This is a genomic window from Pedobacter jamesrossensis (genome assembly GCF_042650905.1).
Taxonomy (GTDB): domain Bacteria; phylum Bacteroidota; class Bacteroidia; order Sphingobacteriales; family Sphingobacteriaceae; genus Pedobacter; species Pedobacter jamesrossensis.
This window is the reverse complement of the sequence record NZ_JBHSBY010000034.1, coordinates 1-57671: the sequence shown is the minus strand read 5'-3', so window position 1 is coordinate 57671 and position 57671 is coordinate 1. Positions and strand designations below refer to the sequence as shown.

47 protein-coding genes (1 of these 47 running past the window's edge) are annotated in these 57671 nt (G+C 35.4%); 15 read left to right on the top strand and 32 right to left on the bottom strand.

Annotated features, from left to right (window positions below):
* Nucleotides 1-289, top strand: partial view of a cupin domain-containing protein gene (locus ACFOUY_RS06995; RefSeq protein WP_378959771.1) — the 3' portion only. 62 nt of this gene lie to the left of the window's left edge; the window shows 289 of its 351 coding nt (coding positions 63-351); its start codon lies beyond the left edge, outside the window; the stop codon is at nucleotides 287-289.
* Between the two features lie 83 nt (nucleotides 290-372).
* On the opposite strand, the gene ACFOUY_RS06990 is transcribed toward ACFOUY_RS06995, so the two are convergent.
* Nucleotides 373-933 carry a DUF4230 domain-containing protein gene (locus tag ACFOUY_RS06990; RefSeq protein WP_378959770.1) on the bottom strand — a complete coding sequence of 187 codons (561 nt, stop codon included), beginning with the start codon at nucleotides 931-933 and terminating at the stop codon, nucleotides 373-375.
* A gap of 139 nt (nucleotides 934-1072) precedes the next feature.
* Here ACFOUY_RS06990 and ACFOUY_RS06985 point away from each other — a divergent pair, with 139 nt between their 5' ends.
* Nucleotides 1073-1483, top strand: coding sequence for a hypothetical protein (locus tag ACFOUY_RS06985; protein ID WP_378959769.1), 411 nt, complete (start codon nucleotides 1073-1075; stop codon nucleotides 1481-1483).
* 9 nt (nucleotides 1484-1492) lie between these two features.
* Here the strand turns inward: ACFOUY_RS06985 and ACFOUY_RS06980 are convergent, their stop codons facing one another.
* The 16 genes from ACFOUY_RS06980 to hemA form a co-directional block, all read right to left on the bottom strand.
* Entirely contained in the window at nucleotides 1493-2485 is a 993-nt protein-coding gene (locus tag ACFOUY_RS06980) for an ABC transporter ATP-binding protein (protein WP_378959768.1), read from the bottom strand.
* A gap of 119 nt (nucleotides 2486-2604) precedes the next feature.
* The gene (locus ACFOUY_RS06975; RefSeq protein WP_378959767.1) at nucleotides 2605-3417 is read right to left on the bottom strand and encodes an outer membrane beta-barrel protein; all 813 of its coding nucleotides are present in this window, start codon (nucleotides 3415-3417) and stop codon (nucleotides 2605-2607) included.
* A gap of 75 nt (nucleotides 3418-3492) precedes the next feature.
* Nucleotides 3493-4239 (bottom strand): hypothetical protein, encoded by a 747-nt coding sequence (locus ACFOUY_RS06970; protein WP_378959766.1) that lies wholly within the window; start codon nucleotides 4237-4239, stop codon nucleotides 3493-3495.
* A complete protein-coding gene (locus tag ACFOUY_RS06965) occupies nucleotides 4220-4789 on the bottom strand; it encodes an RNA polymerase sigma factor (protein WP_378959765.1) in 570 nt (189 codons plus the stop codon). The genes ACFOUY_RS06970 and ACFOUY_RS06965 overlap by 20 nt, the downstream gene beginning before the upstream one ends.
* A 438-nt stretch (nucleotides 4790-5227) precedes the next feature.
* Entirely contained in the window at nucleotides 5228-6382 is a 1155-nt protein-coding gene (locus tag ACFOUY_RS06960; protein ID WP_378959764.1) for a hypothetical protein, read from the bottom strand.
* A 178-nt stretch (nucleotides 6383-6560) separates the two neighbouring features.
* Nucleotides 6561-7115 (bottom strand): CopD family protein, encoded by a 555-nt coding sequence (locus ACFOUY_RS06955; protein ID WP_378959763.1) that lies wholly within the window; start codon nucleotides 7113-7115, stop codon nucleotides 6561-6563.
* A gap of 89 nt (nucleotides 7116-7204) precedes the next feature.
* Entirely contained in the window at nucleotides 7205-7858 is a 654-nt protein-coding gene (locus ACFOUY_RS06950) for a hypothetical protein (RefSeq protein ID WP_378959762.1), read from the bottom strand.
* The gene (locus ACFOUY_RS06945; protein WP_378959761.1) at nucleotides 7858-8091 is read right to left on the bottom strand and encodes a hypothetical protein; all 234 of its coding nucleotides are present in this window, start codon (nucleotides 8089-8091) and stop codon (nucleotides 7858-7860) included. The genes ACFOUY_RS06950 and ACFOUY_RS06945 overlap by 1 nt, the downstream gene beginning before the upstream one ends.
* Nucleotides 8092-8138: 47 nt before the next feature.
* Nucleotides 8139-9164, bottom strand: coding sequence for a uroporphyrinogen decarboxylase (gene hemE / locus ACFOUY_RS06940; protein ID WP_378959760.1), 1026 nt, complete (start codon nucleotides 9162-9164; stop codon nucleotides 8139-8141).
* Between the two features lie 189 nt (nucleotides 9165-9353).
* Nucleotides 9354-9869 carry a hypothetical protein gene (locus ACFOUY_RS06935; RefSeq protein ID WP_378959759.1) on the bottom strand — a complete coding sequence of 172 codons (516 nt, stop codon included), beginning with the start codon at nucleotides 9867-9869 and terminating at the stop codon, nucleotides 9354-9356.
* Nucleotides 9869-10573, bottom strand: coding sequence for a response regulator transcription factor (locus tag ACFOUY_RS06930; protein ID WP_109926856.1), 705 nt, complete (start codon nucleotides 10571-10573; stop codon nucleotides 9869-9871). Before ACFOUY_RS06930 ends, ACFOUY_RS06935 begins: the two co-directional genes overlap by 1 nt.
* An 8-nt stretch (nucleotides 10574-10581) precedes the next feature.
* Nucleotides 10582-11448, bottom strand: coding sequence for a sensor histidine kinase (locus tag ACFOUY_RS06925; protein WP_378959758.1), 867 nt, complete (start codon nucleotides 11446-11448; stop codon nucleotides 10582-10584).
* A 347-nt stretch (nucleotides 11449-11795) separates the two neighbouring features.
* On the bottom strand, nucleotides 11796-13166 hold the full coding sequence (hemL, locus tag ACFOUY_RS06920; RefSeq protein ID WP_378959757.1) for a glutamate-1-semialdehyde 2,1-aminomutase: 1371 nt from the start codon (nucleotides 13164-13166) through the stop codon (nucleotides 11796-11798).
* A 98-nt stretch (nucleotides 13167-13264) separates the two neighbouring features.
* On the bottom strand, nucleotides 13265-14233 hold the full coding sequence (hemB, locus tag ACFOUY_RS06915) for a porphobilinogen synthase (protein WP_378959755.1): 969 nt from the start codon (nucleotides 14231-14233) through the stop codon (nucleotides 13265-13267).
* 373 nt (nucleotides 14234-14606) lie between these two features.
* Nucleotides 14607-16187, bottom strand: a complete 1581-nt coding sequence (gene hemC / locus ACFOUY_RS06910) for a hydroxymethylbilane synthase (protein ID WP_378959754.1) — start codon at nucleotides 16185-16187, stop codon at nucleotides 14607-14609.
* A 471-nt stretch (nucleotides 16188-16658) separates the two neighbouring features.
* Nucleotides 16659-17885, bottom strand: a complete 1227-nt coding sequence (hemA, locus tag ACFOUY_RS06905; protein WP_378959753.1) for a glutamyl-tRNA reductase — start codon at nucleotides 17883-17885, stop codon at nucleotides 16659-16661.
* A gap of 103 nt (nucleotides 17886-17988) precedes the next feature.
* On the opposite strand from hemA, the gene ACFOUY_RS06900 reads away from it, so the two are divergent.
* Entirely contained in the window at nucleotides 17989-18381 is a 393-nt protein-coding gene (locus ACFOUY_RS06900; RefSeq protein WP_378959752.1) for a DoxX family protein, read from the top strand.
* Nucleotides 18382-18855: 474 nt separating this feature from the next.
* Here ACFOUY_RS06900 and ACFOUY_RS06895 read toward each other — a convergent pair whose 3' ends face one another.
* On the bottom strand, nucleotides 18856-19014 hold the full coding sequence (locus tag ACFOUY_RS06895; protein WP_378959751.1) for a YtxH domain-containing protein: 159 nt from the start codon (nucleotides 19012-19014) through the stop codon (nucleotides 18856-18858).
* A 58-nt stretch (nucleotides 19015-19072) separates the two neighbouring features.
* Here ACFOUY_RS06895 and ACFOUY_RS06890 point away from each other — a divergent pair, with 58 nt between their 5' ends.
* On the top strand, nucleotides 19073-19897 hold the full coding sequence (locus ACFOUY_RS06890; RefSeq protein WP_378959750.1) for an alpha/beta hydrolase family protein: 825 nt from the start codon (nucleotides 19073-19075) through the stop codon (nucleotides 19895-19897).
* Nucleotides 19898-20031: 134 nt separating this feature from the next.
* On the opposite strand, the gene ACFOUY_RS06885 is transcribed toward ACFOUY_RS06890, so the two are convergent.
* The 6 genes from ACFOUY_RS06885 to ACFOUY_RS06860 all read right to left on the bottom strand — a co-directional run bounded on the left by ACFOUY_RS06885 (nucleotide 20032) and on the right by ACFOUY_RS06860 (nucleotide 26629).
* Nucleotides 20032-21306 (bottom strand): mechanosensitive ion channel family protein, encoded by a 1275-nt coding sequence (locus tag ACFOUY_RS06885; RefSeq protein ID WP_378959749.1) that lies wholly within the window; start codon nucleotides 21304-21306, stop codon nucleotides 20032-20034.
* A 142-nt stretch (nucleotides 21307-21448) separates the two neighbouring features.
* On the bottom strand, nucleotides 21449-23440 hold the full coding sequence (gene ispG, locus ACFOUY_RS06880; protein WP_378959748.1) for a (E)-4-hydroxy-3-methylbut-2-enyl-diphosphate synthase: 1992 nt from the start codon (nucleotides 23438-23440) through the stop codon (nucleotides 21449-21451).
* Between the two features lie 129 nt (nucleotides 23441-23569).
* Nucleotides 23570-24181, bottom strand: coding sequence for an RDD family protein (locus tag ACFOUY_RS06875; protein ID WP_378959746.1), 612 nt, complete (start codon nucleotides 24179-24181; stop codon nucleotides 23570-23572).
* A gap of 81 nt (nucleotides 24182-24262) precedes the next feature.
* Nucleotides 24263-25234: a LiaF transmembrane domain-containing protein gene (locus ACFOUY_RS06870; protein WP_378959745.1), complete on the bottom strand. Its 972-nt coding sequence runs from the start codon at nucleotides 25232-25234 to the stop codon at nucleotides 24263-24265.
* 5 nt (nucleotides 25235-25239) lie between these two features.
* Nucleotides 25240-25920: a PspC domain-containing protein gene (locus ACFOUY_RS06865; protein ID WP_378959744.1), complete on the bottom strand. Its 681-nt coding sequence runs from the start codon at nucleotides 25918-25920 to the stop codon at nucleotides 25240-25242.
* Between the two features lie 19 nt (nucleotides 25921-25939).
* Nucleotides 25940-26629 carry an SDR family oxidoreductase gene (locus ACFOUY_RS06860; RefSeq protein WP_378959743.1) on the bottom strand — a complete coding sequence of 230 codons (690 nt, stop codon included), beginning with the start codon at nucleotides 26627-26629 and terminating at the stop codon, nucleotides 25940-25942.
* A gap of 147 nt (nucleotides 26630-26776) precedes the next feature.
* Here ACFOUY_RS06860 and ACFOUY_RS06855 point away from each other — a divergent pair, with 147 nt between their 5' ends.
* From ACFOUY_RS06855 to ACFOUY_RS06840, 4 genes are all read left to right on the top strand, one after another.
* Nucleotides 26777-27511, top strand: a complete 735-nt coding sequence (locus ACFOUY_RS06855; RefSeq protein WP_378959742.1) for an MlaE family ABC transporter permease — start codon at nucleotides 26777-26779, stop codon at nucleotides 27509-27511.
* A complete protein-coding gene (locus tag ACFOUY_RS06850; protein ID WP_378959741.1) occupies nucleotides 27511-28263 on the top strand; it encodes an ABC transporter ATP-binding protein in 753 nt (250 codons plus the stop codon). The genes ACFOUY_RS06855 and ACFOUY_RS06850 overlap by 1 nt, the downstream gene beginning before the upstream one ends.
* A 109-nt stretch (nucleotides 28264-28372) precedes the next feature.
* Nucleotides 28373-29254 (top strand): class I SAM-dependent methyltransferase, encoded by an 882-nt coding sequence (locus ACFOUY_RS06845; RefSeq protein ID WP_378959740.1) that lies wholly within the window; start codon nucleotides 28373-28375, stop codon nucleotides 29252-29254.
* Between the two features lie 102 nt (nucleotides 29255-29356).
* Entirely contained in the window at nucleotides 29357-30403 is a 1047-nt protein-coding gene (locus ACFOUY_RS06840; RefSeq protein WP_378959739.1) for a hypothetical protein, read from the top strand.
* Nucleotides 30404-30514: 111 nt separating this feature from the next.
* Here the strand turns inward: ACFOUY_RS06840 and ACFOUY_RS06835 are convergent, their stop codons facing one another.
* The gene (locus ACFOUY_RS06835) at nucleotides 30515-31165 is read right to left on the bottom strand and encodes a DUF1349 domain-containing protein (RefSeq protein ID WP_378959738.1); all 651 of its coding nucleotides are present in this window, start codon (nucleotides 31163-31165) and stop codon (nucleotides 30515-30517) included.
* A gap of 94 nt (nucleotides 31166-31259) precedes the next feature.
* Between ACFOUY_RS06835 and ACFOUY_RS06830 the strand changes: the two genes are divergently transcribed.
* Nucleotides 31260-32024 carry a response regulator transcription factor gene (locus ACFOUY_RS06830; RefSeq protein WP_378959737.1) on the top strand — a complete coding sequence of 255 codons (765 nt, stop codon included), beginning with the start codon at nucleotides 31260-31262 and terminating at the stop codon, nucleotides 32022-32024.
* A 7-nt stretch (nucleotides 32025-32031) separates the two neighbouring features.
* Here the strand turns inward: ACFOUY_RS06830 and ACFOUY_RS06825 are convergent, their stop codons facing one another.
* The 4 genes from ACFOUY_RS06825 to ACFOUY_RS06810 form a co-directional block, all read right to left on the bottom strand.
* The gene (locus ACFOUY_RS06825; protein ID WP_378959736.1) at nucleotides 32032-33120 is read right to left on the bottom strand and encodes an acyl-CoA dehydrogenase family protein; all 1089 of its coding nucleotides are present in this window, start codon (nucleotides 33118-33120) and stop codon (nucleotides 32032-32034) included.
* A 12-nt stretch (nucleotides 33121-33132) separates the two neighbouring features.
* Nucleotides 33133-33753: a nicotinamide riboside transporter PnuC gene (pnuC, locus tag ACFOUY_RS06820; protein WP_378959735.1), complete on the bottom strand. Its 621-nt coding sequence runs from the start codon at nucleotides 33751-33753 to the stop codon at nucleotides 33133-33135.
* A 388-nt stretch (nucleotides 33754-34141) separates the two neighbouring features.
* The gene (locus ACFOUY_RS06815) at nucleotides 34142-37036 is read right to left on the bottom strand and encodes a DNA gyrase/topoisomerase IV subunit A (RefSeq protein ID WP_378959734.1); all 2895 of its coding nucleotides are present in this window, start codon (nucleotides 37034-37036) and stop codon (nucleotides 34142-34144) included.
* Nucleotides 37037-37149: 113 nt separating this feature from the next.
* On the bottom strand, nucleotides 37150-37644 hold the full coding sequence (locus tag ACFOUY_RS06810; RefSeq protein WP_378959733.1) for a cytidine deaminase: 495 nt from the start codon (nucleotides 37642-37644) through the stop codon (nucleotides 37150-37152).
* 148 nt (nucleotides 37645-37792) lie between these two features.
* Here ACFOUY_RS06810 and ACFOUY_RS06805 point away from each other — a divergent pair, with 148 nt between their 5' ends.
* From ACFOUY_RS06805 to ACFOUY_RS06795, 3 genes are read left to right on the top strand one after another with little or no spacing between them, the layout of a single operon-like run.
* A complete protein-coding gene (locus tag ACFOUY_RS06805) occupies nucleotides 37793-42787 on the top strand; it encodes a translocation/assembly module TamB domain-containing protein (protein ID WP_378959732.1) in 4995 nt (1664 codons plus the stop codon).
* Nucleotides 42771-45104, top strand: a complete 2334-nt coding sequence (gene tamL / locus ACFOUY_RS06800; protein ID WP_378959731.1) for a translocation and assembly module lipoprotein TamL — start codon at nucleotides 42771-42773, stop codon at nucleotides 45102-45104. Before ACFOUY_RS06805 ends, tamL begins: the two co-directional genes overlap by 17 nt.
* Nucleotides 45105-45112: 8 nt before the next feature.
* The gene (locus ACFOUY_RS06795) at nucleotides 45113-46129 is read left to right on the top strand and encodes a YihY/virulence factor BrkB family protein (protein ID WP_378959730.1); all 1017 of its coding nucleotides are present in this window, start codon (nucleotides 45113-45115) and stop codon (nucleotides 46127-46129) included.
* A gap of 770 nt (nucleotides 46130-46899) precedes the next feature.
* On the opposite strand, the gene ACFOUY_RS06790 is transcribed toward ACFOUY_RS06795, so the two are convergent.
* The gene (locus ACFOUY_RS06790; RefSeq protein ID WP_378959729.1) at nucleotides 46900-48768 is read right to left on the bottom strand and encodes a DNA topoisomerase IV subunit B; all 1869 of its coding nucleotides are present in this window, start codon (nucleotides 48766-48768) and stop codon (nucleotides 46900-46902) included.
* 394 nt (nucleotides 48769-49162) lie between these two features.
* On the opposite strand from ACFOUY_RS06790, the gene ACFOUY_RS06785 reads away from it, so the two are divergent.
* From ACFOUY_RS06785 to ACFOUY_RS06775, 3 genes are all read left to right on the top strand, one after another.
* A complete protein-coding gene (locus ACFOUY_RS06785; RefSeq protein WP_378959728.1) occupies nucleotides 49163-50500 on the top strand; it encodes an APC family permease in 1338 nt (445 codons plus the stop codon).
* A gap of 305 nt (nucleotides 50501-50805) precedes the next feature.
* Nucleotides 50806-52140, top strand: coding sequence for an MFS transporter (locus ACFOUY_RS06780; protein ID WP_378959727.1), 1335 nt, complete (start codon nucleotides 50806-50808; stop codon nucleotides 52138-52140).
* Nucleotides 52141-52337: 197 nt separating this feature from the next.
* Nucleotides 52338-53654: a DEAD/DEAH box helicase gene (locus ACFOUY_RS06775; RefSeq protein WP_378959726.1), complete on the top strand. Its 1317-nt coding sequence runs from the start codon at nucleotides 52338-52340 to the stop codon at nucleotides 53652-53654.
* A 374-nt stretch (nucleotides 53655-54028) separates the two neighbouring features.
* Here ACFOUY_RS06775 and leuS read toward each other — a convergent pair whose 3' ends face one another.
* Complete coding sequence (leuS, locus tag ACFOUY_RS06770; RefSeq protein WP_378959725.1) at nucleotides 54029-56845, bottom strand: leucine--tRNA ligase; 2817 nt, start codon at nucleotides 56843-56845, stop codon at nucleotides 54029-54031.
* A 177-nt stretch (nucleotides 56846-57022) separates the two neighbouring features.
* Nucleotides 57023-57427 (bottom strand): lipocalin family protein, encoded by a 405-nt coding sequence (locus ACFOUY_RS06765; protein ID WP_378959724.1) that lies wholly within the window; start codon nucleotides 57425-57427, stop codon nucleotides 57023-57025.
* Nucleotides 57428-57671 lie beyond the last annotated feature (244 nt).

Below are 57671 nucleotides of genomic sequence, written 5' to 3'. Positions count from 1 at the left end.
TTTAGGTGCTGGTGTTAAACGCAAAATTATGGCGTATGATGATAACCTGATGTTGGTTAAAGTCGATTTTGAAAAGGATGCTATCGGAACAGTTCACAACCATCCGCATTTACAACTGAGTTACGTTGCCCGTGGCAGTTTTGAAGTTATGATGGGCGATGACAAAAAAATATTAAACGAAGGTGATGTTTTCTTTGCACCAACCATGGTATTCCATGGAGTAGTTTGCTTAGAAGCCGGACTTTTAATTGATGTTTTTAATCCACATCGTGAAGATTTTCTGAAATAGAAAATTTCACCATCATAGAAACATTAGAGCATCTAAGCAAATTCCCTTAAAATGTTCGTTATTTTTCATAAATGGTGAAAAATTTATTCAAAAGTCAACCTTACATTTTTATAGCCTAACCCCTCAATCAGAGGTCTTAGCACAATCAGAGCATTGTTTTTTGTCTGTGCTAAAATATCCGATTTCTTAACTTCGGCAGCAACATGTTTTTCGGCGGCTTTGTAAGCTTCATCTACCAATCCAGCCTCGCGGAAGAAAGCCATTTTAGTGTCGTAAACTTTAGAGTTTTTGTGGTCAATTTTTACGTAACAAATCTCTGGCTGTGGTAAATTTACTACAGCTGTATCGGCATCAATATCAATATCGTTAATTGTAATTTTTGTAAGATCGATACAACCCACTGCTTCTGCTTTTACAATAAGCAACACGCTGGCCTCAGGTAAAAAATCTGTTTTATTCTTATGTTCCAAAACGTCACTAATTTGGTAGCGAACCAGCTCCAGTTTGCCAATAGACTCAATTTTCTCTACTAAAAGCTGATGTTTGCTTTCAACGGATGTATTAATGCTGAACTTTTTTGAGATAAAAAAATAACCCGCTACTAATAAAATTAACCATGGTAAAACTCTAAAAACGATTCTCATAATGGAGGAAATTAATTCAAATTTCAATATTGTGTGTTTAAAGAATAAACAAATATTAATCCATATTGTGTTCATCAGAATTTTTGGCAGTGGTTTTGTATTACGCATAGCACACACACACAAATTAAGCAAAATCAACATGAAAAAACTTACTATCCTAATGCTTTGCATTGTCACACTAGGTCTGGCATCTTGCAAGAAAGACACAATTGTTCAAAACACTCCAAACATTACTTTATACAAAACCATCCAGCCTAATCAGTGGATTTCGGGAAGTGATGCAAATGGACTTTATTATTACGTTGACATTACCGATAATAGAATAGAACAATATGAAGATGATGGTATCATCTTATCCTTTGCCCGTTTCAATGATGATGGATATGATGCATTGCCTTTTACCTATGGAACTGATTCATACAGCTATAGCTCATTCCCTGGAAGAATCAGAGTATATTTACAATACAACAATAACAGAGGAACACTACCAGTAAGACCAACTGCAAGTATAGGTGCCAGAATTGTTTTAGTAGCATCTACTGCTGATTAAAAAAACTATTTAAAACTCTAAAAAACGACTAATGTTCAACTGAACGTAGTCGTTTTTTTTATGCTCGCCCCTATTTAGCTGCAGGGCTCGAACCGTAACTCCGTTTCTTTCCAGTAATAATTCATCGTAGAAACCTTTATAATATACATCCCTTACTTCAAATCTTCTACTACTCCAGTTACTATTTATTTCTGCCCATTCTGGGTAAAAAACTATATTTCCAGCAAAAGTTTTCAAACCTAATTTTTCAGCATCGCCACGAGATAAGACTACTGCATTACCTAATATCTGTGCAGTATAAATGTGTTTAGGCTGTTGATAAATTTCTGACGGTTTACCTGTTTGTAAAAGTTCCCCATTTCGTAAAATCAACAGCTGGTCGGCTAAAAATAAGCCATCTGCCGGATCGTGAGAAACTAAAATAACCGTAACGCCAGTTTCAGCAGCCACACGTTTTATATCAGCTCTCAGCTGGTTTTTAAGCAATGCATCTACCTGACTAAACGGTTCATCTAACAGCAAAACTTTGGTATCTGCAACCATTGCTTTGGCAATTGCCACACGTTGTTGCTCGCCACCGCTCAGCTCAATAATTTTTTTGTTCTGTAAGGGAAGAATCCTAAGATGCTCCATGATGGCCAAAGTTTTCTCCGATTTGGTTTTGAGATCAGTATTGGAGAGTTGTAAAGCAATATTATCGTAAACCTTAGCATAAATATTCAATGAAAAATCTTGGGTAACCATCTTCATTTGCTTATGACCAGGAATTAACTGTTCATCAGGGCCTTTAACTGGTTGGTCTTCAAAAAAGATTTCTCCATCATCTTTTTTTAATAATCCATAGATAGATTTTAGCAAAGTCGATTTACCACTGCCACTTTCTCCGATAATAGCAACTACATCACCTCTTTTAATATCGAAAGTAATATCTTTAATTCCGGCAGCTTGCTCGGCTTGGTATTGTTTCGTTAAATTTTTTACACTGATTATGGTATCGCTCACACGGTAAATATAAAGCTAAAAGCAGAAAGACTAAAGCTTAAAGCGAAATGTTTTTATGCAAAAAATCCTGTTTCGCCTAACCGAAACAGGATTTTATCATAATTGTGTGTTATTATATTTTAGTTTAAGCCAAAGGTTACACCGAAACTCATGTTCTTTAAGCCTGCTTGCTGAGTTGTCGCAAACATATCGTTGAAGTAATATTTAGTAAATAAGCCTAAACCGCCGTAACCAAATCTAATTGTACCTCCATAACGTACCGATTGAAAATGGTAGCTATCATATTGTTTTTCTTTACCACGCTCTTCACTAACTTGTTTTATTTTTCCATTTAACAAGAAACTAACCTCTGGACCTAACACAAAATAGAATCTTTTACCTTTGCTGCTTTCGTTTGTACGGAATTCAAAGTTTAAAGGAATGTGGACATAACTGCTCGAGAAACGATTTTTAGAAAAGTGTACAGGTTGCTCGATATAAACAAATTCACTAGAGTTTTTAGCGATGGTAATATCTTTTCTAAGGCGAATTAACGTCCAATCGAAACCTCCTGCTACATAAACTTTAAAGTTTGAGTTAAAACGATATCCAAACTGTAAAACATCGAAAGAGAATGTGCTTGTTTTACCTCCTTTATAATCTAAAAAATCGTTGTTTGGCGAAAGGTTAAAGCTTCCATTATCAATTAATCTTGAAAAACCTAAATCAACTCTGGTAAAGGTAACGCCACCTACAAAGCGACCTTTCTTGGCATTATCTGTTGAATCAGAGATTTTAGTTATGAGATTTCCGCCACCAATAGTTAAATTATATTTAGCTTTCTTTTGTACTATAGTATCCTTAACCACTGTATCTTGCTGTGCAAAAGCATTTGGAGCGATAGCACCGACAAGTCCGCTTGCCAAAAGTGCTGTAAAAATTAGACGTTTCATATATTGTGTGTTTATGTTTCTCTTTTTTGAATAATTAATTTTTGTGGGATTGATGATTTCTTGAATAATCTTGTTCTATTTTTTCTTTTTGCCAAACTTAAATGGCCCGATGTTTATTGATGAAAGTGAAGAATCGTCATCATCAGTTCTAAACTGAATAAACTTATCTTTTCTCTTATCCACTGTATTTACAATTAAGTTAACTACATCGCCAACATTGCGGATGCCTTTGTTTTCTACCTGATTATTTTCACCAATCACTTCATCAGTTTTAATGGCGCCAATGTTTGATGCTAAAACAGTTTCATCCTTAGTTTGCAGAATGGCCTCATCAATTTTAGTTTTAATATCTTTCTTAGGCTCTTCAACTTTAGCAATCATAGTTTCTTGTTTTTGCAGTTCAGGTGCAGTAACTACCTTTTGCCTTTCTACTGGTTTAACATCATCTCTTAACTTAGTTTTAACTAAATTTGTACTTGGTTTACTCGTAACAGGTAAAGTTTGTTCAACTTTTTCAGTAGGCTTAACAACCGAAGAATCATTAACAGCTTGCTCCAAAATAACTGCTTGTTTAACTTTAGGTTGAATATTATTGGCATATTGTCTTGGTTTTACATCTTGTTGTTGATAAACCAAAAATCCAACCATTGCAATTATTAAAACTGCCGCCGCCGATAGCCAATAAATTGGGATTACCCTTTTTTTCTTAGGTTCAATTTCACTTTCAATGCTGCTCCACAAATCTCTCGATGGTGTAATTTCTGCATCTTCGAAAGTAGTTGCAAATAACTTATCAAAATCCTTATCCTGTATAGGTTGCATAACCAAATCCCTCCATTTTTATAATTTCTTCTTTTAATATTGCTCTGGCTCTCGATAGCTGCGATTTACTGGCACCCTCAGAAATACCTAACCTTTCTCCAATTTCTTTATGAGAATAACCTTCAATTACATACATATTGAAAACCATTCTATAGCCGTCTGCTAATTTCTGTATCACTTTCATTAAATCCTGCATCCCTAGAGTACCAAAATCAAATCCTGTTGATGGTTGTTCGTAAGCCTCATCTATCTCTACAACATTTAAGCTGCGTAAATTTTTACGGTAACTTTCAATAGCCGTGTTTACCATTACTCTTCTAATCCAACCCTCAAAAGAGCCATCGCCTCTGTACTCTTTTATCTTCTGAAAAATTTTAATGTATCCCATTTGCAATACATCTTCGGCCTCCATTCTATCTTTCGCATAGCGCATACAAACGGCTAACATTTTCGATGCAGTTTGCTTGTAAAGCAGCTCTTGCATCTTCCGGTCGCCAGCTTTGCAGCCCTCCATCAAATCGTTTATCGTATAGCTTCGCGTCAATTTCATTGTGTGTTTGTATATAGAAGATGGCAGATTACAAACATTGGTTGCATGAGGTGTTAAAAAAAGTTAAAACTATTTTTTATCGACTGATAATCAACGGAATAAATTCAAACTAATACCCAAGAAAGATATAATTTTTTTATTTGAAAATGAATGTTAATTGCTTTTTTGAAGTTTCAGTACCGTTATTCGTTGCAATCTTTTTTAAATCTATAAAATTTTAAAAACCTTATAGATTAAATCAAAAGTATTTGCACTCCTATCGGGTTTAGAAACTTAGAACAGTATTACAAACTTCAGGTTTGCATAGCGCATAATTTGGCTAAAGCCGAAATGCAATTTACTTATAATCCGTTGGCTGAAGCCAACGGCAAAGAATAGATATATTTTAACCAGCTTGTAATTCATTGCCCTCTGCTTAAGCTGACGGCAATCGAATTTTTAGTCTTTCTTCTTAACTTTAAACAATCTGAAATCCTGTTTGTAAGTCAAGAAAAACGAATGATTAAATTGCAGTTGCTTATCTGTATTATCCAAATCAATATGCGGTTCAAAACGAACATCCAGGTACAAATGTGGAATCAATTCCTTTTGGTAAGCATAACGCAACGAAACAATATTTCTACCACTTTGCTTTAAGCCATTTGTGTATAAATTACTCGAAACCGATTCATAAAGAGGCATTCCTTTAATCGAAATAAAATTATTTCCTTTCCAGTAAGAGGCAACCAAGCTTCCCCACTTACTTTCAACACCTGCATTTAACCACATACCAAAACCACCTTGGTAGGCACGACGTTTATCTGGCGATAAATCTTTATAAACTGCGATGTAGTTATCGGTATAAACTTGCTTAATGTTGGTGTTAATTGCTTTATGCAACTTTAACCCAGCAGCGCCGTTAAAAACAGTACTAATCGGAATTTCCTTTAACACATCAATTTGTCCACCTTGGTGAAAAGCTAAAAACTGGGCAGGAAAACTAAACTTCCAGCCATTGTTTTCTGCAATTGTACTTTCAGTAGATAAACCACCAATAATTTCTTCTTTTGCGGCCTCGCCAGCGTAAATCATTTTCTGCCAGGCAATCCAGGCATCCAAATTAAATTTCTTGCGTTCAACTAATAACTGCGTTCCATATTCAATTGGATTGGTAATCGTTCTTTCAAAATCATAAAGTGGCTCAATATATTTATGCTGAATGCCACCTTCCAAACTTCCAAAAATTAAAGTCAGATTTCTTTTATGGTATTTCAGGCTGAATAGAGGCTTGGCGTCCGTTATTCCATTCCTTCCAAAATCTTTACGAATGAAAGCACCGGCAGTTATAGCCAGATTTGGGTGCGCATAATATACAATTTGGGGCTGCAACTGTGTTCCATACAAGGTATAACCATCATGAAAATCGTTGGTGTACTCGTAATTACGAACGTAATTAAAATTGTAAAAATTAAAATGAACCTCGTTGGTTAGGCTACTATCTGGGCGAATTCTATTTTCAAGCGCCGATTGATTAAACTGCGCTGAAGCAAAATAAGAGGTAAAAATAAAAGTTATAAAGAGTAAGGTTTTTTTCAAACCTGTAGTTGTAAACATGAGTTTGGATTTTATCGCCCAAATTTAAAATAGTTTTTTGGTAAAGTACAAAGTAGCGAGCATCAAGTATCAAGAAGTTGAAACAAGTTTACGCAAAGGAAACAAAGGCTTCATATTTAAAAGTTAATTTATTTTTGCTTTGAATGTCGCTTTTACCTTTCTTCTTTAAGGTTTCACCTTACTTTTTCAATCTATAATTTTTATAAAGCTTCACGGCAATCATAATAGCCATAGCCACGCCCATAATGCCAATTAAACCATAAATCCAGTTTAGTGCATTTTTCAAAATCACAATAAAAACAATCGCAATCATAAAAATAGTAGCGAGTTCACGCCATAAACGGAGTTGAAAACTCGTCATCTTGAATTGATTATTTTTAAGCTGATTAACGATATTTTGACAGATGAAATGATAGATAAGTAGACCAATAACAAAGCCAAGCTTAACCCACATCCAATCCATTTGTAATAAACCTGGGTGCAAAGTAAGCATACTTGCACCTGCCAAAACAGAAATTACCATTGCCGGGGTAGCAATAATCCTCCACAAAGTTGCCTCCATTTTGATAAACTGCTTTATGAGGATACTTTTTTCTGGCTCAGGCTTTTCATTGGCCTCCCTATGGTAAATGAAAAGACTTAAAATATAAAACAAACCCGCCATCCAGCTAATCACGAATACAATGTGTACCGCAAGAAAGTAGTAGTAATATGGCTCTAAGATTTCTATCATTGTTTAAATTTATTCAAGATATAGCTTTCTATCCAATCAGGAATATTTAAAAATTCTAAATTTAATATTCCATTTTTAATATTGCCCACCTAATTATGCTTACTACTAGAATTATCCCAAAGATAAGTTACATCAGCCTTTTTAATCATATCGATTAATAAACCCATTGTCAAAAAGTAGCGTTTCTCAATCTTTTCTGTTTCAACCAAATGCCCACCCTTTAAAACCCGATCTTTAACCCTTTCTAGGTTTATCTTTGGTGTTTCTGTTCCGACAAAGTACAGGTACACTTTATAGTTATTTTGATGGGCAAAATCAATAAGATTTAATTTTGAAGGGTGTGAAAATACGGTTTCGAAAGCAAAAGATTTTTTATTTCTTAATAGCGCATACCGGATAAAATCAGCTATAATAGCAAAGTGATAAGAATTGTATATCGTTGTTTCTTCTGTATTTTTAACAATAACATTTTCTCGTAAAACTAAGTTCCAACTTTGGGTAGTGAAACCAGCTTTTATGAATAGACCGTTTTGAAAGCAAAATGACTCAAAATCCGTATTAGTAGCATCGATTTCAAACTCAGATAGGTTTAAAAAATTTTCCCGCTGAAACTTATCTTCTAATAAGTCTGCATTAACAAAAATTCTGGTAGAGAAATAGCTTGATTTTATCGAATCGAATAAAGTAGTTTTACCAGAGCCATTTGGTCCGGCAAAAATTCTCAATTTTGGCTGTTGAGGCATTAAAAAAGTTTAATTCTTTTTGAAGAAACCCTTCTTTGCTTAAAAACACCTTCTGCCACTTTAATCGTATCCCCGTTATTAAATGTTCTATAAACGCCATCTGCTTTAACCTCGGTTCTACCCAAGTTTAAAGCATCAACCACTCTTAAAACATCATCCATCTTTCTATTAACTGCCTTTATTAATTGCTTAATTGGCAGCTTATCCTCATCATTCAACGATTTTACAGTCATATACTCTTTAAGTTATATAGCTAATATACAAAAATCAATTGGTACGTTTAATACCTAAACTCCTTTACCACATCAATTGCGTACTTTACATTATCAAAAGGAATATCTGGCATAATACCATGACCTAAATTAAAGATAAAACCTTCTGTACCACGCATACGTTCAAATAATCTGTGTATTTGGGCTTTGATAACAGCTTTATCAGCATATAAAATATGTGGGTCTAAATTTCCTTGAACCGCAATACCTTGAGGTAAAGCATTTTTAATGTTCAATAAATCTGCGTTCCAATCTACCGAAATTACATCAGGCTTAGCCTCGGCCATAATTGGTGCAAAAACCGAACTTCCTTTACAGAAAGAAATTACCGGAATATCTTTTCTATTTAAATTAGAGATGATTTCCTGAATGTAACGGTGAGAAAATTCCTGATAATCATTCCATGATAAAGCAAGCGCCCAACTATCAAAAATCTGAACCGCGTTAACACCAGCAGCAATCTGAAGGTTCAAGTAATCAGCAGTTACTTTGGCAATTTTAGCCAAAAGTTTATGTGCCAATTCTGGTTGGTTGTGTATAAAAAGCTTGGTTAATTTAAAATCCTTTGAAGAACCACCCTCAATTAAATAGCTCATAACTGTAAAAGGTGCACCAGCGAAACCTATTAAAGGAATACGTCCATTTAAACGTTGCTGAATAACTTTAATCGCATCAGCAACATATTGCAACTCATCTAAACAATCAACATTTAAGTTATCGATATCTTGTGCGTTACGCACAGGATTTGCAAACTTAGGACCAACGCCTTGAGTAAAACTTAAATCGCCACCCATGGCCTCGCCAGTTACTAAAATATCACAGAATAAAATCGCTGCATCAATATCCAATAAATCAACAGGTAGCATAGTAACATCTGCCGCAATTTCAGGGGTTTTACACATCTCTAAAAAAGAGTATTTGTTTTTAATCTCCCAATATTGTGGCATAAAACGGCCAGCCTGACGCATCATCCATACTGGCGGGCGTTCTGTTTGTTTCGAAAATGCAGCGTCTAAAAATAAATTATTCTTCATGATTTGTATTTGATATCGCAAATCGCCACCCTGAATAATTTCCGGGTCTTATAACAAAAAGATGCTGAAATAAATTCAGCATGACGGTTAGGTAAAATTTTAATTGCGCAAATGTATAAATAAAAAAAAAACGAAGTACCTTTTTATTCCTAAACCGGTGCTTCGTTATTCAAAATGACAATATTAATATTATAATTTGCCTATTTCCTTTTCTATCTTGGTGATAATATCTTTCGAACGTGAAGATTCTGCAAGTTCTTTAGCCAATTTCGTATAAGCTTCAGCTTTTTCCTTGTCCTTTTTTCTTAGTGCAAGATTAGCCAAATGTATCAAAACATAACCTTTCTGATTTTTACCGCCAACCGGGAAACGACTTGCCAACTGAAAATGATATTCAGCCTTATCAAAATCTTCTTCCTTTAAGGCCATATTGCCTTGCATAAATTCATAATAACCCCTTCGGTTTTTCGATAATCTTTCTGGATTCGGAACTTCAGCCAACATTAGTTTAGCTTTTCCAAACTCATTGTTTTTAAAATATTTTGAAGCCATTAAAACAGAACTATGTCTAAAATGACTCCAGATAATAAAAACAAAAAGAAAACCTGCAACCGCTGCTAACTCATATTGATTATAGAAAATACAAACCAATGCTGCTAGCAAAAAAACGGCCATCAACACATACCTACCAAGACTGTTATACATTAATGAATATCAGTGAATTTATAGCCTACGCCACGAATAGAGTGGAAATAAACGGGATTTTTTTGGTCTGGCTCGAAATACTTACGGAACGTTAAAATAAAGTTATCAATTGTTCTGGTAGATGGATAGACATCGTAATTCCAAACGGTTTCTAAAATCTGTTCGCGAGAAACTGCATCGTTTTTACGCTCGATTAAAAGCTTTAACAACATGGTTTCTTTCTTCGTTAATGGTGTAATTGTACCATCGTCATGTTTCAATTCAAAAGAGTTGAAATAGATAGTTTTATCACCGATTTTGTAAGAATTTAATTCTTTTAAATCATCTGATTTTAAACTGCGTTTAACCAAGATACCAACACGAAGAATCAATTCTTCCAAGTTGAAAGGTTTAACTAGATAATCATCAGCTCCCTTTTTCAAACCTAAAACACGATCTTCGGAAGTGTTTTTAGCAGTTAAAAACATAATCGGAACTTCTGCATTCTCTAAACGAATTGTTTCACAAACCTGGAAACCATCCATCTCGGGCAACATTACATCTAAAATGATTAGATTAAAGCGTTCTTCTTTAAATATTTTAAGAGCGGTTTTGCCATCTTTAACGGCGTGAACTTTATAACCCTCAAGTTCTAGGTTTAATTTGATAGCATCTAACAAGTGATCCTCGTCTTCTACCAATAGAATTCTTAATTTTTGTGACATAATTGAGATTAACTAAATGTTACTTCAAAAATACTTCCTCGAGGCAAATTGTCTTTTACTGTAATATCTGCATCATGGTATTGTAAAACCTCTTTCACAATAAACAAGCCTAAACCTGTTCCTTTCGCTTTTCTGACATTCTCATTACCAACGCGGTAAAACTTATCAAATATCAACATTTTTTCGGCATCTGAAATACCTGGACCTTTATCTATAACACTTAACCTCAAATGTTCATCAACCTTATCTAAAACCACATTTATCTCATCGCAGGGACTCGAGTATTTCACTGCATTTTCGATTAAATTCGTCACTACTGACGATAAGGCAAACTTGTCACCCATTAACTGCAAATTTGGCTGAATTTGGGCGTTTATCAGCTGCTCGTTGCCGCAAGAATGAACTTGCAACCTGTCGGTAATTTTATAAACCAATTCTGAGAAGTTAAATTCTTCTTTCGGAAACGTGTAAGAACGATTTTCAATCTTGGTTGCCAACAACATATTCTCCACTAAATCATCCAAACGCTCAATATCTTTTAACGAATTATTCAACAATGAAGTTTGCCGAGCCTTATCTAAATCTCTTTTAACAATCGTTTGAATAGAAAGTTTTATTGCGGCCAAAGGCGATTTCAGCTCATGCGTAATCGACATCAAAAAATTCTGCTGCTGTTCACGTAATTTATCCTCGCCTTTTAACGATTGATGCAGAAAATAGCCACCAATACATAGCAAGAAAAGAAAAACAGAGCCTTCGCCCATTATCATCGTCATCCGGCTCGGCTGTAAACGCACCACCAATGTACCCCAAGAAATGAGCTGAATTAATGCATAAAGCAATAATGCGTAAAATATTATGATGGATTTCTTCATACCTGGGATTGTTATGATTTAAGGATTTTAAGATTTATTCCTTAATCACTAAAATTATATTATATTATTTAGAAAGCAATTTTCTGTTCATTTCGGTTATTTCAGTGCCGCTTTTTGTTTCTGCCGATTAAAAAACCGGAATCCACTTCAATCGGGTTTAGATAACTTGGGCTTGTGCAATAAATTAAAACCAGCCCCAACCCCTCCTTGAAAATAAGGAGGGGAGTTCCCCTCAAAGTTTACAACCTACAATAACAACAAAATAAGCTTATATTTTCTTTAATTTCTTATATGGTTAAAAACCTTTTGTTCTCCGTGAAAAATTTCGTGCCCTCTGTGGTTAAATACTACTTCTTAAACACCAAATCCAACGCCTCAAAAATAGCACGTTTTGCTTTCTCCAACTCAATTTTAGTATGTGCTGCAGAAACAAAACCAACTTCGTAACCCGATGGTCCTAAATAAATTCCACGGTTTAACAATTCACGATGCATAATTTTGAATTTCTCCATGCTATTAGCATCGATATCATCAGCAGATTGAATTTTATCCTTATCAGTAAAGGCAAACCAAAAAATAGAACCAATTGTAAATACTTTAAATTTATAGTTTCTGGCTGTTGCAAAACGCTGAATACTCGCCACGAATTCCTGTGATTTAGAATTTAAATCTTTATAGAAACTTGATTTATTTAATTCAGTTAAAGTTGCAATACCTGCAGCCATCGCAACTGGATTTCCAGAAAGTGTACCAGCCTGATAAACGCCTCCATCAGGAGAAATATGTGCCATAATCTCAGCAGATGCGCCATACATGCCAACAGGCAAACCACCACCGATGATTTTTCCATAGGTTACAATATCTGGAGTGATTCCATAATGTGCAGCAGCGCCCTCGAAACCGACTCTGAAACCAGTGATCACTTCATCAAAAATCAGCAATGAATTATTTTCAGTACAAATTTTACGCAAAAACTTTATGTATTCTTCATCCTGAATAATCAAACCATTATTTGCCGGAATACCTTCGATAATTACGGCAGCAACTCGGTCTTTAAATTGTGTAAAAGCTTGTTCAATTGCAGTTGTATCATTCAAAGGAATTACGATGGTTTCTTCAGCGAAAGATTTAGGAACACCAGCTGAAGATGTTTCACCGAAAGTAACTAAACCCGAACCAGCCTTAACTAAAAGCGAATCGCTATGACCATGATAACAGCCCTCAAATTTAATAATCTTATCGCGACCGGTGAAACCTCTTGCCAAACGAATGGCCGACATTACAGCTTCTGTACCCGAGCTTGTAAAACGAATTTTCTCTACAAAACGATTGTTTTTGATAATCAATTCTGCCAGTTCATTTTCCAAAGCTGTTGGCGCACCAAAGCTCATTCCATTCTGCATCACTTCGGTTACTTTCTCGCGGATTTTAGGATTGTTATGGCCTAAAATCAAAGGCCCCCAGCTTCCGCAAAAATCGATAAATTGATTTCCATCTGCATCCCAAATAAAGCAACCATCACCTTTTTCGATAAAAAGAGGTGTACCATAAACCGATTTAAATGCCCTTACCGGCGAATTCACGCCACCAGGAAAATACGTTTTTGATTTTTCATACAATTCGGCAGATTTTACTCTTGAAATATCTGGTTTACTCCCAGTATTTACAGGAATTTCGGCCTCGTTGCCTGAAAACATTTTCTTTAATTGATCTAACATTTTTATTAAGCTTAAAGCTGAAAGGCTAAAGCTTTAAGCGAAAAGTTAAGCGCTGTAAAAATCGCTTTGGTCTTTCGGCTTTAAGCTTCCAGCTCAAATTATATCCAGTCGTTATTTAAAATATCTTTAATATGGTAAGTGGTAATAATACTTGCTCCGGCCCTTGCAAAAGCATGCATCGTTTCCATTACTACTTTTTGTTCATCAATCCAGCCACGTTCTGCGGCCGCTTTAACCATCGAGTATTCGCCCGATACATTATAAACTGCAATTGGCAAATTAGTATCTTGTTTCAAACGTTGAATAATATCCAAATACGCTAATCCAGGTTTTACCATTAAAACATCGGCACCTTCTTGTTCATCCAATTGTGCTTCACGCAAAGCTTCCAAAGGGTTTCTGAAATCCATTTGATAAGCTTTTCTATCGCCTTTACTTGGTGCGCAATCTGCTGCTTCTCTAAAGGGACCATAATAAGCTGATGCAAACTTTGTAGCATGACTCATAATGGCAGCATTCACGAAGCCGTTTTCATCCAATAAATTACGCATCGCTTCAATTCTACCGTCCATCATATCAGAGGGGGCAAACATATCTGCACCAGCTTGCGCATGTGTTAAAGCCATTTTCGCAATTACATCAACCGTTTTATCATTTTGAACGTAATCGTTCTCCATAATTCCGCAATGTCCGTGAGTGGTATAAGAACAAACGCAAACATCAGTAATTACATATAAATCTTCACCGAATTGTTTTTTCAACTCACGCACTGCTGTCGGAACCAAAGATTGGTCGTGATATGCCGATTTTGCATCGGCTGATTTTTCATCTCCAACACCAAAAAGCATAATTTTATTCAAGCCTTTTTTCATCCCTGCCTCAACATCCTTAACCAAAGTATCAACCGAATAATGGTTTACACCTGGCATAGCATCAATTGCATGGGTCACATTCGTTCCTGGCACCACAAAATATGGGTACACAAACATATCTTTCGATAGTCGGGTTTCGGCTACCATCTCTCTAACCAACGGGTTTTTCCTTAATCTTCTCGGACGATGTAACATTTTTTTGTCAAGTATTTAGTATCAAGTATCAAGACTTGAAAATTGTATTAATTGTTAGAGCGCTTTAATTCGTGTCTTCACGAAAATTTTCTTTTATTTTATATTGAAAAGCAGTTTCAGTAGTTCTTCGGTTGCTGTAGTCCCGCTTTTCGTTACAAGCTTTTACCCCTAAATCCCCTGAAGGGGACTTGGTAAAAGTACTTCCACTTCAATCGGGTTTAGATCGGTTAGTTTCGTACTTCTATAATAGAAACCACCCCCAACTCCTCCTTGAAAATAAGGAGGGGAGTTTACCCTCAAAGTTCTAGAAACAAACCGATTACGGTTTACTTTTCTCTTCGCTTTGCTCTTTCAGCTTTAGTCTTTAACCTTTCTACCTAATTTCTATTCCAAAAACCGCTTCCGACAATCCAATTTCATCAGGCGAATAGGGCAAAGCATACTTCACGCCCATTTCGTCGAATTTCTTACCTGTAGAATTCCCTATCGCAATAACCTGCTGACCAGGTTCCAATAAATTATCAGCGAAATAGGCATCAACATTAGATGGGCTCGTAAAAATTAAAACATCAGCATAACTTTGGTCTATATTTTCTTCTATTACCGTTTCGTAGATAGGTAAATCAATGATTTTAGAATCTGCAGGTAAAGATTTTTGAATCGATTGCAAAGAATCCTGCGCTCTTGGAAATAAAATATTCTTCCCTGAAACCAGTTTCGCAAAATCTTCGGCCACTTCAGTGATGTCGCCACTTGCACCTACGAAATTTGCAAAATGACCAAACTTGCGCAATGCGTCTTCCGAACCTCTTCCCACAACCCCAAACTGTGTTTTTTTAGGTAACTGAGGTTTAAGATTAAAGAAATACTCCACACTGTTACGACTGCTGAAGAAAATCCAATCGATATTTTTTAAAATAAACTGGTCTAAAACCGTTACAATTGGGAAAGTACGAATTAACGAACGCCCCTCAATTTCTATATTTTTACTTTCTAAAGCTTTGCGAAAATAACTGTGCTCTCCAATTTCGCGAGAAATAAAAACCTTTGCAGGTTTCTTTCTTTCCTTATCAAACTTAGCAACAATCCTTTCTGCCAAACCATCAGTAGTTTCCGAGCGCAAAAATAAACGCTCTGGGAAATCCTCTGCAGTTTCTGCTTTTGAAGTCCACACTTCGAACTCGCCATCTTCTTTTTTGCAATAACAACCTAAAGGCATGTGGCAACCGCCCTCAAAAAGATTTAAAACCTTACGTTCTACACCAACTTCTTCGGCTGTTGCAGGGTCGTGTAAAGTTTGTAGCGCATCAAAAAGTTCATTGTCGTTTTCCCTTATTTGAATGGCTAATGCACCTTGAGCCGGTGCCGGAACAAATTCTGTTGGTTCTAATTCTTCTACATGAAATTCACTTACATCTAAACCTAAGCGTTTAATACCTGCTTTAGCCAACATAATTGCATCGTAATCTTCATCTCTTAGTTTCTGAATGCGAGTTGGAACATTTCCGCGTAAATCTTCAATCTCTAAATCAGAACGCAAGCCTAAAAGCTGTGCTTTTCTTCTGTTTGAAGAAGTGCCAACCATGGCTCCTTTTTTTAAAGAAAGTTTTTGAGAAACATCTACACAATCTTTCAAAATCAACAAATATTCCGTTGCCTCTTCGCGTGGAGGAATGGCTGCAATGGTTAAGCCAGCAGGATGGTTGGTTGGCAAATCTTTTAAGCAATGAACTGCCAAATCGATTGTACCTGCTAAAAGCTCTTCTTCCAATTCTTTGGTAAAAAAACCTTTGCCTTCCAATTTATCTAAACGTAAATTCAGGATTTTATCGCCCTGTGTTTTAATGATTTTTATTTCTGCTTCAATTCCTATGGCTGCTAACTCATTTTGAATATGATTAGCCTGCCATAAAGCAAGTTCGCTACCGCGTGTTCCGATGGTTAATTTCTTCACTATAAACTTTTAATGAGCTGCAAATTTAAGTTTAATTTGCTTTATACCATGAATTGTTTAAAAATGCGACAGTGAGGTTACAGAGATGTTAATTTATCCGCTGGCCGAGGGCGGCTTTTCCACTTTTCCTAGATAAAAAGTGGGGCAAAAACCGAGTATTTTTTGCGAACTCATGAAGGCCATTAAAAACAATTAACACCTATGAATAATCAAGGCTTGCTACTGATTTGCTAAAAAGCTCTTCAAATTGCTATTGAAAATAATTTTTTTAGTTTTTCCCTCCTTACAAAGCTAAGCACAGCTTAAAATTATTTTGTTCAGTGGTTTTAAGGATTGATACCGCTAACGATTTCAATGCTTTTTCCTCAAATCAGCATGAAGCCTGCTTCATTCCTCGGCAAGCTAGATATGAAATATAGGATTTTGCTTGGCGGTCTTTGCGCCTAAACTTTGTGAACTTTGCGGTTAACGCTAAGATTGATTAACCAAAATTTCTTTAGCCATAATCATTGGAACACTGATGCATTTTTTCTCCATATAGTTCATTACACGCTCCAAAACCTCACGAGATACTTCATCCATTTGACTAATTTCATCAGCAAATACACCGTTCATAGCGGTATTTTTGATTTCCTTAATCTTACGTGGAACCTCTTGCATCGCTAATTCGATGCGACGTTGTTTTAAAACGGTAAAAAATTCAGTAATGTTATTGCTAATGATTTCTTCGGCATGAACCAACTCGTTGTAACGTTCTTGAATATTTTTGCGAGCAACTTCTTTTAAAGATTCTACCTCGATATAGTGAATTGGGTTGTTGTGAATAACGGCCGCAGCAACATCATTGGGAATAGCCAAATCTACAATTACCTTTTTGCCAGTGTCGCCGTTAAGCAATTTAGCGTAAAGTTCTTCGGTAATTACTGGCTCGGTAGAGCCTGTGCAAGTTATAATTACATCAAAACCCTCTGTGAAATTCTCCAGCACCTCTAAATCATAAGCTTTACCATTTAACTCTTCGGCTAAAGTCTCAGCTTTTGAAAGCGTGCGGTTGAAAATAGAGAAGTTTGAATATTTATGTTTATTAAGATACTTTGCAATATTTTGGTTGGTTTCGCCAGCACCAATAATTAAAATGCGTGAATTGCCACACATATTTAATTCTTTCAGTTTACGATAAGCCAATGAAACTACTGAAACTGGATTTTTTGCAATGTTAGTGTGAGTGTAAACTTCTTTCGCTGTTTTAACCACTCTATCCATAATCATACGCAAATAATCGCCCGTGAAACCTGCGTCGCGACAGTTTTCGTAAGCTTTACGTATTTGAGCAAGGATTTCCTTTTCGCCAACCACCAAACTTTCTAAAGAACAAGATGTTCTTAAAAGATGATTAAAAGCTTCTTCATTTTCGAAAACCGTAACATTATCAAGGAAACGCTCCATAAATTCTGGAGGCAAACCCATATCTAAAACGGTAAGGAATTTAGTAACGAATTCTTTGTCGGTTTTTTCTTTAGTAAGAAAAACAAACTCAACGCGATTACACGTACCAATGTAGAAAATTTCGCTAACAGGAAGTTTTGCTTGAAGATTCTTCAACCTGCTATCTAAACTCTGATCACAAATAACTAATTTCCCTAAAGATTTCAGGTCGATGTGGTGATGCGTAAAAGCTATTACTTTTAAATATTCCAAGTGCTCCGTTATTAACTATTATCGGGATACAAAAGTAACATGGTTAGGGCATGTCACCGTCATTAATCTGTAATTTACATCAATTTAGAACGGTTTTAAATAAATGCAAAACACTGACAAACTATCCACAACATTTAAAATTCTTTTATGGATTTATGCCCTATTCTACGTTCTAGCAGGCTTTAATCATTTTGTATCGACCGAAGGTTATTATGCTATTATGCCAGAATGGTTGCCTTCTCACAAATTTTTAATTTACTTATCCGGCATTTTAGAAATTGCTTTTGGTATTATGCTGCTTTTTTCGCGAAGCAGAAAATTGGCTGCGTGGCTAATTATCTTGATGCTTTTAGCCTTTATGCCTGCTCATATTTACATGATTCAGAAAGCGCCATTTATGTTAAAGTCAATCGAAATTACACCGCTTATTGCATGGGTTCGGATTCCTTTTCAAGCACTATTTATTTGGTTGGCATGGATTTACACTAAAAGATAAAGGATTATTTGGAAAGCAATTACATTAATTTTGGTAAATGTTAGTCCCGCTTTTTGTTTCAATGTTATTAAGGTTTGTCATGCTCCAAAAATCGTCTTTGCGAGGAGGAACGACGTGGCAATCTTTTTCATTAATATAGCAAAAAGTATTCACGTCAATCCCGCTTAAGTAAAATAAAACTATGCTCGAAACCACAAAAACCACCCCGAGCAACCACTCCTTGAAAATAAGAAGGGGAATTGCAAAGTACCTACCTGCAAATCGTTAAACAAATTTTCAATTCTTTAAAAACTTTCCGAAGAATCTGCATAAGGAATTCAGCAAAACAGAGCTTTAGGTTTTGTTCCGAGAGAAACACCAACCATACTAAAGAAAGTTTTCTATAATACCAAAAAACAGGTAAACCTTAACCTTTACCTGTTTTTCACCTATTGTAAATTACTTTTTATTATCCTCATTTGAGGTTAAATCTTCCTATTTATCCTCAGCTACTCCTTTCAATTCTTCAGCTTTATCTTTTATTTCATCAAAGGTATCTTCAGCTTTATCTTTAAATTCGTTTAATTTACCTTTTAAATCATCGAAAAATCCATTTTCGGATTCTTGGTTTGGGGTTTGATTTTCTGTAGTCATTTCTTTATATTTTTAAAAGAAAGACAAACTTTGTACCACTAGATATTGTTAAAAAAATATGATAGCACAAAACGATTTTAGCATTAGTGGTTCAGACGGAAAATTAATTATTGGAGACATCACTTATGATGATAAAAATCCTAATAAGCCAATTGTACTTTTTGTTCATGGTTTTAAGGGATTTAAAGATTGGGGTGCGCATAATTTAGTTGCCAACTATTTTGCTGCTAACGGTTATCGTTATATCAAATTCAATTTCTCTTATGGTGGCGTGCCTTCAGATAACCCAAAAGATATAACTGACTTAGAAGCTTTCGCTGCGAATACTTTTTCTAAAGAATTGTACGATTTAAATGCCGTGCTCCATTACATTGAAAAAGCTTATGGAAAAGAAACACCAATTAATTTGATTGGCCATAGTCGTGGTGGTGGACTATCAATTATCGAAGCAGCAAACGACTTAAGAGTAAATAAACTGATAACCTGGAGTTCGATTACAGATTTTGCAAGCCTGTGGAAAAAAGAACAAGAAGCAGAATGGCTAAAAACTGGGAAAATCTTTGTTACCAATGCTCGCACAAAAGAGCAGATGCCTTTAAATAAAACTTTATTAGAAGATTTAAACGAAAACGCTGAAATGCTGAACATTTTAAATGCAGCAAAACTCATTAATATCCCTTGGCTAATTGTTCAAGGAGATGATGATATAAACGTTCCTTTCGAAAACGCACAGAAGTTAGCAGATGCAAATCCAGGTAGCAGATTGGCAAAAATTGAAGGAGCAAATCATGTTTATGGTGCATCGCAACCTTATGAGAATGAAACCTTACCGCCACTTTTATTTAAAGTTTGTGAAAAGTGTTTATTGTTTTTGGGGGAGTAATTTAGGGCGTTTGATACATTAATTTTAAACCTTTTGCTCACTCTGAACTAGGAAGCGATTTCATCAAATAGTTCAGCTAAAGTTAGATTGCTATCTAGCTGGCGGTGAGGGCCGTCCTAAGGTTCCAAATTGCACTAATCATGCCCTCTCCCCACAAAACCTCGCATGTCACTTCCACTTGGGCTTTGAAAAATCTCTAAATCAAAATAAGGAACCGCAGCAAGCAAATGGTCGAAAATATCTGCTGCCACCTCTTCAAATTTCTTTAAAGCTTTTTCTTTAGAGAATACATAAATTTCTATTGGCAAACCATTTTCTGTTGCCTGTAACTGGCGCACCATAAAGGTTAAGTCGGTATTGATGTTAGGATTGCTTTCCAAATATTTCTCCGCATAAACACGGAAAGTACCAATATTAGTCATATGTATACCGTTAACTAAATTATTAGGATTTACTGTGTTTCCTGCATTAAAAGCAGCAATTTTCAGCTGTGTTTCTTTTAGATAATCCTTTAAAAAGTCGATGCTTTGCAAGCGAGTAATTAATTCTTCATCGCAGAATTTAATACTCGAAATTTTAATATTAATGTGACGTTTTATTCTTCTGCCCTCACTTTCTTCCATAGCTCGCCAATTTTTAAACGATTCACTTACTATTGCATAACTGGGTACAATGGTTACTGTTTTGTCCCAGTTTCGAACTTTAATTGTAGTTAAGTTGATTTCGGTTACCTCACCATCAGCACCGTATTTCTCTACTGTAATCCAGTCGCCAACACGAACCAAATCAATAGCACTCATTTGTACCGATGCCACAAAACCTAGAATTGGATCGCGAAAAACCAAAATGAATACAGCAGTAACAGCACCAAAGCCTCCAAAAACATACAGCGGCGATTGGTTTAAGATGATAGATAAAATCAGTACAAAGCCTAAAATATAAATGATGATCTTAGCCACCTGCTTATAGCTTCTAATAGGTTTATCTGCATATTTTCGCGAAGTTTCCATAATGGAAACAAGTGCATTTAGAAAAGCATTTATTGCAAACATGGTCGCTAAAACCACATATATTTTAGAAAAAATTAGGGCATAAAAAAGCCAGTTTTTAAAATCAATAAAAACATGTGGAACAACGTTATAGATAATATAAGCTCCAAAAATCAAAGCAAAGGCTCTAAAAACGCGAAACTCAAAAAGCGCACTTTGCCAGTCAGATTTTGTTTTGGCACTTTTTACTACACCAATAAAAACTTGCCTGGTAACAAATATGCTAACAAACAAAAACAGTGTAACGCCAATAAGACCAATTATGAAATAAGAGTAAACTAAGGTGCTACCTGTTAAACCTTGTTCAATTAAGAGTTTTCGTAATTCGTTAAATATGGATTGAAACTCCAATAGATTCATAAGAGCAATTTAAGATTTATGGATTAGAAATTATGAAGTGCTTCGAAAAGTGCATTATACATCTTGTCATATTGCACTTGTCGAAACATTATCAATATTTAAGGTTCTTCGACAAGCTCAGAATGATAAACCAAAAACATTATTAACCTTTCTCTACCCAGTTCCCATCATTTTTGATGATATCAATCAACTCATCTAAAGCATACGCAGTGGTTACATTTTTCTTAACAACTTCCTGACCGCGGTACAAAGTAATTTTATCAGGACCCGTACCTACATAACCATAATCCGCATCGGCCATTTCACCGGGACCATTTACAATGCAGCCCATTATGCCAATTTTCAGACCCTTCAAGTGATCGGTTCGAGAACGGATAAGTTGAGTGGTTTCCTGTAAATCGAAAAGTGTTCTGCCACAACTCGGACAAGAAATATATTCAGTTTTACTTATGCGTGTACGTGTAGCTTGTAAAATCCCGAAACTTGTAGAATTGATTAAGGCCAAATTATGACCTTTTGCATCAACCCATATTCCATCGCCAAAACCATCTGTAAATAAAGCACCTAAATCAGTTGCTGAATAAAGCATTAAAGTATCTGCATCTAAATCCTGATAAGTTCTTTTGATGATAACCGGAATTTGAATATTCTGCTCTTGTAAAGCCACAAAAAAAGCTCTTTGTTCGGCCATTCCATGAGTTGCAGAAGTTTTTAGAATCAAAATTGTTGAATTGCTTAATTGTTGAATCGCTGAAACATTAAATTCTTTTGCATCAATTTCAACAAAGTTTAAAGCACTATCTTTCACATCAGCATTGCTAAATTGTTCAAAAGAAAATAGTGGATGGGAGTTATTTTTATCCTTTAAACTTAACCAGGTTTTATAATTATAAACTTGTTTTAGATTCCCAGGGAAAGAAAATGAAGGTAAATTATCACCCAAGAAAGCTAAATCGCAAGCTTGGTCAGCTAAATTATATTTATCTAAACCAGCGCTGTAATTGTAACCCGCCGAACTTAAAAAATATGGGTCTTTTAGGTTTTCTTTTGAAACATCAATCATAACTATAGGATGATGTTGCCCGCCAATATGCTGAACAGCCTCAGTGTTTCTTCTAGAATAAGCGTAAGGAGAATAAGTTTTAATGGACGATGTTTGATGAAAAATGGATGATGTATTTTCAGGCTCCCGAATTATGGCTTTTAACTTTTCACTTTCAACTCTTTCGACATATCTATCTGCCAGCGCCTTAGCTACTGGCGCTTCAAATTCAGGGTCTTCAGTTAAGGAAACACGAATTGTATCACCCAAACCATCTTCCAATAAAGTTCCAATACCAACAGCCGATTTAATCCGACCATCTTCGCCATCACCAGCTTCGGTAACCCCAAGGTGCAAAGGATAGTTCATTCCTTCTTTTACCATAGTTTCTACAAGCAAACGGTATGCCTGAACCATTACCTGCGTGTTACTGGCTTTCATAGAAATAACCAGATTATAATAGTTTTCGGCCTCGCACATGCGAATAAATTCCATTGCAGATTCGACCATACCACGAGGAGTATCGCCATAATGGCTCATAATCCTATCAGAAAGCGAACCGTGATTGGTTCCGATACGCATCGCTGTACCATATTCTTTACAGATTTTAATCAACGGAATAAATTTTTTGTTGATCCTTTCTAACTCAGCTGTATAAGCGTCTTGTGTATATTCAAGATTTTCGAATTTCTTCTTATCTGCGTAGTTACCAGGGTTTACACGAACTTTTTCCACTATTCTTGCCGCCATTTCAGCAGCATTTGGTGTAAAATGAATATCAGCAATCAATGGAACATCATATCCGCGATAGCGTAATTCCTTTTTAATATTGGCTAAATTTTCGGCTTCCTTTATGCTTGGAGCAGTAATACGAACATACTCGCAACCCGATTCTACCATGCGAATGGTTTGCTCAACCGTTCCGATGGTATCCATAGTGTCGGTAGTTGTCATCGATTGAATGCGAATTGGATTATGACCACCTAAGGCAATATCTCCAATTTTCACTTCTCGAGTTAAAAACCTAGAATAAGTGGTTAAATTGTTGCAATAACCACCTGCTAAATCATGCTTTACCGATATATTTTCCATGCGACTGCAAAGATAAGCTAAATGTTTAATTGTTAAATTGATGAATTGTTAAATTGTTTGTTTCCATTTACGATGAGAGTAATAATGTGCAAGCAACTTTAATTTGTAATTCACTCAATCCTTCATGCTTTATATCAACCTGTCTTTTATCACCAAAGTATCTGCAGCTATATCGTGCCAACATTGATTTTTTTTATTTAGAAAACTATAGAAATAACCAAAGAAAACAGGGATTACAGAAAAGATTTTAGCAAAATTTCTGCCTAAAGATTTACCAAAAGAAATAGGGCTGCCTTCTAAATCTGTAACTTTTATATTAACCAACCGCTTTCCAATTGTTGCCTGGCTTTTAGTTGATTCGGCGATGCTGCCATAGATAAGTTTGAAAATAAAAATTGAAGGCAATGGTACCAAGAAAACCATAAGGCGTGTATCCTTTCCTTCAACAAAAATAAAACTCACTAAAATAATAGCGCAATAGATTAAAAAAATAAAGAAGTGATCGATAACCGAGGCCAGCAATCTCAAATCAAAAGATGCGAAATACTGAGGTGCAGTTTTCTGGTAACTGAAACCCAAAAGCTCACGCAATTCGGGAATTGCATGAGCTTCTTTATAATCGTCCATTCCAGGTTTTCGTATAAATGTATTTGGCTTAATATTTAAATTGTTAAGCTCAGCTAAATTATACGGCCCTTGTGGTTTTCCATTAATAACTACTGTATATTCTTCTGGGTTCATTACTATTTAATGATTTTAGGTTTATTTATTAGGTATGGCCAAGTAAAGCCTTAAACCTCGCATTTAAACCTTCAACCTTTCTTAATATCTACTCACCTCAAAGCTACTCAATCCACCATCTAAATTAATAAAGATTTTTTTTGCAGCGCTTTTATAATTTGAAGTTTGATAAACACCATCGCTGATTTTATCAAATCCAGAGAAATCTTTGGCAGATAGACCCGTTTTAGTCTTAATTATACAACCAGAACCTTCCGGGATTTTTATTTTTACTTCTGCAACACCAGATTTTACAATCACATCTGTAATTGGTAATAAATCGCCAATTTTTATATCCATTGATGCTGCTCCACCATCAAAGCGGAAAGTACGAACTTTATAATCAGCAAAATCAAAATCAGCTTCACCAGCGCCTAACTTCATATTGATAGTCCATTCTGGTAATTTATTCAATTTGAAATCTACATCATTTCCACCATCATTAAAATTCCATTTATTCTTTTTATCACCCATTTTAAAATTTAAAACGGTTGTGCTATCGGTAGTTTGCTTGGTTAAAGAAAAGTTTCCATGTTTTTTCTTTACATCTGCATTTATTAAATCAGCTGTTTCACCATCAAGGTTAAAAGAAACGCCGCCACCAGAAATATTTAAAATCGTTTTTTTAGCGCTATCAATTGCAACCAGTGGTTCAGATAATCTTAATTGATTGAAAGCGGTATCATTGCTTTCATCATCATTATCGTTATCATCTAAATTAATATCGATATCTTTTTTTAAATTATTTCCCCACCACGAGTTACGATTAGGTTCTTGTTGCCCCTTAAAGAAAAGGAATGATAAAGTAACAACCAAAACAGCAATCGAAATTACACTACCAGTTTGAGAGTTATTTTTATTAAAAAGAATATTTACACCAGCAATAATTAAGAACACTGGCCAAAAATGCCATACGTTACGCCAGTAAAATTCGATTACGCCAAAGTTTTCCAGTAAGAGTACTCCGCCAATAAAGAGCAGTAAAATACCCCAAATTAATCTATCTAGTTTCATAATATTTATACTTGAGGGTTATTAGGTGTTGAATTATTTTCGTCTTTCGGAAATTGAGTTTCTTCAACAACCACTGCATCCGTTACAGTTTCTGTTTTTGGTTCTTCTGCAGCTTGTTGATTTTGAAAAGCCGCCCATTCATTTTTTCTTTTCGATTTAGCAATGATGCTAATACCCAAAACAATAAATATTACTGGCCAAAAGTTTCTAAATCTAAACCAATCAGGTATAAAATCAAGCTCTCTCATTAAAAAGAAGCACCCAATCACCAATAAAACCAAACCGCCTATTGTTCGCCCAGTATCGTTTGGCTTGCTGAATTTACTAAAATCGGCCTGCGTTTCAAATGGTGTCTTCTGTGTATCATTTATAGGCTGTGACCAATTTGTGTTACCAGAACCAACTGGTCCAGAAAAAGGATTTGGATTTCCAAATGGCTGTGCATTTGGGTTGTTTTTATTAAAGTAGTCGTTAAATTTAGAGAATTTTGCTGCCGGGTCATTATTAACCGGAACAATTATCCACATAATTATATAGGCTACCAAGCCACCTCCAGCCATAAATATGGCCGATAATGCAAACAATAATCTAACTATGGTTACCTCTACCTGCATGTAATCTGCAAGCCCCGAAGCCACACCCGCAATCATCTTATCGTGTTCGTTTCTAAAAAGCTTCTTTTCCATAACGCTGTTCATTTTGTGTTTAAAAATCCAGCGGAGTGATTAGCACCTCATCAACATTTACCCCTTTACTTAAGTTTAAAATGGTAAATAGCGTTTCTGCAATATCTTCGGGTTGTACAAATTTTTCATCAGGAATTGTTGTTCCTTCCCAGGATGAAGTTTTGGTTGAACCCGGCAAAAAGGCAGTTACTTTTACTTGGTGTGGAGCTAATTCTTGCCGCAATACATTATTAAGACTTAACATCGCTGCTTTTGTTACACTATAACTGCCCCCATTTTTTACAGGTGCTTTACTGGCTACCGAACATATGTTAAATATATGCCCACGCTTCTCCGAACGCATTTTCTTACCATAAAACTTACTAATGTAGTAACCAGCATTTACGTTAATACTTTGTTGTTTTTCAAAGGCTTCATCTTCTTCATCAAGCATACTTCCTGGTAAAAAAGCGCCAACATTGTTTACTAAAACATCGGCAAAGCCAAATTCGTTTTCATTAGCATTTAAAAATTTATAAACCTCTTCTTTAATCCCGCAATCAACAGCATAAATTAAAATCTTTCTGCCAGTTACAAACAATTCATCCCGAAGTTTTTCCAGTTCCATTTTATTTCTGGCTACAAGAGCCAAATTGAAACCTTTCTCCCATAGCTTAATCGCTATAGCTCTGCCAATTCCTCTTGTTGCTCCGGTTATTACAGCATTCATAATTTTATGGTTTAATTTTTGTAAGCAAAAAACCATATTTATATTTAAAACCACGAATATTTTTGCAATTAACAAAGCCCTACAACTTTTTTATCGTTTCTTTGTAGTATATAATATAAGACATTTAAATTAAGTAACCCATACGGAATGAATTTTACCAATTTCGGCAGGTACATACTGCTACTCAAATCTGTATTCAGAAAGCCGGAAAAACTGAAGATATATCTTAAGGAAATCGCGAAACAGATGGATTACGTCGGCGTTGGTTCATTAGGACTAATCGCTATTATTTCAACTTTCATTGGTGCGGTAATGACTTTGCAAATTGCTTTCCAGTTGGTAAGTGATTTCATTCCAAAAACAATTATCGGTTCTGTAAACCGAGATTCGAGTATTTTGGAGTTAAGCCCAACCATTAGTGCAATCGTTCTGGCTGGCAAAATCGGTTCAGCCATTTCATCAGAAATTGGCTCTATGCGTGTTACCGAGCAAATTGATGCTTTGGAAATTATGGGTATTAATGCACCAGGTTATTTAATTCTTCCAAAAATTATTTCGGGCATAACTATGGTACCAATGTTGGTTATCATTTCTATGTTTTTAAGTATTACTGGTGGTTACATTGGCGGTTCTATATCTGGCGCGGTAACGCCTGCAGAATACATACAGGGTATTACAACAGACTTTAACCCATATACAATCGTCGTTGCTCTGGTAAAAGCGTTTGTTTTTGGCTTTATCATTACATCCGTTCCGGCCTACGAAGGTTTTTATGTTAGAGGAGGTGCTTTAGAAGTTTCTCAGGCAAGTACTAGGGCAGTTGTAATTAGCTGTATTTCCATTCTTGTTTGCGATTATTTAGTAACTCAATTATTATTGTAATGATAGAGATTAAAGATATTTATAAATCATTTTCTGGAAACGATGTTTTACAAGGAATTTCCGGAAAGTTTGAAGAAGGCGTAACCAATCTTATCATCGGCGGTTCTGGTTCGGGTAAAACAACATTACTTAAATGTATGGTTGGTTTGCATCAGCCAGATTCTGGTTCTGTGTTATACGATGGACGCGATTTTACACCCATGACCTATGAACAACGTATTGATGTTCGTAAAGAAATTGGTATGCTTTTTCAAGGATCTGCACTTTTTGATAGTATGACTGTGCAAGACAACATTATGTTTCCTTTAAATATGTTTACCAATCAAACTAGAAGTGAAAAAATAGATCGTGTAAACTTTTGTCTTGAACGCGTTAACCTCGCTGGTAAAAACGACTTATTTCCTGCCGAATTATCGGGCGGTATGAAAAAACGAGTAGGAATTGCACGAGCAATTTCTATGAATCCGAAATACTTATTTTGTGATGAACCTAATTCAGGATTAGATCCAAAAACATCTATCGTAATTGATGAATTAATTCAGGAATTAACTGAAGAATATAAAACCACCACAATTGTAGTAACCCACGATATGAACTCGGTAATGGGTATTGGAGATTATATTGTGTTTTTACACGAAGGAAAAAAATTCTGGGAAGGTAGTAATAAAGAAATTGCACACACAGATATTAAAGAACTTAACGACTTCGTATTCGCCAGCCGTTTTATGAAAGCAGCAAAAGATAAGTTTTAATAAAATTCTTATATTTAATTTAATAAAAGCCATCGTCATTGCGAGGCACGAAGATATCTTTCTGAACAGATTGCTTCGTGCCTCGCAGTGACGATTTACATAATAACACATGATACAATTACTTGCCCCGACCCATTGGAAAGATTACGAATTAATTGATTGCGGGGATTTTGAAAAACTAGAACGTTTTGGAAATGTTATTTTAATCAGACCAGAGCCACAAGCCGTTTGGAAAAAAACATTATCAGAACAAGAATGGAAAAAAACTGCCAATATAACTTTCCGTGGTCGTTCGGCTACATCAGGCGAATGGGTTAAAAAAAACTTATCGATTCCAGACCGCTGGCATGTAGAATACAAAAATGATGATGTAGCCATTAAACTTCGGTTGGGCTTAACTTCTTTTAAACATGTTGGTGTTTTTCCTGAGCAAGCTGTTAACTGGGATTTTATCTCTTCATCGATTAAAAAATTTAAAACGCCACAACCAAAAGTTTTAAATCTTTTTGCATATACAGGAGCGGCATCATTAATTGCAAATGCAGCCGGGGCAGAAACCACACACGTAGATTCTATAAAACAAGTGGTTTCCTGGGCAAATGAAAACCAAGAACTTTCTGGCTTAAAAAATACCCGTTGGATGGTGGAAGACGCTTTGAAATTTGTTAAAAAAGAACTTAAAAGAGGTAAAAAATATAACGGTATTATTCTTGATCCTCCAGCATACGGTCACGGGCCAAATGGCGAAAAGTGGAAACTTGAAGATCACATTCAAGAGATGATGCAAGATGTTGTTCAGCTTTTAGATGAAAAAGAACATTTTTTAATATTGAACACCTACTCTTTAGGATTTTCTTCCGTTATTGTAGAAAATTTAATTCGCACATCATTCCCTAGCGTTAAAAATTTAGAAACCGGTGAATTGTATCTTCAAGCTACAGCAGGCATTAAACTTCCTTTGGGTGTCTTTGGCAAATTCTGCAATGTGTAAATGTTGATTACTTTATTTTGAACTATGGGTTTTCAATCCTACTTTCATGTACTAACAGATTCGGAAAAACTGCTTAAACATTAACTATCTATAAATAATTCTATGAAATTTCCTCAATTGGCGGGCACTCTAATACTTGGTTTTGCCGCAATCAGCTTATTTGCTAACTGTAATTCGGATGGCAAAAGCGGTGGCATTGGCAAAATCTTTTCTGCTGATACAACAAAAAAGAAAACAGACTCTACAGCAAATGTAATGAAACCTGTTGATCCTAAGTTATACGATTCTTTAGTTCGTAAATTAGCTAATGGCGATACAACAGGCAAATGGCCAGTGAAAAACCAACCGATTCCTTTGACTGGAGCCATTTTACCTTTTAAACGCATTGTTGTTTATTATGGCAACTTACACTCTAAAAAAATGGGAGCTCTTGGGGAATATGCTCCAAAAGAAATGTGGCAACGCTTAAACGCAGAAGTTAAGCGTTGGGAAAAGGCAGACCCATCTACACCAGTACAACCAGGTTTGCACTACATAGCAGCGGTTGCCAGCGGCACAGCAGGCAGAGATGGAAAATACATAAATCGAATGGCGAATAAGCAAATTGATTCAGTATTAAAAATTGCTAAAATGCAGCCAAACACTATAGTATTTTTAGACTTGCAAGTTGCATTGAGTACAATAAAAGCAGAATTACCTCATATAGAAAAGTATTTACAATTGCCTTATGTTCATTTAGGTATCGACCCAGAATTTTCTATGAAGGATGGTTCTTTACCTGGTAAAAAAATCGGAACTTATGATGCGGCAGATATTAATTATGTAACAGGATATTTAGCAGATATGGTTAAAAAATATAATCTGCCTCCAAAAGTATTCGTTTTACACCGTTTTACTAAAAAAATGGTAACCAACTCTCAAAGCATTAAACTTCGTCCGGAAGTTCAGGTTGTAATGCATATGGATGGTTGGGGTGAACCTGAATTGAAAAAAGGAACCTACCGTCATTTTATACAAGGCGAACCCGTTCAGTTTACAGGTTTCAAATTATTTTACAAAAACGATTTGAAGAAAGACCCAAAACGTTTAATGACGCCGGAAGAGTTGTTAAAACTAACACCAAAACCGATATATATTCAATATCAATAATATTAAAAATTAAGCTATAAATTAAAGCGTTCCAATGCAAATCGGAACGCTTTTTCTTTAGGTTATTAACAATTAAACCTGATTTTCCATCAGTAGATGAATATTATAAAATTAGTTGCCGTTTTTCTTTAGCCATTCCAATCTCCTTTGATCGGACAAGTGCCTTACCTTAAACCCTTCAAATTTGGCATTAAAACCTTTTCCATCTGGACTGGCAGCCATTAAGCCAACCATTACAGGTATATTATCCTGAAGATTTGCATTCCTTAGCATCATGTAAGTTTTATCATCATAAGAATAAAATACTTCTACAGCATCTAATCTTCTAACTGCTTTTATCCATATAAATGGAGGCGATTTATCTAACGTTGTTACACTCCAGTCGCTGGTTTTATGCGTTACAACTGTGCTTAAATTATATTTTCCATCAACAAATTCAATCCCTGTTTTTATATAGTTCTCATGGTCAATCCTCAGCATTAGACCCATTTGATCAAATCGAGCCTTGTAATCTCCAGTTATTTTTACTTTAGCTTCAAACTCTCCTCCATAAGTTGTATAATAAAATGGAGCATCATCAACTGTAAAGCCGTAATGTGAGATTCGCCAGTAATCGCTTTGAGGTGTGACAAACATATTTAATGTATTATTTTTTATTTCCCATTTCTCGGGTTCGTTAAACCACTGCATTTTTTCGAGGCTTTGAGCAAAACCTTTTTGTACCAATGTAATTGCAAGGATGCTTAAAATAAATTTCTTCATTCGTTCTTTGAGTTAATAACCATAATTATATTTACTTCAACAAAGGTAAACCACCGTAAGCGGGCAGTCAATACTGATAAATAACCATACAAATATGAATATTGTAAATACACTGAACGAAAAACTGCTTAGCCAGATTTTTAACGATGATGCGACCAAAACCATAAGTTTAGCACATTACCAGTACACCGCATTTATGTATTCGCAAATAGAGAACTCAATTGCTGTACTCAGCGATATGAAAGCAAACAAAAGTTACCTTTATAACGGAAGCGTAGCTAAAGAATTAGCCCTATCTGCAAATGACAATTCGGAAGAAATAAATTCGATTTGGGAAGAGGAAATTTTCAGTAAAATACATCCAGATGACTTACTTGACAAACATTTGCTTGAATTGCAGTTCTTTAATATGATTAAAAGCATCCCTATTTTAGAAAGGGGAAATTATCATGTTAGCAGCAGAATTAGAATAATTAATTCATCGGGAAAATATATTTTTATTAAACATAGAATGTTTTATGTTTCGAGTTTACCAAACGGCAGTTTATGGTTAGCACTTTGTTTATACAATTTTCTAGATGATGAATTTTCACTTGAAAAACCAGACCGAGCAATTGTAAATTCTGCTACAGGTCAAATTATAAAAGCTGATAATCAAAAATCAGTTAATATTTTATCACTACGCGAAAAAGAAATCTTGCAACTGATAAGAAAAGGCAAAATGAGCAAAGAAATTGCCGGTATATTCTCCATAAGTATTAATACAGTAAATAGACATCGCCAAAATATATTGGAGAAATTAAGAGTAAATAACTCGCATGAAGCGTGCCGAATAGCGGAGCTTATGCATCTAATTTAATAAAAACTTAGCTTTCAAAAGTTAGCAAAGCATGCTGACTAGCTGTATGGATATCTCTCCAAACCCGGTTGATTTCTGAATCTTTTTTAGCTGCTTCTAGCCCGCAATAAGGAAAGAGTGTATCTGCTGCTCTTCTGCAAGCATGAGCCAGCTTACGACTAACTGAACTTACTTCCGCTAATTTCTTCTCGTCAATAATTTTATTTTCGAGCAACTGTTCCCAAGACTCATCAAAGGATTTATAAAATTCTGTTTTTAAACTTTCAACTTCGCCCTTACATCTATTAAGCTCTGAAGTAAAAAACTCGATTTGTGCCTCATTATATCTCTTTAAACCCGAACGATTTAAAAACAAGTCCTCCACCAAACGGATAAAATGATTCACCATACCTAAACTATTTACTGCAAGGGTTGTTTCAGCCAGCTGTAAAAACGGATAATCAAAACCCTGGTCGGCAACCTTGATATCGTTATTGATTTTAAAAGTTCGGTTGACTGGAACGACTAAGTTTTTAACTTCGAAAGCATGACTGCCTGTAGCAATTAATCCAAAATAAGACCAGCCCGGTAAAATTTCTACTTCATCTTTTTTAAGAATGAACGACATCACTTTAGGGTTTCCATCCTGATCTAATATATCTGATTCATCTTCATTCTTGAGCAGACAATTTGCGGTAAAAATAGTTGCGTGTAAAGCGCCACTAGCATATTTCCAATGGCCATTAATTAGATAGCCATTTCTAGTTTTTACAGCTATGCCACCCACTGCCCCACTTCCGGCGAAACAAACTTTCCTATCTGCAAATACTTCTCCTGCTAACTCTGGCGCTAAAAAACCAGCAAACCAGGCAGCGCCTGCACAAAGAGTAATTGTCCAGCCTAAACTGCCATCGGCTTCTGCAAGCTCTTCTTCTAAACGCAAAATTTCTGGTAGTTTTTTCCCTGCACCGCTATAAATCTCCGGAACAAAGAGCTTGAACCAGTTTTCCTGATAAGCCTGCTCTAAAATTTCTGGATGTAACTGCCCCATCTCTTCTGAGAGATGAGCATATTCATCTACTTTTTGTTGCCAAGTTTGTGTTATTATGTTTTCCATATATTTAAATGGCTATGCAGTTTTCAATTTTCTTTTTCCAATAATTTTTTTCCAATCCATAAAACCAAAAATGGCCACTACAAATAAAAATGTAGTTAAACATGCCATAAGCGGCAATTTTTTATGAAACAATAAAGGGATGGCAATAATGTTAGATATATTAAGAAAAATCCAGTTTTCTATTTTACGTTTAGCTAAGAGCCACATTCCTGCCCAAGCTGTAGAGGAAACAAACGCATCCAACAAAGGCACATCAGAATCTGTATGATTTCGCAAGACAAAATAAAATACCAAGAAACCAATTACAGATATTAGAATCGCAATTAACAGCTCCTTATTTGTACTCCATGAAACCTGATTTTCGCCATCTAATTTGCGTTTTTTCCAGATTACCCAACCATAAACACTCATTACTAAATAGTAGATACTAAGTAGCATTTCTGCATACAGCTTTACATTTAACAGTAAGAACATGGAAAGTAAAATAGAGACGATACCTGTCGGATACAGCCAAATATTATTTTTCTTAGCTAATAAGACCTCGGAAACGCCGAAACCAACCGCGAACCATTCGATTATTGAGGTGTGAAGAATTTGCTCTTTAAAGAGCCTGAACCAATCTTGAAAATTCATTTACAATACTTTTGCCAACGGCACAATAAAAAATAATTGAAAACTGTTTTCAGGGCGAAACAGCATTGTAAAATTTAACCTCTTCCCTACGCCGGCATTATCCGAATCAGGTGCATTTAAGGTTTAGGCTTTAGAGGCTTAGGGCTTAGGGTTTGACATTTGCAGAACCTTTTACCTTTCACCTTTTACCTTTCACCATAAAATGGGTATAATCTCAGCCTCCTGGCTACAACAGAAATTGCAGATTCAAAAAGCACCCCTTTGAGTAAGGCAAATATAGTTTTTAAAATGAAAGATTTTAATTTTTGTAAGGAAAATTGATTTGACTTTTTGCAATTGCGAGACACTTAAAGACTGCTTCGTGCCTCGCAATGATGAGTTGTATGTATTAAAACAAACCTAATTGTCCTTTGTCATCAATTTCGATATCGTTAGGATTGGTGATTTCAAAGTCGACTTTTTTAGCTGGTTTTTGCTCTGTATTAGGTTTTTCTTCAGCTTCTGGTTCGTCTTCTTTTGCAGCTTCTGGCTTAGAATCCGGCTTTTCTACTTTTGATTCTTCTACTATTTCAGGTTGAGACTTAGATTCTTCGCCTACCTTTTCTACATTTGGTTCTGTTTCTATTTTACTTTTAAATTTCGGCTTCGACTTTTCTTCAGCAGGCATTTCTTCAACTTTTTCAGCCTCAATAGCTTCAGCACTTATTTCATCTACCTCTGAATTTTCTTCTTCACCAGAAGTTTCGTTTCCACCATCTTCAATTTCTTCTGTTTCTTCAACCTCAATCTCAGGTTCTTCTAGAACCAATTTTTTTACTTCATGTGGCGATAAACGATTTCCGTTTGCTTTTAAACCCTTAACATCAATCAGTTCAGCAAGCATCAACTCTAAAGTTTCAGGAATTTGTGTTTTACCTTTTAAAACATCAATGATAATTTTTGCTGCAGGATTAGCCGTTAAATAAAGTAGTTTAGATTTCTGCTCTTCGCTAATAAATATTGTTTTTCTACCAATTGATTGAAGTTCAAAAACAAATCTTTTAATAAAATAGTTCTGCGCTTTCCCATCAAAATGAACCGCAGCAAAAACCTTTTCAGCATCAAATTTTTGAATTAATATTAATCCATCATCAAAGTGATTACTAAGTTCGAAAGAACTCAATTCATAATAACCATCTTTATGAACTTGTAAAATTCTATCATCGCCGTCGAATTCTCCAAGGTATTTCCCTCGTCCATCAACATTTAAGCGTTTAAGCAAATCATCGTACCAAATTTTCAATCCTGATAAGGTAGAAACGCCTTTACTTTTTAGTATGATTTTTTTAACCGGATATTTCGAAATAATATTCCCTTGAGAACCCCGACCTTTAATTGCCACCTCAGCAAAATCCTGATCGAACTGTAATTTACGAAGTTTAGAATGCGGTTTTAAAGACACGTTTACAATTTCAGCCTCGCCATTTGGATTAGCGGTGAAATATAAAACTTTTGAGCCTTTAGAGCCTTTGGTTAAATCGTATTCTTTATCTCGGGTAACGCCCACAACCGCGAAACGTTTTATGTAAGCAGTACCAGAAGCACCATCTTTATAAATCATATTATAAATAGTACGTTCGTCGCCTTTCTTAAAAACCTGCGCATGGATGATGCCCTTACCTACAAAAGTTTTATCAGCAACTTTGGTTATGATGCATTTTCCATCTTCGCGGAAAACAATTATTTCATCAATATCAGAACAATCAGCTACAAACTCATCTTTACGCAAGCCTGAACCAATAAAGCCGTCTTCACGATTCATATATAACTTAACGTTAGCCAAAGCGACTTTCGACGCCTCAACTCGGTCAAATAAACGAATTTCAGTTTTACGTTCGCGACCTTTTCCGTATTTATCTTTTAGTTTTTGATACCATGCAATTGCATAATCTGTTAGGTGCTTTAAGTGATTTTTAACCACTTTAATTTCATCTTCAAGATTTTTCATTTGCTCATCGGCCTTTTTCACATCAAAACGTGTGATGCTACTCATTGGCTTGTCAATCAATTTCTTGAAATCTTCTGGCAAAATTTCGCGGTAAAGCGATGGTTTAAATGGCTCAAACAATAAATGCAAAACCTCTACAACCTTATCAAAATTAGTTGAATTTTCATATTCAGGATTTTTATACATTCCTTCCTGAATAAATATTTTAAGCAAAGAACTAAAGAAAATCTTTTCCTGCAATTCGTGCAGACGAATCTCCAGCTCTCGTTTTAACAGATACTTTGTGTGTTTTGTATTTTCAATTAAGATATCATTCACACTCATAAAGTGTGGCTTATCGTTGTTGATTATACAAGTATTTGGGGAAATCGATACCTCGCAAGCCGTAAAAGCATAAAGCGCATCAATAGTTACATCTGGTGAAATACCTGGAGCCAAATGAACCACAATTTCTACATTGGCAGCCGTATTATCTTCGATTTTTTTGATTTTGATTTTACCTTTATCATTGGCAGATAAAATGCTATCGATTACAGAACCGGTGGTCGTACTAAAAGGAACTTCGGTAATAACTAAAGTCTTTTTATCTTTCTCGGTAATTTTAGCTCGAACACGAATTTTACCCCCACGCTGTCCTTCGTTGTAGTTCGAGAAATCGGCCATTCCCCCCGTAAAGAAATCGGGTAAAATATTCGGACGAACACCTTTTAAAGATTCTATTGAAGCATCGATTAACTCGATAAAGTTGTGCGGCATAACTTTGGTTGCCAAACCAACCGCAATACCTTCGGCACCTTGCGCTAATAACAGAGGGAATTTAACGGGTAAAGTTATCGGTTCGTTATTTCGTCCATCGTAACTTAACTGCCATTGAGTAGTATCAGGATTGAAGACAACTTCATTGGCAAATTTCGATAAACGGGCTTCAATGTAACGAGGTGCTGCTGCGCTATCGCCCGTAACAGGATCGCCCCAGTTACCCTGCATATCAATCAGTAAATCTTTCTGACCAATTTGCACCATTGCATCGCCAATCGAGGCATCACCATGTGGGTGATATTTCATCGTATTACCGATTACATTCGCCGCTTTATTGAAACGTCCATCGTCCATTTCCTTTAGCGAATGCATAATACGACGCTGCACGGGCTTCAAACCATCGTTAATGTGTGGAACCGCCCTATCCAGAATTACATAAGATGCATAATCGAGAAACCAATTTTCGTATAATCCGTTAATTGGTGTTATGGTGTGTTTATGTTCTTCGTTTAATTTAGGGTCTAATTCTTCACTCATTTATTTACAGAAATTGGCAGCCGTAAATATAATAAAAAGGATAACACAGTTAAATATTGGTTATTCACATTTAAAATTGAATAACTGAAATTTCAAACCGATTTGTATCTATATTATGCTTTTGCGCCAAGCCTATCTTCTACAAAACCAAATGGCAATAAGCTTTTCACACTTGGCACTTTTAAAACCTCGCCATCTATGCAATAAAAAATTACTTCGATTGGGCTTGCCTGTTTGCGCTCAAATTCTGCCATAACCTGTAAGCAACCACCACAAGAAGTAACTGGCTGTACAATTTCAAAAGCATCGGTTTGCGCAGTAATTGCCATACTTTTTATAACAGCATCTGGTTTTGAAGAGCCAATGCTAAAAAGTGCTACACGTTCAGCACAAAGTCCTGATGGATAAGCTAAATTTTCTTGATTGCTACCTAAAATAATTTCTCCTGATTCAAGTTGAATTGCCGTACCAACTCTAAATTTAGAATATGGCGAATATGAACTAGTCAAAGCTTGTTCAGAAAGTTTACATAGTTCTCTGTCTTTTTCGTTCAGTTCTTCAATACTATTATATTGCTCGAAACTTATATTTAAATTTATTGATTTCATTTATAACTGATTATCAAACCGCCAATGTTAAATTTTTATAGCGGGCGAACAATTTAGGATATTTTTTGTAGTAATTATAAAAAACTGTCTTTAAATTAATTTTAATGGCACGTTTTTAGCACTTCGTTAACACCAAACACGCTTAGCTTTGAATAAATACGTACGCAAAAGTCTCAAAATTTTATTGTGGGTAATTGCCTCCATAATCATACTGGTGGTTGCTTTAGCACTATCTCTAAATATACCAGCCGTTCAAAATTTCGTAAAAGGCAAAGCGATTAATTACCTTAAAAACAAAACCAAGACAGAAGTAAGTTTAGAAAGTATAAAAATAGCTTTGCCCAAAGATGTTGTATTAAACAAGTTTTATATCGAAGACCGCAAAGGTGATACCCTATTATATGCTGAAAAATTAGCTGTAGATATTAGTCTTTTTAAACTTTTAGACAATACTGTTGAGGTTAATAATATTGAACTAAAAAATATACGGGCCAACGTTAAACGTATAAGTCCGGATACGACTTTTAATTTTTCTTTTCTTGTTGATGCTTTTATGAGCGAAGAAAAAAAGCCAGAAGAGAAGATTGATAAGGACTCCACTTCTACCCTAAAATTTTCTGTAGATAAAGTTTCTTTTGAAGATATAGGAATTACCTATCGTGATGATGTTGCCGGAAACGACGTAAAAGTGTATTTAGGTGCGTTTAAAACAAAAATGAAAACTTTTGATTTAGCTAACCAGCATTACGTTATCCGAGATTTAAGTTTAAATAATACTTCTTTAACTTATCTACAACGCAAACCTTTGGTAGAACTGGTACAGCACATTACAAATACGGTAGATAGTAGTCAGAAGGAAACTAGCAAACTCCCATTAATAGAAATTGAAAACTTTGCTTTTAATAATGTAAAGGTAAATTACGATGACCAAGTCTCGACTACAAAAGCAATTGCCGATGTTAATGAATTAGGTTTGGTTAATCTAAAAGTTGATTTAACCAATAGTAAATATACCGTTGATGATGCAAAGCTAAATAAATCGAATATTCTTTTTGCTTTTAAACCAGCACCAAGTAACAACTTAAAAAAGGTCAAAGATACCGTTGTTCCAGAAAAATCTCCTTTAGGTTTAATTATTAAAAACATCAGCCTTGCCGAAAATAATGTTCAGTTTGATAATTTGGGTGCAAAACCTGCATCAAAAGGGATGGATTTTAATCACATGAAAATTACAGGCTTAACTTTCGGTGCAAGCGATGTTAATTATAGTGCCGCTGGAATTACGGCAAAAGTTAAAAACGGTTCATTAAAAGAGAAAAGTGGTTTTGCTTTAAATGAATTAAAGGGCAATGCAATTTATAACGATAAGCAAATTAAGCTAAGCGATTTCGTTTTAAAAACGCCAAATACCACTATAGAAAATGCTACAGAATTGAATTTCACTTCGATGGATGATTTAACTAAACATCCTGAAAGAGTTAAATTAAACTTAGCTTTTAAAAATACAAGCATTGGGTTAAAAGATGCAGGTTATTTTAGTGATGCTATTCCTGCAAATTACCGTAACGAAAAAATTAAGCTGAATGCAGAAGTTAATGGCTACCTAAATAATTTAAACATTCCTCGCTTACAAATCAGTGGATTGAAAAATACCCAAATCGATATTAGTGGAACAGCAAAAGGCTTGCCTGATATTAATAAAACCTTCCTCGATTTAAACATTAAAAAGCTTTACGTTACTAAGGCTGATATCTTAGTTGCTGTCCCTAAAAAATCGCTGCCACCTTCCATCGAATTACCAAATGTAATTAATGCAAGAGGAAAGTTTACGGGTTCAATGACTGATTTCAACACTAATATGAATATCCAAACGGATATGGGTGGCGCAATTTTAGTTGCAGGTATGAAAGGCCCAAAAGGAAAAGAAAGTTACAAAGCAGATATCAACCTGAATAATTTTAATGTTGGTCGCCTATTAAAAATGCAACCAAAGCTTGGACGTGTCTCGGTTAAAGCCAATGTTGCAGGAACGGGCCTCGATCCTAAAAAAATAAATGCAAAATTTAATGCGAAAGTTTTGAGCGCTTTTTATAATAAATATACTTACAGAAACTTAAATATTGCCGGTACTTATGCCAATCAAAACGTTTCATTAAAAAGTAGCATGCCGGATAGCAACGCTAATTTTGCTTTAGATGCAAAGGTAAATATGGCAGAAAAATACCCTGCCGTTAAAGCCGATTTGAATCTAAAACAAGTTAATCTACAAGCTTTAAATTTTAGCCCGACGGTTTTAAGTGCCGCCGGTATAGTAAAAGTAGATTTGAAAACAGCCGACGCCGATTACTTAAACGGAACTGTAGATATTACAGGCTTGCAAGTAGTTAAAGATGCCCAAAGAATTAGTGTTGATACCATTTCAGTTTTTGCAAAATCGACTGAAACCGAAAATCAACTGACATTGAAATCGGAAATTTTATCAGCAAAAATTGATGGAAAATACCAGCTCACTAAAGTGAGTAATGCTATCATAAATGAAATTAATAAATATTATGCATTTGGAGAGATTACAAAAGTACCAGACCAACGCCTGCGTTTCTTTGTACAGGTTTACGATTCAAAACTTTTAAAACAGTTTGTTCCAGAATTAACTGTTTTCAAGTCTTCTCAATTTTACGGCTTAATAGATACACAGAAAGACAGCTTACAAATCAAAGGTAATTTCCCACAAATTGTTTATGGTGATTTTAAAGTAGATACAACTGTCCTCAATATTAATAACGATAACAATAAATTAGCCTATGGCTTAACAGTAAAAGCTTTACAAAGCCCTTCGGTTGCTTTATTTAATACAGAAATTAGCGGCGATGCAGCAAACAATTTATTGGGTGTTAATATTTTCCTTCGTGATAGACAACGGAAAGATAAATATGTAATCGGTGGAAATTTCCAATCGATAAATAAAGATTTCAAATTCACATTAGACCCGCAAAAACTGTTATTAGATTACCAAAAATGGGTGGTTTCGCAAGATAATTACATTCAGTTTGGAGCATCAGGAATATTAGTTAACCAGTTTCAAATCAGCAATAGCGGTCAATCTCTATCTATAAACAGCAACCCAACGCAACCAAATGCACCTTTATCGGTAGAGTTTAAAGATTTCCAATTAGAAACACTTACAAAATTTGCAGAAACTGACACCACATTGGTGGGAGGACGTTTAAATGGAACTGCTAATGTAAAGGATTTGGCATCGACACCAAAGTTTGAAGCAAACCTAACCATCGATCAACTACGTTATCAAAAAGATCAGCTTGGAACCTTACGCCTTGCGGTTAATAATAACACCGAAAACGCGTTCGAAGTAAATGTTGCATTAAGCGGTGTTCACGAATTAAGGGCTAATGGATTTTATTATACGGCTCCACAAAGTGCATTAGATTTAACGGTTAACATAGATAAAATCGAAATGAAAAATATCGAAAGTTTATCTCAAGGCCAATTAAAAAATGGCACAGGAACTTTAACTGGTTCACTAAGTGTTAAAGGTGCCCTAACTGCTCCGAAAATACTTGGAGATTTAACCTTTAATAATGCCGGAATCAATGTGGCTTATGTAAATTCTTACATAAGGATGCAAAATGAAAAAATCTCTTTCACTAACGAGGGAATTAGCTTTAATAACTTTACTATCCTTGATTCACTAAATCAGAAAGCCACAATTAATGGAAAAGTTTTAACAAGCGATTTCAAGAATTACAAATTTGGTTTAGACATCCGTACCTATAACTTTAGGGCTTTAAATTCTACTGCTGCCGACAATGAATTGATTTACGGTACCGTTTTCTTAACCAGTAATATTAAGATTCGGGGCAATCTAAATCAGCCCGATGTAAACATGGATTTAAAGGTGAACAAGGGTACCAAATTCTTTTTTGCTTTGCCAGCAACCGACCCTTCAATAATTGACCAGGAAGGTATTGTGCAGTTTATTGACGCCGATGCGCCACCATTTAACGGGCAAAGGGCTTTAAAAGTGGATAGCATAAGTAGATCACCCATTAAAGGAATTAATCTGGTTGCAAATGTTAGCGTAGACCCTGAAGCCGAACTAAATGTAGTTGTAGATCCTTCTAACGGCGATGCTTTAAATGTAAAAGGCGATGCAAACTTAAATGCAACTATAGACCCGAGTGGTAAAATTAGTTTAACCGGTCGCTACGAAATTGTTGATGGATCTTATAATTTATCTGTTGGTCCTTTGGGTAAAAAAGAATTTAGATTGGTTAAAGGAAGTACCATTATTTGGACAGGTGAACCAACCTCTGCAAATGTAAATTTAACTGCCTTATACGAAGTTAATGCCGCACCAATAGATTTATTAAATACACCAGAAGATAATACAGCAAAAACCAAATTACCTTTTCAGGTTTATTTAATGATGAAAGGTGAATTGTTAAAACCTATTATCTCTTTTAAATTGGATCTACCATCGAACGAAGGTGGCCCGTTATACAATGATATTCGTGCTAAACTAAATAACGTAAATAGAGATGAAAGCGAGCTTAATAAACAAGTTTTTGCTTTACTAGCGCTAAACAGGTTTATCGCGAATAATCCATTCCAAAGCTTAGCAGTCGGTGGTGGTGGCGTTTCTACCTTGGCACGCTCAAGCGTAAGTAAACTGTTAACAGAACAACTAAACAATCTTACATCAGATTTAATTCAGGGTGTAGATTTAAATTTCGGGGTAAATTCATCAGAAGATTACTCTACGGGCTCAATGCAACAAAAAACAGACCTTGAAGTTGGTTTATCTAAAAAGTTATTAAATGATAGGCTAACCGTTACTGTTGGAAGCTCGTTCGCTTTAGAAGGCCCGCAGGCGCCAGGCGAAAAATCGACAAATATTGCTGGAAATGTAAACGTAGAATATGCACTTTCTGCTGATGGCAGATACCGTTTAAGAGCATACAGACGTAATCAAAATGACGTTATTGTTCAAGGTCAAATCATCGAAACAGGTTTGGGCTTTACCTTAGTCGTAGATTACAATAAATTCAGAGAAATATTCCAAAAGAAAAGAATCAGAAAAATAAGAACCATTGAACAGAAAGCGCAAAATGAAACAACTAACTAGACCAACGTTATTTATACTGGCCTGCTTAGTTTGGGCTGGTTGCAGTACTACGAAATCCTTAAAACCCGGACAATCATTATACACTGGAGCCGAGGTCAAAATTAATCCTGATTCTACCGGAAGAATTGCTGATGAGAAACAAGTAAAAAGCGACCTGGAAGCCAAAACAAGACCCCGACCTAACAAGTCTATTTTAGGTATAAAGTATAAACTCGGTATTTATAATTTAGCAGGAGAACCGAAAAAACCAAAAGGCATTAGAAATTGGTTAAGAAAGCAAGGCGAACCACCAGTTCTAATGAGCGAAGTTAAATTAAAGTATAACAATGATGTTTTAACAAGTTACCTAATTAGCGAAGGCTACTTGCAGGCAATTGTTACTGGGGATACGGTTATAAAAGATAAAAAGGGAAAAGCTATCTACACCGCAAATACTGGCGACAGGTATAAAATAAATAAAATTACTTTCCCTGCAGATACAGGAACGATGACAAAAATCATCAACCAGAATAAAGATAAAACGCTTTTGAAAGTTGGAAATTTTTATGACTTAGATGTTTATAAAAACGAACGAATCAGAATTGATAACGACCTTAAAGAAAATGGGTACTTCTATTTCAGTCCTGATTATTTGATTATGCAGGTGGATAGTACGATTGGAAAAAATCTTGTAAACATAACCGTAAAGGTAAAAGACATCGCTCCCGATGCAGGCTTGAAGCCTTATCGCATTAAAAAAATCAATATTTACCCAAGTTATTCTCTTAGAAGAGACAGTGCTTTAAGAGCTTCTAAACCTTTGGTTTACAATGATTTTAATATTTACGATGACCGAAATACATTTAAACCGCGTTTGTTTGATAGATTGGTTTTCTTTCAGAAAGATGAATTATATAACCGTAAAGATCATAACCAGTCGTTAAACCGAATGGTTAACATAGGCGCATTTCAGGATGTTAGAGCAGAATTTCTACCGATTGATAGTTTTAAAAACAATGAACTAGATCTCAACATATATTTAACTCCGCTAAAAAAGAATTCCCTTACCTTTTCAGTAACGGGAACGAGTAAATCAAATAATTTCGTTGGTTCTGAGGTTAAAGTTACCCAAACCACAAGAAATTTATTTAGAGGAGCCGAGCAGTTGGATATTAGTGTTAGTGGAGGTTTTGAAACCCAAACCAGAGGTACTTCTGTGGGTAAAAATACGCTTTCATTAACAGCTGAAGGCAAAATAACATTCCCGCGTTTTATTGTGCCTTTCTACAAACCAAATAGCACAAATGCTTTTATTCCTAAAACGATTGCCTCATTGTCTTACCAAATGCTAAGTCGCGGTTCTGAATATACGCTTCGTGCCTATAAAGGACAATTCGGGTACAACTTTAAGGAAAACTTATATAAAGAGCATAATTTTAATCCGATTTCTGTAAGCTATATCTCTACAGGATTCAAAGCAAATGGTTTAAAAACCTCCACCGATGTAAGAGATAGTTTATACGAGGCAAACCCATTGCTAAAAGCTACATTAGAAAATCAGTTTATAATAGGTAGCAATTACAATTTCACTTACACTAACCAAATGGAAGAAAACCGTAGAAATAATACATATTTCTTTGGCGGAATTGAAACCGGTGGTAATGTTTGGGGCTTATTTACTCCTACAAATGATGATGGACAAAAAACTTTATTCAGTACACCACTTACACAATTTATCAGATTTGAAGCTGATTTAAGAGATTACTATAAAATTAATAAAAATCTAATTTGGGCAAACAGACTAAACTTAGGCTATGGTTACGCGTACGGAAACAGCTCTTCCTTACCTTTTGTTAGGCAATTTTTCGCTGGCGGAAGTAATGATATTCGTGCTTTTCCAGCTAGAACCCTTGGACCAGGAACCTTTAAAGTTGATGATGATGCCACTTTTGCAGACCAGGGTGGAGATATTAAATTGATGTTAAATTCAGAACTTAGATTTAAAATTGTAAGCGTTCTATATGGAGCTCTTTTTGTTGATGCTGGAAATATCTGGTTGAGAAAAGAAGATATCGGTGTACCTGGAACGAATAATTTTGGAAGACCAGGCTCAGGTTTCAAGCTTAAAAACACTTTAAATGAACTTGCAGTGGGCACAGGTGCTGGTTTACGTGTAGATGCTACTATATTTGTAGTACGCCTTGATGTTGCATTTCCTGTAAGAAAACCTTATTTGCCGGAAGGACAGCGTTGGGTTTTCGACAGTATCTCTTTTGGTAATAAAGATTGGAGAAGGGAAAATTTAATCTTTAATATTGGCATTGGGTATCCATTTTAAAATTGTAGATGAAACTAATTCTTAAGATTAAAAAATTCTTTATTGCTCTTTACCATCTTTTTATTGCAGCTGGTAAAGGATTTGCCGAAGATAGAGTAATGAAATTAAGTGCCGCATTGGCCTATTATACTATTTTTTCGCTAACCCCACTTATCATAATAGTCTTATCTGCCGCAACTCTATTCTTTGGGGAAAGAATGAAAACCAGAGATAAGTTTTTTACCGAGATTACAGAGTTGGTAGGAAAAGATGCTGCAGCACAAATACAGGGGTTTGTAGAACACGCTAACAAAACTGGTCAATCTACCCTTGGTTTAATAATTGGTATTGGCACATTAGTAATCGGATCAACGGCCATTTTTATTGAAATTCAGGATAGTATAAATATGATTTGGAAAGTAAAAGCCATACCAAAAAAAGGTTGGCTAAAAATGCTTACCAATAGATTATTATCGTTTTCGCTTATTGTATCAATGGGCTTTTTGTTATTGGTATCTTTAGTTATAAACAGTGTTGTTGTAGGTTTAGGCGATAAGTTGGTTTCTATAATTTCTCAAAGCGAAATAGAAGACGTGATTCCTGTTGCAAACGACACCATGGCTTTGCTTATCTACATTTTAAACAACGTTATTACAATTGCAGCAGTAACTGCTGTTTTTACAGTGATCTTTAAAGTGCTTCCAGATGTTAAAATTAAGTGGAAATCTGCAATTATTGGCGCACTTTTTACAGCGTTATTGTTTAGTTTAGGCAAATATTTAATCGGCATTTACATTGAAAAAGGAAGCACTGTTTCTGCATTTGGAGCAGCAGGCTCCATTATTGTTATTCTACTGTGGATATATTACACTTCTATAATATTATATTTCGGGGCAGAGTTTACACAAGCTTATGCAGAGAAATATGATGGTGGAATTGAGCCAAGTAAATATGCTGTATTTACTAAAATAACAATTGTAGAGAAAAAGGTTGATATATTACCACCTCAACACCCTGAAGATACTGTTAATGCACCCAAAGATTAGAAGCATTTACTGTCAGAATTGCTATTTTATCTTAATGCTTTAATCATTTTTTCTAAAAGTTTCTTTTTCAAGAAATGGTTTTAGAACTAGCTCATTCATTCCTGATTCTAGGTATTTTTTTTGCTAGCTTGCATTACATTCGCCATTACGCCAAGTATATGGATATTCTTTTTATAGAATTTTCACTATTTTTATCTTTCTAGTCAACTCTATTCCACGGCTTGATTGTATCAACTTTTATTATGCCTTTTAAACTGCCTTGTGGTAAATAATTTACTTTTCAGATTTATCTTTTCGACATCTTTATCTACCTGAATTAAAAAATTAATTAAACTATCAGACAACCTTAATAAGATTAATCGAGATATTCTTAACTTTTCTGTCTTATAAGATCGTCAAACGATTCTTTCTATAATCCCTTTTCATTCTGGTTTTGGTTTTTAAGGGTATCCATGATTAAAGAAACCTCTTTGTCTCGATGACAAACCGATTATAATAATTACGCTATCCACTAACAATAAACATTCTACAGCTATTTCGGCATTGTATAGCTTAAAAATACAGCTATCTAATTTTGTAAAATCGTTCTGAACCTGAACAACTTTATTTACTGATTTTAAAAGAGATATTTTAGAGAAATTAACGAATAACCCTGTTTTTATTCCGAAAATTAATAAGATTAAAAATACGACTAATAGATATTTAGCTCTTGAACTTTTAGAGGGTTTCCAATGGGTTAACTTAATTCTGCAATTAAATCAACGCTAAATTTATGCTACATCATCAATAATTTTAGGTTCTTCTACCGCTTCGTCTTTCTCTACACGCAGGTTTCTGATGATATGTTGCTGTCTATCGGGTGTATTTTTACCCATATAGTATTCAAGCAAACTTTTTATGGTTTGATCTTTCAAAATAACAGGGTCTAGCCTAATATCTTTTCCAATAAACAAACCAAACTCATCAGGCGAGATTTCTCCTAACCCTTTAAAACGAGTAATTTCCGGTTTATTACCTAATTTTTCGATTGCATTTCGGCGCTCTTCATCACTATAACAATAAATGGTTTCTTTTTTATTTCGAACCCTAAACAAAGGGGTTTGTAAAATGTAAACATGTCCTGCTTTTACTAAATCAGGAAAAAACTGAAGGAAGAAAGTCATCATCAACAATCTAATGTGCATACCATCTACATCCGCATCTGTAGCAATTACAATATTGTTGTAATGCAAACCTTCTAAGCCATCTTCAATATTTAAAGCATGTTGTAATAGGTTAAACTCTTCGTTTTCGTAAACAACTTTTTTGGTTAACTCGTAACAATTAAGCGGTTTGCCTTTTAAACTAAAAACAGCCTGACAGTCCACATCACGAGATTTTGTAATAGAGCCCGATGCAGAATCGCCTTCGGTAATAAACAAAGTGGTTTCGTAACGTTTTTCGTGTGTGGTGTTAAAATGAACTTTACAATCGCGAAGTTTTTTGTTATGTAAAGATGCTTTTTTAGCTCTATCATTAGCTAGTTTCTTAATACCAGCAATGTCTTTACGTTCGCGTTCTGATTGATTAATTCTTTTTAAAAGTGCATCGGCAACATCAGGATTTTTGTGCAGGTAATCGTCTAATTCTTTTTTAACAAAATCATTGATGAATGTAGCAACTGACGGCCCTTCGGGCCCCATGTTCTGAGAACCTAATTTAGTTTTTGTTTGTGATTCGAAAACTGGCTCCTGCACTCGAACAGAAATTGCTGCAATGATTGAAGAACGAACATCAGACGCATCAAATTCTTTCTTAAAAAACTCCCGAACAGTTTTTACTACAGCAGCACGAAATGCAGCTTGGTGTGTTCCACCTTGTGTAGTATGTTGCCCGTTAACGAAAGAATGGTAATCTTCGCCATATTGCTGACCATGAGTCATTGCAATTTCGATATCGTTACCAATCATGTGGATAATCGGATAACGAATTTCTTCTGGCTTATTAAATTTAGAAAGCAAATCGTAAAGACCTCTTTCCGAAAAATATTTTTGATTATTAAAATTTACAGTTAACCCAGTATTTAAAAACACGTAATTCCAAACCATGCTCTCTACAAAATCAGGAATGTAATGGTAATTTCTAAAAATACTTTCATCAGGATAAAAAGTGATTGCCGTACCGTTACGTTGTGTCGTATCAATTATAGGTTGCTCATTTACGATTTCCCCTTTAGAAAACTCTACCTTTTTCGTTTTTCCGTCACGATATGATTGAACAACAAAATTTGCAGATAAAGCGTTAACAGCCTTTGTACCTACACCATTCAATCCGACAGATTTTTGGAAGGCATTACTATCATATTTACCACCGGTATTTATTTTGCTTACACAATCTATAACTTTACCTAAAGGAATACCTCTACCATAATCACGAATATTTACCTTCTGCTCAGAAACTGTAATCTCGATGGTTTTTCCTGTGCCCATCACAAACTCATCAATTGAGTTATCTACAATTTCCTTCAACAAAACATAAATTCCATCGTCTTGCGCAGAGCCATCACCAAGCTTACCGATGTACATACCGGGGCGTAGTCTAATGTGTTCTTTCCAATCTAATGAGCGAATACTGTCGTCGTTATAAATTACTTCTGCCATAAGTTTTGTTGTTTTTTATCAGGTTGATTGAACCTTGCTTAACATAAAGCAGCCATACCGAGGGATGTTCGGAACAAGCTTTAACATTCAACATGACAAATATTTAGGGATGATTTGATATCGAAATTTAGTTTTTTTATTCTTATTTATTTTCCCAAATCTCGATTAGCAAAATATTATACAATAATAGATTTATTCTTTGAGGCTAGCAAATGAAAATTTCAACAAAAAGGATATGAGCAATGAATAATATAAGAGGTAAGATTGGGGAACCGCCATTCCCTTAAGTTCCTTTTTTTCTTTTCCATATCCATTTCCCATCTTACGTCTTTCCATCTTACCTCAAACAGTATAATCATTCGTATCTTCGTTCTTTCAATTAAACAGCAAATTAATGCAGCAAAAAAAGCAACTTTCGCTCTTCGATTTATCCATGATTGTGGTTAGTTTGGTAATCGGTATGGGTATTTTTCGTACGCCTGTTAACGTTGCTGCAAAAGCCCAAATACCCGAATTGTTTTATCTGGCATGGTTTATCGGTGGCTTTGTTGCTTTTTGTGGTGCGCTAACTTATGCGGAAATTGGATCCAGATATCCAGTAACTGGCGGCTATTATAAAATTTTCTCTGCAGCTTATCATCCATCTATCGCATTTGCAATTAACTGTATTGTTATTATTTCGAGCGCCGCATCTGTTGCGGCAATTTCTATTATTGGTGCAGAATATTTGGGTAAAATAATTTTACCCGCTGATATGCAAACTGATTTTTATCGTGTTGCTATTGCAATAACCACAATTTTAGTTTTCTACTTAATTAATTTATTGGGTTTAAAAGCCAGTGCAAAAACACAGAATGTATTAACTATAATTAAAATTGCATTAATACTGATGTTAATCTGTGCTATCTTTTTCGTTGGAAATACTGAAACCATCAGTCCGGTTTTTAAAACGGCAAATGGTGCTTTACCTACCTGGTCTGATTACGGAAAAGCATTAGGTTTATGTCTTATTGCAGTTTCCTTCTCCTATGCAGGCTACGCACAAACCATAAATTTCGGTGGCGAAGTTAAGGAAGCTAAAAAAGTAATTCCGCGTTCTATTATTATAGGTTTAACCATAATTATTATCCTTTATTTAGTACTTAATTACGTTTATGTAAAAGTTATAGGTTTCGAAGAATTAAAAACGGCAGAAAGTATAGCTGCCATTTTAGCATCCAAAATCTTCGGCCCGGCTGGTTTTAAACTACTATCGGTAATCATTTTCGTTTCGGTAATGGGCTATGTAAATGTTAACTTACTAAGCAACCCTAGGGCAATGTTTGCTATGGGCGAAGAAGGTGCTCTACCCAAAATTTTTAGTAAAATAAATAAAAAAACAGAGGTAATTACCTTAAGCTTAACTATTTTCACACTAATTACGGTAGTAATCATTTTTTACGCAAAAACCTTCGACAAGATTTTAAATTATACAATTTTTTTAGAAAGTATTAGCATGGCAAGCTCGGCAGCAACAATTTTTATACTCAGGAAACGTACCGCACATCTGGATAAAAAAACCATATACACTGTTCCACTATACCCTATTCTGCCAATCATATTTATTGCTGCCTATACTTTTGTAGCTTTTAGTATTTATGCTGATGACCCAAATGCAGCGCTTAACGGGCTGTATATTTTTATTGGCTTTTTGGCAGTCTATTTTATCAATAGGTTGTTTAACAGGAAATAATTATTTTATTTGAAAAGCAATTGTTGTGCTTATCGCTTTCGATAGTACCGCTTCTGCCTGGTTTAATTAACGAAGAGCAGCACAAATAACTTAAAACCGCAAGATTTAAAAGATTATTTTTGTAATCTGTAGCTTGGTAATAATTGTTTTTACATTAGCATTTTGCACTTAAATAGCAGCAAAATGCTATTAAAACAAACCTGATTGGAATGTGCATGGAGCGCAGCGAAATAAAATGTAAAGCAGGGCCGATTTAACCAATAAAAAATAGGAACTTGCTTTACCTAAAGAATTATAATTAGTTAATGGATAAAGCACTCTCAGGGAAACAAAAAATTGCTTATGCGGCCGGAATGATGGGCTGGAGTATTATGACAAATATTATAATTGTAATGCTGCCTTATTTCTATTTACCTCCAAACAATTCTGGCTTATCACCTTTGGTTCCTCAATTACTATTATTCGGTGCTTTTAATCTTTTATCTATTATTGCTGCATCGGGCCGACTCATTGATGCCATTTACGACCCATTTATTGCTTCAGTTAGTGATAGAAGTACAAACCCAAAAGGCAGAAGATTTCCAATAATGAAGTGGGCAATTTTACCTGCGGTAATTTTCTGTTGTTTAGTTTTTCATCCTTGGGTAAAGGGAGAAAGTGTAAATAATGCATGGTGGTTAACGTTCGTTTTGGCTGGTTTTTTCATTGCGGTTACCACCTATATTATTCCATATAACGCTTTACTAGCCGAACTAACGCATACTGCCGAAGAAAAAGTAAAACTATCTACATTACAACAAGTTGGCTTTGTACTGGGAATGATTCTTGGCGCATTGATTAATAATTTCGCAGATTTAATTCAAAGTGGATTTCATATTACGAACCGTTTTGAAGCTTTACAATACACTATTATTTCTTTAAGTGCTTTCTCTGGCTTGGTAATGGTTTTACCTATCGTTTTTATTAATGAGCGGGAATATGTTCAAAGCACGCCATCGCATATACCACTTTTGCCAGCCATAAAAAGCACTTTTAGAAACGCAAACTTCAAATATTATTTAATTTCTGATTTTACATATTACACCGCCTTAAGTATTATGTCGAGCGGGTTATTATACTTTGTAACGGTTTTACTCGGTTTACCAGACTCTGATGGCGGTAAATTCATGGGAATTATGGTTTTCCTTTCGCTGTTATTTTATCCATTTATAAACTATGGTTCGAAAAAATTTGGAAAGAAAAATCTTGTTCTATTTGCATTTGGCATTCTGAGTTTAATTTTTGTTACTATTTTCTTTTTAGGAAAATTACCATTCGCACCTGCAAACCAAATGTATATTTTAGTTGCTTTTGCATCCTTCCCCTTAGCCGCATTAGGCATATTACCTAACGCAATTCTGGCAGATATTGCTCAAAAAGATACTCAGGAAAGTGGCGAAAATCACGAAGGAATGTTCTTCGCCGTTAAATATTTATTTGTAAAGCTTGGGCAAACTATAGGCATTGCTGTTTTCGCTATGCTAACCATCTATGGAAAAGACCCAGGAAATGATTACGGTTTACGATTAAATGGTATAGTTGGCTTTTCGCTTTGTGTAATAGCGTTATTGTTTTTCAGCAGGTTTAAAGAGGAAAAATAAGGATTGAATTTTCATATCATCAAGTCATTCTAAATTCAATAATTTTCAAAACCTATCATTTCCATAATAAATTTGTATCTTTGCCGCCGAAGCAGGAATATGGGCTTGCCATTCTGAATGGCATATTCTCTCCGCAAGTTAGTCCTTCAACAATTGATTGTTCTAGCTTCTTCGATAAATATTACAGATAAAAATACATGTTATTCAAAGAATTAAACCTCATTGAGCCAATTTTAAAGGCACTTGAGAAAGAAGGTTATACACAACCTACACCTATACAGGAGCAATCCATACCAACAATATTAAAAGGAAAAGATTTATTAGGCTGTGCACAAACAGGAACAGGTAAAACTGCTGCTTTTGCAATCCCGATGTTGCAGTTATTGCACGAAAAACACATTAACACTAAGGCTACAAAAAACATTAAGGCCTTGGTTTTAACACCAACACGCGAGCTTGCCATTCAAATTGAAGAAAGTTTTAAAGCCTATGGAAGTAATTTAAATTTACGCCGGTTGGTAATTTTTGGGGGTGTTAACCAACACTCGCAAGTAGAAGCTTTAAGAAAAGGTGTTGATATTTTAGTGGCTACTCCCGGTCGTTTATTAGACTTAATGAACCAAGGTTTTATCAGCCTAAGCACAATCGAGCTTTTCGTTTTAGATGAAGCAGATAGAATGTTGGATATGGGCTTTATCCACGATGTAAAAAAAGTGGTTGCTAAGTTACCAGCTAAACGCCAAACATTGTTTTTCTCGGCCACCATGCCTGATGAAATACAGAAGTTAGCCAATACGATTTTATCAAACCCAACGAAAGTTGAGGTTACGCCAATTTCTTCAACTGCTGAAACCATTGTTCAATCGGTTTATTTTGTTGATAAACCTGATAAAAAGAAGTTGTTAATTCACCTTTTGGATGATAAAAAAATTGAAACTGCTTTAGTTTTCACACGTACTAAACATGGCGCTGATAGAATTGTGAAGGATTTAGCACACGCTGGAGTTAAATCGGCTGCTATTCACGGGAATAAATCGCAAAATGCCCGTCAACGTGCTTTAACTGATTTTAAAGATAGAAAAATACGTGTTTTAGTAGCTACTGATATTGCTGCCCGTGGTATTGATATCGACCAATTATCTCACGTTTTCAATTTTGAATTACCTAATATTCCAGAATCTTATGTACACAGAATTGGCCGTACTGGTCGTGCTGGTGCAAATGGTATTGCAATTTCGTTCTGCGATGCGGAAGAAAATGAATACTTATTGGATATTCAGAAATTGATTAAAATTACTCTACCTGTTGTTGATGACCACCCTTATCCATTAAGTTGGGAAAGTATGATGGCTAAAAATCAGGTTAAACGTAAACCTCAGGCACAATCGAAAGGCGGTGGTGGTAATAGGGGCGGCGGCAGCAGAAGTGGTGGAGGCGATGGCAACATGAGCGGCAAACCTCGTAACGCTAGCGGACAAAGAAAGTTCGGTGGTAATAGAAGGAAAGCCTCGTAAAGGCTGAGGGCTGGAAGGTTGAAGGCTTAATAGCTGAAAGACAAAAGCCGAAAGACTAAAGCGAAAACCTAAAATATAAACCACGAGTTGTGTAATACAGCTCGTGGTTTTGTTTTTTAATCCGTCGGCTGAAACACCACGGCAATGAAGTATAGGAAGCTTTTTAAGTAAATCCCATAAATGGCAGTCATTGCAAGCTACGAAACAACTCCCTTCAAATGATAATATTGAAATAGATTGTTTCAGCCCATGAAAAATCGGCTTCGCAATATCGACAGTACAAAAACAGAAGCCCCGAGTCACAATAACTCAGGGCTTCTGTTTTATAAAACTATGCAGAAAACTTTCTGCTTTAGTAAGTAAGCATTCGCTTCTTAAACCACCACATTAATAATCTTTCCTTTTACGAAAATGATTTTCTTAGGGGCTTTACTGTCTAAGTATTTTATGAATTGCTCATCAGCTAACAAAATAGCCTCCACTTCTGGTTGCGCCAGAGTTAAGCTCAAATTCAAGTTCATCTTCATTTTACCATTAATAGAAACCGGGTAAGCAAATTCGTCTTCTACCAAGTGCTCTGGATTAAAAACCGGAAACTGGGTGTTAGATAAAGTTCCAGGCGCATTACCTAATTGAATCCAAAGTTCCTCGCAGATGTGTGGTGCATAAGGTGAAAGAATGATTACCATATCTTGCAAAATACTGCGTTTATTACATTTCAAATCAGTTAACTCATTAACTGCAATCATGAAACTGGAAACAGAAGTATTAAACGAGAAACGCTCAATATCATCTTGCACTTTCTTAATGATTTTATGTAAGGTTTTTAATTCTGCTTTAATTGGCTCTGCATCAGAAACGGTAAACTCCCAAGCATCATTGTGGAATAATCTCCAGAATTTACGCAAGAACTTAAACACACCTTCAATGCCATTGGTATTCCAAGGTTTACTTTGCTCCAGCGGGCCTAAAAACATTTCGTACATACGCAAAGTATCGGCGCCGTAACGCTCAATCAAATCATCGGGATTAACCACGTTGAATTTTGATTTCGACATTTTTTCTACTTCAACACCGCAGATGTATTTTCCACCTTCAAGAATAAATTCTGCATTTGCATATTCTTCTCTCCATGCCTTGAATTTGTTTAAATCAAGTACATCGTTTTCTACAATATTCACATCAACGTGTAAAGCAGAAGTTTTGTATTCCTTTCTTAATCCAGAAGAAACATAAATATTAGTTGGCTTTCCGTTTTCATCATTAATACGATAGACGAAATTACTTCTACCCTGAATCATCCCCTGGTTAATCAATTTTTTGAAAGGCTCTTCTTCTTTGGTATATCCCAAATCTTTCAAAAACTTGTTCCAGAAACGGCTGTATAATAAGTGACCAGTTGCGTGTTCAGAACCTCCAATGTATAAATCTACAGCTTGCCAGTATTCAATGGCTTCTTTTGATGCTAAATCGTTACTATTATTTGCATCCATATAACGGTACCAATACCAGCTACTGCCAGCCCAACCCGGCATGGTGCTTAATTCGTAATGATCACCATCTTTTGGTGTCCAGTTCTCGGCTCTTGCTAATGGTGGCTCACCGGTTTCAGTTGGTAAATATTTATCAATTTCTGGTAAGATTAAAGGTAATTCCTCTTCTTTTACCAGGTATGGTAAACCTTCTTTAAAGTAAACAGGAATTGGTTCTCCCCAGTAACGCTGGCGACCGAAAATCGCATCACGCTGACGGAAATTAACCTTCGCTTTACCAACTTTATTTTCTTCTAACCAGTTGTTTAAAAATGGAACTGATTCTTTATAAGTTAAGCCATTAATGAAACCAGAGTTAATATATTTTCCTTCTTTGGTATTATCGGCTTGAACATCAATATCTTTCTGACCATCTAAAATTTGAATAATTGGTAAGTTGAAATGCGTTGCAAACAACCAGTCGCGTTGGTCGCCACTTGGAACGCCCATTACCGCACCGGTGCCGTAACCGGCAAGTACGTAATCTGCAATCCACAAAGGAACACGCTCGTCATTTACCGGATTAATTACGTAAGAACCAGTAAAAGCACCCGAAACAGTTTTAGTATCCGCCATGCGGTCTAATTCCGATTTCTTTTTAGTTTGAGCGATGTAATTCTCAACTTCTTCTTTTTGTTCAGGCGTAGTCAATTCAGCAACCCATTCATGCTCTGGTGCTAAAACTAGGTATGAAACACCAAAAATGGTATCTACCCGGGTGGTGAAAACTTCTATACAAGCCTCACCCCGACCCTCCTCGAAGGAGAGGACTGGGGTGAGGCTTAAAGGAAACTTCACACTCGCACCAACACTCTTTCCAATCCAGTTGCGTTGCATTTCTTTTATTGGTTCAGGCCAATCGATGGTATCTAAACCTTGCAAAAGTCTATCGGCATAAGCGGTAATTCTCATGCTCCACTGCATCATTTTCTTTTGCTCAACAGGAAAACCTCCACGTTCAGAAAAACCGTCTTTAACTTCATCGTTGGCCAAAACTGTACCCAAAGCCGGGCACCAGTTTACAGTACTTTCTCTTAAGTAAGTTAAGCGATATTTTAATAATTCTTCTTGCTTTTCTTCTTCGGTAAAGGTTGCCCAATCGCTTGGCAAAAATTCTGTGGTATCTTCATCACAAACAGCTTTTACATCGGCAGAGCCTGATGCATTGAATTTTTCAATTAAAGTAGAAATATCTTCTGCCTTATCGTTTTCGATGTTGTACCAAGAATTGAACAATTGCATAAAAATCCACTGCGTCCATTTGTAATAAGATGGCTCGCTGGTTCGAACTTCACGACTCCAATCGAAAGAAAAACCAATTTGGTCTAGCTGGCGACGGTAAGTTGCAATGTTTGCCTCGGTGGTAATGGCCGGGTGTTGACCGGTTTGTATAGCATATTGCTCTGCAGGTAATCCGAAAGAATCGTAACCCATTGGATGCAATACGTTGAAGCCTTTAAGGCGTTTGTATCTCGAAAAAATATCTGATGCAATGTAACCCAGTGGGTGACCAACGTGTAAACCTGCTCCCGATGGATAAGGGAACATATCTAAAACATAATATTTTGGTTTTGTAGAATCAGTTTCGGCTTTAAAGGTTTGATTATCTGCCCAAAATTTCTGCCACTTTTGTTCTATTTCTTTGAATTGGTAATCCATTGCAAGTTTTAAATTTTTAAAGGGGCAAAATTACGGAAATTAAGGGGCTTAAAAAAACAGATTAATTTTTAATATTTTGCTAAGGAAATACAGATCTCATGAAGAAAAAGCACTCAAAAAAATGCGCCATTGATATCACAACCAATGGCGCAAGCAAATAATCGGGGATTAATATTTTTATCTCGTTAAGGTATAAACTTTAATGATATTCGTTTTATCGATTTTAGCAGTAAACTGAAGCTGTGAACCCGATAATGTAGAAACGGTACAGTATGAGGTGCCCTCTGGAAAAACCATATTAAAATCATTTCCAAGGGAAATAACATAGCTACCAATTGTTCGCTGATTGGTTAAACTTAATTCAACCTGGTCATCATCATTCGCCTTGAAATCTAAATAATCATTAATTGTATAATTAAAAGTTCCGTTAAGTGATGCATCTGAATTTCCACTTACTACAATTTTATTTACAGTCCACTTGCCAATTATTCTGGCTTTTAAAGATGTTGTATCCTTTTTGCATGAAAATAATGTTGCAGTTGCTATAAAAAGGAGACTAAGAATCGTAATTTGTTTTTTCATCCAGGTATTTTTTAGGTTTAGTATTGATTTATTAACGTCGCTTTACTAAATTTCGTACCAATCACTAAAAATCTACAGTTTTAGATACTGAATAAATGGCAAACTAAAACTTCGTTTTAGGCGTTAATGTTCATTTAGCATCCAGGGTCAACGCACTTAAATTTGGTTAAACACTTGCAATAGATACTGATTGTCCCATCCAGCCTTGAGTCTTTTAGTTACTAGAGAGCCCTTGGATGGATCT

Excerpts from the sequence above, each read along its gene's own strand:
- ACFOUY_RS06870 (WP_378959745.1), bottom strand. The coding sequence starts at position 25,234 with ATGAAACTAGATAGATTAATTTGGGGTATTTTACTGCTCTTTATTGGC.
- hemL (WP_378959757.1), bottom strand. The coding sequence starts at position 13,166 with ATGTTAGATCAATTAAAGAAAATGTTTTCAGGCAACGAGGCCGAAATT.
- ACFOUY_RS06990 (WP_378959770.1), bottom strand. The coding sequence starts at position 933 with ATGAGAATCGTTTTTAGAGTTTTACCATGGTTAATTTTATTAGTAGCG.
- ACFOUY_RS06785 (WP_378959728.1), top strand. The coding sequence starts at position 49,163 with ATGCAGCAAAAAAAGCAACTTTCGCTCTTCGATTTATCCATGATTGTG.
- ACFOUY_RS06925 (WP_378959758.1), bottom strand. The coding sequence starts at position 11,448 with ATGAAGAAATCCATCATAATATTTTACGCATTATTGCTTTATGCATTA.
- ACFOUY_RS06795 (WP_378959730.1), top strand. The coding sequence starts at position 45,113 with ATGAAACTAATTCTTAAGATTAAAAAATTCTTTATTGCTCTTTACCAT.
- ispG (WP_378959748.1), bottom strand. The coding sequence starts at position 23,440 with ATGGAAAATATATCGGTAAAGCATGATTTAGCAGGTGGTTATTGCAAC.
- pnuC (WP_378959735.1), bottom strand. The coding sequence starts at position 33,753 with ATGAATTTTCAAGATTGGTTCAGGCTCTTTAAAGAGCAAATTCTTCAC.
- ACFOUY_RS06930 (WP_109926856.1), bottom strand. The coding sequence starts at position 10,573 with ATGTCACAAAAATTAAGAATTCTATTGGTAGAAGACGAGGATCACTTG.
- ACFOUY_RS06985 (WP_378959769.1), top strand. The coding sequence starts at position 1,073 with ATGAAAAAACTTACTATCCTAATGCTTTGCATTGTCACACTAGGTCTG.
- ACFOUY_RS06935 (WP_378959759.1), bottom strand. The coding sequence starts at position 9,869 with ATGTATAACAGTCTTGGTAGGTATGTGTTGATGGCCGTTTTTTTGCTA.
- ACFOUY_RS06815 (WP_378959734.1), bottom strand. The coding sequence starts at position 37,036 with ATGAGTGAAGAATTAGACCCTAAATTAAACGAAGAACATAAACACACC.
- ACFOUY_RS06970 (WP_378959766.1), bottom strand. The coding sequence starts at position 4,239 with ATGCAACCTATACAGGATAAGGATTTTGATAAGTTATTTGCAACTACT.
- ACFOUY_RS06775 (WP_378959726.1), top strand. The coding sequence starts at position 52,338 with ATGTTATTCAAAGAATTAAACCTCATTGAGCCAATTTTAAAGGCACTT.
- ACFOUY_RS06840 (WP_378959739.1), top strand. The coding sequence starts at position 29,357 with ATGAAATTTCCTCAATTGGCGGGCACTCTAATACTTGGTTTTGCCGCA.
- ACFOUY_RS06955 (WP_378959763.1), bottom strand. The coding sequence starts at position 7,115 with ATGATAGAAATCTTAGAGCCATATTACTACTACTTTCTTGCGGTACAC.
- hemE (WP_378959760.1), bottom strand. The coding sequence starts at position 9,164 with ATGAAGAATAATTTATTTTTAGACGCTGCATTTTCGAAACAAACAGAA.
- ACFOUY_RS06830 (WP_378959737.1), top strand. The coding sequence starts at position 31,260 with ATGAATATTGTAAATACACTGAACGAAAAACTGCTTAGCCAGATTTTT.
- ACFOUY_RS06790 (WP_378959729.1), bottom strand. The coding sequence starts at position 48,768 with ATGGCAGAAGTAATTTATAACGACGACAGTATTCGCTCATTAGATTGG.
- leuS (WP_378959725.1), bottom strand. The coding sequence starts at position 56,845 with ATGGATTACCAATTCAAAGAAATAGAACAAAAGTGGCAGAAATTTTGG.
- ACFOUY_RS06960 (WP_378959764.1), bottom strand. The coding sequence starts at position 6,382 with ATGTTTACAACTACAGGTTTGAAAAAAACCTTACTCTTTATAACTTTT.
- ACFOUY_RS06810 (WP_378959733.1), bottom strand. The coding sequence starts at position 37,644 with ATGAAATCAATAAATTTAAATATAAGTTTCGAGCAATATAATAGTATT.
- ACFOUY_RS06885 (WP_378959749.1), bottom strand. The coding sequence starts at position 21,306 with ATGAATCTATTGGAGTTTCAATCCATATTTAACGAATTACGAAAACTC.
- ACFOUY_RS06825 (WP_378959736.1), bottom strand. The coding sequence starts at position 33,120 with ATGGAAAACATAATAACACAAACTTGGCAACAAAAAGTAGATGAATAT.
- ACFOUY_RS06900 (WP_378959752.1), top strand. The coding sequence starts at position 17,989 with ATGCAAAACACTGACAAACTATCCACAACATTTAAAATTCTTTTATGG.
- ACFOUY_RS06950 (WP_378959762.1), bottom strand. The coding sequence starts at position 7,858 with ATGCCTCAACAGCCAAAATTGAGAATTTTTGCCGGACCAAATGGCTCT.
- ACFOUY_RS06855 (WP_378959742.1), top strand. The coding sequence starts at position 26,777 with ATGAATTTTACCAATTTCGGCAGGTACATACTGCTACTCAAATCTGTA.
- ACFOUY_RS06945 (WP_378959761.1), bottom strand. The coding sequence starts at position 8,091 with ATGACTGTAAAATCGTTGAATGATGAGGATAAGCTGCCAATTAAGCAA.
- tamL (WP_378959731.1), top strand. The coding sequence starts at position 42,771 with ATGAAACAACTAACTAGACCAACGTTATTTATACTGGCCTGCTTAGTT.
- ACFOUY_RS06965 (WP_378959765.1), bottom strand. The coding sequence starts at position 4,789 with ATGAAATTGACGCGAAGCTATACGATAAACGATTTGATGGAGGGCTGC.
- ACFOUY_RS06865 (WP_378959744.1), bottom strand. The coding sequence starts at position 25,920 with ATGGAAAAGAAGCTTTTTAGAAACGAACACGATAAGATGATTGCGGGT.
- ACFOUY_RS06850 (WP_378959741.1), top strand. The coding sequence starts at position 27,511 with ATGATAGAGATTAAAGATATTTATAAATCATTTTCTGGAAACGATGTT.
- ACFOUY_RS06845 (WP_378959740.1), top strand. The coding sequence starts at position 28,373 with ATGATACAATTACTTGCCCCGACCCATTGGAAAGATTACGAATTAATT.
- ACFOUY_RS06895 (WP_378959751.1), bottom strand. The coding sequence starts at position 19,014 with ATGACTACAGAAAATCAAACCCCAAACCAAGAATCCGAAAATGGATTT.
- ACFOUY_RS06890 (WP_378959750.1), top strand. The coding sequence starts at position 19,073 with ATGATAGCACAAAACGATTTTAGCATTAGTGGTTCAGACGGAAAATTA.
- ACFOUY_RS06860 (WP_378959743.1), bottom strand. The coding sequence starts at position 26,629 with ATGAATGCTGTAATAACCGGAGCAACAAGAGGAATTGGCAGAGCTATA.
- ACFOUY_RS06875 (WP_378959746.1), bottom strand. The coding sequence starts at position 24,181 with ATGAACCCAGAAGAATATACAGTAGTTATTAATGGAAAACCACAAGGG.
- ACFOUY_RS06835 (WP_378959738.1), bottom strand. The coding sequence starts at position 31,165 with ATGAAGAAATTTATTTTAAGCATCCTTGCAATTACATTGGTACAAAAA.
- ACFOUY_RS06780 (WP_378959727.1), top strand. The coding sequence starts at position 50,806 with ATGGATAAAGCACTCTCAGGGAAACAAAAAATTGCTTATGCGGCCGGA.
- ACFOUY_RS06765 (WP_378959724.1), bottom strand. The coding sequence starts at position 57,427 with ATGAAAAAACAAATTACGATTCTTAGTCTCCTTTTTATAGCAACTGCA.
- ACFOUY_RS06975 (WP_378959767.1), bottom strand. The coding sequence starts at position 3,417 with ATGAAACGTCTAATTTTTACAGCACTTTTGGCAAGCGGACTTGTCGGT.
- hemB (WP_378959755.1), bottom strand. The coding sequence starts at position 14,233 with ATGTTACATCGTCCGAGAAGATTAAGGAAAAACCCGTTGGTTAGAGAG.